The organism is Streptomyces sp. NPDC048411, from assembly GCF_040704695.1.
Taxonomy (GTDB): domain Bacteria; phylum Actinomycetota; class Actinomycetes; order Streptomycetales; family Streptomycetaceae; genus Streptomyces.
On sequence record NZ_JBEZKL010000061.1, the window covers coordinates 1 to 43070 of the forward strand.

43 protein-coding genes, 4 pseudogenes and 1 riboswitch are annotated in these 43070 nt (G+C 69.4%); of the genes and pseudogenes, 11 read left to right on the forward strand and 36 right to left on the reverse strand.

The features are described 5' to 3' along the window. The 4 genes and pseudogenes from AB0915_RS21670 to AB0915_RS21685 form a co-directional block, all read right to left on the reverse strand. A pseudogene (locus tag AB0915_RS21670) lies at window positions 1–313 on the reverse strand (ABC transporter permease); the annotation flags it as partial. Beyond that, window positions 310–1461: an ABC transporter ATP-binding protein gene (locus AB0915_RS21675; RefSeq protein WP_366692646.1), complete on the reverse strand. Its 1152-nt coding sequence runs from the start codon at window positions 1459–1461 to the stop codon at window positions 310–312. The gene AB0915_RS21675 and the pseudogene AB0915_RS21670, both read right to left, overlap by 4 nt. A gap of 55 nt (window positions 1462–1516) precedes the next feature. After that, window positions 1517–2767, reverse strand: a complete 1251-nt coding sequence (locus tag AB0915_RS21680) for a spermidine/putrescine ABC transporter substrate-binding protein (protein WP_366692647.1) — start codon at window positions 2765–2767, stop codon at window positions 1517–1519. Between the two features lie 43 nt (window positions 2768–2810). Further along, a complete protein-coding gene (locus AB0915_RS21685; RefSeq protein WP_366692648.1) occupies window positions 2811–4325 on the reverse strand; it encodes a gamma-aminobutyraldehyde dehydrogenase in 1515 nt (504 codons plus the stop codon). A 206-nt stretch (window positions 4326–4531) separates the two neighbouring features. Here AB0915_RS21685 and AB0915_RS21690 point away from each other — a divergent pair, with 206 nt between their 5' ends. Next, complete coding sequence (locus AB0915_RS21690; protein WP_366692649.1) at window positions 4532–5092, forward strand: NADAR family protein; 561 nt, start codon at window positions 4532–4534, stop codon at window positions 5090–5092. A gap of 73 nt (window positions 5093–5165) precedes the next feature. Here AB0915_RS21690 and AB0915_RS21695 read toward each other — a convergent pair whose 3' ends face one another. Beyond that, on the reverse strand, window positions 5166–5894 hold the full coding sequence (locus AB0915_RS21695; protein WP_366692650.1) for a DUF4190 domain-containing protein: 729 nt from the start codon (window positions 5892–5894) through the stop codon (window positions 5166–5168). Window positions 5895–6009: 115 nt separating this feature from the next. Here AB0915_RS21695 and AB0915_RS21700 point away from each other — a divergent pair, with 115 nt between their 5' ends. The 4 genes and pseudogenes from AB0915_RS21700 to AB0915_RS21715 form a co-directional block, all read left to right on the forward strand. Further along, window positions 6010–7062, forward strand: coding sequence for an adenosine deaminase (locus AB0915_RS21700; protein WP_366692651.1), 1053 nt, complete (start codon window positions 6010–6012; stop codon window positions 7060–7062). A gap of 23 nt (window positions 7063–7085) precedes the next feature. Continuing rightward, window positions 7086–7790 carry a glycerophosphodiester phosphodiesterase gene (locus AB0915_RS21705; protein ID WP_366692652.1) on the forward strand — a complete coding sequence of 235 codons (705 nt, stop codon included), beginning with the start codon at window positions 7086–7088 and terminating at the stop codon, window positions 7788–7790. A 13-nt stretch (window positions 7791–7803) separates the two neighbouring features. Next, window positions 7804–8076 (forward strand): SAM-dependent methyltransferase, encoded by a 273-nt coding sequence (locus AB0915_RS21710; protein WP_366692653.1) that lies wholly within the window; start codon window positions 7804–7806, stop codon window positions 8074–8076. Window positions 8077–8080: 4 nt separating this feature from the next. Further along, window positions 8081–9015: pseudogene (locus AB0915_RS21715) on the forward strand (histidine kinase); the annotation flags it as partial. A gap of 28 nt (window positions 9016–9043) precedes the next feature. On the opposite strand, the gene AB0915_RS21720 reads toward AB0915_RS21715, so the two are convergent. From AB0915_RS21720 to AB0915_RS21730, 3 genes are all read right to left on the reverse strand, one after another. Then, the gene (locus tag AB0915_RS21720) at window positions 9044–9589 is read right to left on the reverse strand and encodes a hypothetical protein (protein WP_366692654.1); all 546 of its coding nucleotides are present in this window, start codon (window positions 9587–9589) and stop codon (window positions 9044–9046) included. A gap of 54 nt (window positions 9590–9643) precedes the next feature. Then, window positions 9644–10807, reverse strand: coding sequence for an extracellular solute-binding protein (locus AB0915_RS21725; RefSeq protein WP_366692675.1), 1164 nt, complete (start codon window positions 10805–10807; stop codon window positions 9644–9646). A gap of 182 nt (window positions 10808–10989) precedes the next feature. Beyond that, complete coding sequence (locus tag AB0915_RS21730; RefSeq protein ID WP_366692655.1) at window positions 10990–12429, reverse strand: gamma-aminobutyraldehyde dehydrogenase; 1440 nt, start codon at window positions 12427–12429, stop codon at window positions 10990–10992. Window positions 12430–12607: 178 nt separating this feature from the next. Between AB0915_RS21730 and AB0915_RS21735 the strand changes: the two genes are divergently transcribed. The 5 genes from AB0915_RS21735 to AB0915_RS21755 all read left to right on the forward strand — a co-directional run bounded on the left by AB0915_RS21735 (window position 12608) and on the right by AB0915_RS21755 (window position 18032). Next, a complete protein-coding gene (locus tag AB0915_RS21735; protein ID WP_030928325.1) occupies window positions 12608–13099 on the forward strand; it encodes an Lrp/AsnC family transcriptional regulator in 492 nt (163 codons plus the stop codon). Further along, window positions 13084–14463 carry an aspartate aminotransferase family protein gene (locus tag AB0915_RS21740; protein WP_359106164.1) on the forward strand — a complete coding sequence of 460 codons (1380 nt, stop codon included), beginning with the start codon at window positions 13084–13086 and terminating at the stop codon, window positions 14461–14463. The genes AB0915_RS21735 and AB0915_RS21740 overlap by 16 nt, the downstream gene beginning before the upstream one ends. 278 nt (window positions 14464–14741) lie before the next feature. After that, window positions 14742–15479, forward strand: coding sequence for an ATP-binding cassette domain-containing protein (locus AB0915_RS21745; RefSeq protein ID WP_366692656.1), 738 nt, complete (start codon window positions 14742–14744; stop codon window positions 15477–15479). Next, window positions 15461–16645 (forward strand): hypothetical protein, encoded by a 1185-nt coding sequence (locus AB0915_RS21750; protein ID WP_366692657.1) that lies wholly within the window; start codon window positions 15461–15463, stop codon window positions 16643–16645. Before AB0915_RS21745 ends, AB0915_RS21750 begins: the two co-directional genes overlap by 19 nt. Before the next feature lie 265 nt (window positions 16646–16910). Continuing rightward, entirely contained in the window at window positions 16911–18032 is a 1122-nt protein-coding gene (locus tag AB0915_RS21755) for a Rossmann fold nucleotide-binding protein (protein WP_366692658.1), read from the forward strand. Window positions 18033–18159: 127 nt separating this feature from the next. Here the strand turns inward: AB0915_RS21755 and AB0915_RS21760 are convergent. From AB0915_RS21760 to rpsB, 10 genes and pseudogenes are all read right to left on the reverse strand, one after another. Further along, window positions 18160–18276, reverse strand: a pseudogene (locus tag AB0915_RS21760) (helix-turn-helix domain-containing protein); the annotation flags it as partial. Window positions 18277–18371: 95 nt separating this feature from the next. Next, window positions 18372–19397, reverse strand: a complete 1026-nt coding sequence (locus AB0915_RS21765) for an ABC transporter ATP-binding protein (protein WP_366692659.1) — start codon at window positions 19395–19397, stop codon at window positions 18372–18374. A 22-nt stretch (window positions 19398–19419) separates the two neighbouring features. Continuing rightward, window positions 19420–21069 (reverse strand): iron ABC transporter permease, encoded by a 1650-nt coding sequence (locus tag AB0915_RS21770; RefSeq protein ID WP_366692660.1) that lies wholly within the window; start codon window positions 21067–21069, stop codon window positions 19420–19422. A gap of 116 nt (window positions 21070–21185) precedes the next feature. Continuing rightward, window positions 21186–22307 carry a thiamine ABC transporter substrate-binding protein gene (locus AB0915_RS21775; RefSeq protein WP_366692661.1) on the reverse strand — a complete coding sequence of 374 codons (1122 nt, stop codon included), beginning with the start codon at window positions 22305–22307 and terminating at the stop codon, window positions 21186–21188. Between the two features lie 73 nt (window positions 22308–22380). Further along, window positions 22381–22497: riboswitch (TPP riboswitch) on the reverse strand. 41 nt (window positions 22498–22538) lie between these two features. After that, window positions 22539–23645, reverse strand: a complete 1107-nt coding sequence (gene rlmN / locus AB0915_RS21780; protein ID WP_366692662.1) for a 23S rRNA (adenine(2503)-C(2))-methyltransferase RlmN — start codon at window positions 23643–23645, stop codon at window positions 22539–22541. Between the two features lie 327 nt (window positions 23646–23972). Further along, the gene (locus tag AB0915_RS21785; RefSeq protein WP_366692663.1) at window positions 23973–25058 is read right to left on the reverse strand and encodes a phosphatidate cytidylyltransferase; all 1086 of its coding nucleotides are present in this window, start codon (window positions 25056–25058) and stop codon (window positions 23973–23975) included. Next, window positions 25058–25615, reverse strand: a complete 558-nt coding sequence (gene frr, locus AB0915_RS21790; protein ID WP_093899080.1) for a ribosome recycling factor — start codon at window positions 25613–25615, stop codon at window positions 25058–25060. The genes AB0915_RS21785 and frr overlap by 1 nt, the downstream gene beginning before the upstream one ends. A 183-nt stretch (window positions 25616–25798) precedes the next feature. Beyond that, entirely contained in the window at window positions 25799–26575 is a 777-nt protein-coding gene (gene pyrH / locus AB0915_RS21795; RefSeq protein WP_266981013.1) for a UMP kinase, read from the reverse strand. A 159-nt stretch (window positions 26576–26734) separates the two neighbouring features. Next, on the reverse strand, window positions 26735–27571 hold the full coding sequence (tsf, locus tag AB0915_RS21800; protein ID WP_366692664.1) for a translation elongation factor Ts: 837 nt from the start codon (window positions 27569–27571) through the stop codon (window positions 26735–26737). A gap of 101 nt (window positions 27572–27672) precedes the next feature. Then, on the reverse strand, window positions 27673–28566 hold the full coding sequence (gene rpsB / locus AB0915_RS21805; RefSeq protein WP_366692665.1) for a 30S ribosomal protein S2: 894 nt from the start codon (window positions 28564–28566) through the stop codon (window positions 27673–27675). Between the two features lie 401 nt (window positions 28567–28967). Between rpsB and AB0915_RS21810 the strand changes: the two are divergent. After that, window positions 28968–29414, forward strand: a pseudogene (locus AB0915_RS21810) (M23 family metallopeptidase); the annotation flags it as partial. A 68-nt stretch (window positions 29415–29482) separates the two neighbouring features. Here AB0915_RS21810 and AB0915_RS21815 read toward each other — a convergent pair. The 18 genes from AB0915_RS21815 to AB0915_RS21900 all read right to left on the reverse strand — a co-directional run. Beyond that, a complete protein-coding gene (locus AB0915_RS21815) occupies window positions 29483–30040 on the reverse strand; it encodes a TetR/AcrR family transcriptional regulator (protein WP_037689819.1) in 558 nt (185 codons plus the stop codon). Between the two features lie 94 nt (window positions 30041–30134). Next, window positions 30135–30971: an RNA polymerase sigma factor WhiG gene (gene whiG, locus AB0915_RS21820; RefSeq protein WP_266981018.1), complete on the reverse strand. Its 837-nt coding sequence runs from the start codon at window positions 30969–30971 to the stop codon at window positions 30135–30137. A gap of 241 nt (window positions 30972–31212) precedes the next feature. Beyond that, a complete protein-coding gene (gene dprA / locus AB0915_RS21825; RefSeq protein ID WP_366692666.1) occupies window positions 31213–32454 on the reverse strand; it encodes a DNA-processing protein DprA in 1242 nt (413 codons plus the stop codon). After that, window positions 32451–34076, reverse strand: coding sequence for an ATP-binding protein (locus AB0915_RS21830; RefSeq protein WP_366692667.1), 1626 nt, complete (start codon window positions 34074–34076; stop codon window positions 32451–32453). The genes dprA and AB0915_RS21830 overlap by 4 nt, the downstream gene beginning before the upstream one ends. Then, complete coding sequence (locus tag AB0915_RS21835) at window positions 34076–34435, reverse strand: YraN family protein (protein WP_358860116.1); 360 nt, start codon at window positions 34433–34435, stop codon at window positions 34076–34078. The genes AB0915_RS21830 and AB0915_RS21835 overlap by 1 nt, the downstream gene beginning before the upstream one ends. Window positions 34436–34556: 121 nt before the next feature. Continuing rightward, a complete protein-coding gene (locus tag AB0915_RS21840) occupies window positions 34557–34865 on the reverse strand; it encodes a DUF2469 domain-containing protein (protein WP_003965949.1) in 309 nt (102 codons plus the stop codon). 64 nt (window positions 34866–34929) lie between these two features. Further along, window positions 34930–35418 (reverse strand): NUDIX hydrolase, encoded by a 489-nt coding sequence (locus AB0915_RS21845; protein WP_366692668.1) that lies wholly within the window; start codon window positions 35416–35418, stop codon window positions 34930–34932. Then, window positions 35408–36157, reverse strand: a complete 750-nt coding sequence (gene lepB, locus AB0915_RS21850; protein WP_366692669.1) for a signal peptidase I — start codon at window positions 36155–36157, stop codon at window positions 35408–35410. Before lepB (AB0915_RS21850) ends, AB0915_RS21845 begins: the two co-directional genes overlap by 11 nt. A gap of 51 nt (window positions 36158–36208) precedes the next feature. Further along, entirely contained in the window at window positions 36209–37102 is an 894-nt protein-coding gene (gene lepB / locus AB0915_RS21855) for a signal peptidase I (protein ID WP_366692676.1), read from the reverse strand. Further along, the gene (gene lepB, locus AB0915_RS21860; protein ID WP_366692670.1) at window positions 37008–38078 is read right to left on the reverse strand and encodes a signal peptidase I; all 1071 of its coding nucleotides are present in this window, start codon (window positions 38076–38078) and stop codon (window positions 37008–37010) included. The genes lepB (AB0915_RS21855) and lepB (AB0915_RS21860) overlap by 95 nt, the downstream gene beginning before the upstream one ends. Beyond that, on the reverse strand, window positions 38071–38838 hold the full coding sequence (gene lepB, locus AB0915_RS21865) for a signal peptidase I (RefSeq protein ID WP_366692671.1): 768 nt from the start codon (window positions 38836–38838) through the stop codon (window positions 38071–38073). Before lepB (AB0915_RS21865) ends, lepB (AB0915_RS21860) begins: the two co-directional genes overlap by 8 nt. 99 nt (window positions 38839–38937) lie before the next feature. Next, window positions 38938–39288 carry a 50S ribosomal protein L19 gene (gene rplS, locus AB0915_RS21870; protein ID WP_366134408.1) on the reverse strand — a complete coding sequence of 117 codons (351 nt, stop codon included), beginning with the start codon at window positions 39286–39288 and terminating at the stop codon, window positions 38938–38940. 128 nt (window positions 39289–39416) lie between these two features. Next, complete coding sequence (gene trmD / locus AB0915_RS21875) at window positions 39417–40238, reverse strand: tRNA (guanosine(37)-N1)-methyltransferase TrmD (protein WP_366692672.1); 822 nt, start codon at window positions 40236–40238, stop codon at window positions 39417–39419. Further along, complete coding sequence (gene rimM / locus AB0915_RS21880; protein WP_366692673.1) at window positions 40238–40807, reverse strand: ribosome maturation factor RimM; 570 nt, start codon at window positions 40805–40807, stop codon at window positions 40238–40240. The genes trmD and rimM overlap by 1 nt, the downstream gene beginning before the upstream one ends. Window positions 40808–40886: 79 nt before the next feature. Continuing rightward, the gene (locus AB0915_RS21885) at window positions 40887–41126 is read right to left on the reverse strand and encodes an RNA-binding protein (RefSeq protein WP_005311361.1); all 240 of its coding nucleotides are present in this window, start codon (window positions 41124–41126) and stop codon (window positions 40887–40889) included. Between the two features lie 2 nt (window positions 41127–41128). Continuing rightward, on the reverse strand, window positions 41129–41572 hold the full coding sequence (rpsP, locus tag AB0915_RS21890; RefSeq protein WP_037689851.1) for a 30S ribosomal protein S16: 444 nt from the start codon (window positions 41570–41572) through the stop codon (window positions 41129–41131). Window positions 41573–41729: 157 nt separating this feature from the next. Further along, window positions 41730–42323: a hypothetical protein gene (locus AB0915_RS21895; protein ID WP_030928573.1), complete on the reverse strand. Its 594-nt coding sequence runs from the start codon at window positions 42321–42323 to the stop codon at window positions 41730–41732. 228 nt (window positions 42324–42551) lie between these two features. After that, window positions 42552–43070: His/Gly/Thr/Pro-type tRNA ligase C-terminal domain-containing protein (locus tag AB0915_RS21900; protein WP_366692674.1), on the reverse strand; the 519-nt coding region annotated here is incomplete at its 5' end.

Below are 43070 nucleotides of genomic sequence, written 5' to 3' on the forward strand. Positions count from 1 at the left end.
AGCCGAGCAGCAGGCACAGGATTGTCGCGGTGCCCGCGTACAGCAGGGACCGGATGAACTGCGGGTAGTACTCGGACAGCGCGTCCCAGTAGGTCTGGAAGTGCCAGGTGACCTCGAACCCCTTCTCCAGGGATCCGGTCTGTACGGAGGTCGACGCCTGGTAGACCATCGGCAGCGCAAAGAAGACGATGAGCCACAGGATGCCGGGAAGCAGCAGCCAGTACGGGACGAGCCGCTTGCGGGTGGAGGCCTTGCGTACAGGGAGTTCGGCGGGGTCTGTGGGCGGCGCGGGCGGCGCTTCGGTGACGGTCACGTCGCGTCCTCCACCGTCTCCACGCCCGCGTCGATGTCCTGGGCCGCGTCGAGGCCGAAGGTGTGCGCGGGGTTCCAGTGCAGGACGACTTCGGCTCCCGGGGTGAGCCGGGTGTCGCGCTCGATGTTCTGCTCGTACACCTGAAGCGCCTTGCCGGCCGGGCTCTCCACCAGGTACTGCGTGGAGACACCGATGAAGCTGGAGTCGGTGATCCGGCCGGTGACCCGGTTGCGTCCGGCGGCTATGGAGTCCGCGTCGTCGGCGTGGGCGAGGGAGATCTTCTCCGGACGGACGCCGAGCAGCAGCCTGCCGCCACGGGCGGTCGGGGCCTGGCACCGCCCGGCGGGCAGCCGCAGCGTCATGCCGCCCGCACCGACCAGGATGTCCTCGCCGGCCTCGGTGATCTCACCCTCGATGAGGTTGGAGGTGCCCAGGAAGTTGGCGACGAACGTCGTCTTCGGATTCTCGTACAGATCGGCCGGGGCGCCGAGCTGTTCGACGCGGCCCGCGTTCATCACCGCGACGGTGTCGGCCATGGTCATGGCCTCCTCCTGGTCGTGGGTGACGTGGATGAACGTGATGCCGACCTCGGTCTGGATGCGCTTGAGCTCCAGCTGCATCTGGCGGCGCAGCTTGAGGTCGAGGGCGCCGAGCGGCTCGTCGAGCAGGAGCACCTGCGGGTGGTTGATCAGGGCGCGGGCGACGGCGACGCGCTGCTGCTGGCCGCCGGAGAGCTGGTGCGGTTTGCGCTTCGCGAAGTCGCCGAGCTGGACGAGGTCCAGCATGTCGTCGACCTGCTTCTTGACCGACTTGATGCCGCGCCGGCGCAGACCGAAGGCGACGTTCTCGCTGATGTCGAGGTGCGGGAAGAGCGCGTAGCTCTGGAAGACGGTGTTGACGGGCCGCTTGTACGGAGGGAGGTCGGTGATGTCCCGGCCGCCCAGCGAGATGGTGCCGGTCGTGGCCTCCTCCAGCCCCGCGATCATCCGCAGGGTGGTGGTCTTGCCGCAGCCGGACGCCCCGAGCAGGGCGAAGAAGGAGCCCTGCGGAACGGTCAGATCGAGCGGCTGGACGGCTTTGAAGGAACCGTACGACTTGCTGATCCCGGTGAGGCGGACGTCGCCGCCTTCTGTCTGCTGCTGTGTCATGGGTCGCAGTCCCAGTGGTGTCAGGGGAAGGTCGGGGGAAGGAAAGGCGGGTCGGTCAGGCGCCGATGAGCTTGGCGAACTTCTCTTCGTACGCCGTCTCTTCCTTGGAGGTCAGCGAACGGAAGGCGTGCGACCGGGCCGCCATCTCCTTGTCGGGAAGGATCAGGACGTTGTCGGCCATCGCCTGGTCGATCTTCGCCAGTTCGTCGCGGACTCCGTCGACCGGACAGACGAAGTTGATGTACGCGGCGAGCTTGGCGGCGACCGACGGTTCGTAGTAGTAATCGATGAGCTTCTCGGCGTTGGTCTTGTGCCGGGCCTTCACCGGGACGAGCAGGTTGTCGCTGGAAATGATGTAACCCGCGGCCGGGATTGCGTACTTGATGTCCGGGTTTCCGGCCTGGAGCTGGATGATGTCGCCCGCCCAGGCGACGCAGGCGGCGATGTCGCCCTTGTCGAGGTCGGCCGTGTAGTCGTTGCCGGTGAAGCGCCGGATCTGGTTCTTGTCGACGCCCTTCTGGAGCCGGCCGATCGCGGCGTCGTAGTCGGCGTCGGTGAAGGTGCCGGGGTCCTTGCCCATGTCGAGCAGGGTCATGCCGATGGAGTCGCGCATCTCCGAGAGGAAGCTGACCCGTCCCTTGAGCTTCGGGTCGTCGAGCAGCTGGCTGACGGAATCGACCTTGCGGCCCCCGGTCGCCTTGGAGTTGTAGGCGATGACGGTGGGAATACCCGCCCACGGGTACGAGTAGGCGCGACCGGGGTCCCAGTCCGGGGAGCGGAACTGGGCCGAGAGGTTGGCGTAGGCGTGCGGCAGGTTCGACGCGTCGAGCTTCTGCGCCCAGCCGAGGCGGACGATGCGTGCGGCCAGCCAGTCGGTGACGTTGATGATGTCGCGGCCGGTGTCCTGGCCGGCCGCGAGCTGCGGCTTGATCTTGCCGAAGAACTCGACGTTGTCGTTGATGTCCTCGGTGTACTTGACCTGGATCCCGGTGCGCTTCGTGAACGCCTCCAGGGTGGGCCGGTGCTTGCCGTCGTCGGTGACGTCCATGTACTCGGTCCAGTTGGAGAAGTTGACCTGCTTCTCCTTGGCCGAGTGGTCGTCGGAGGCCGCCGCTGCGTCCCCCTCCCGCTGCGCGGGCGGGATGCCGCACGCGCTCAGCGTGCCCAGGCCGCCGAGCGCGAGCGCGCCCATGCCGGAGGCGCGCAGCAACGAACGACGGGTGAGGGCACCCCTGCCACTGGTAAGACTGCGCCGCATCGCGGCCAGTTGGGCCGCGGAGAGGTGCTCCGGCTCGTACTGCTCCATGCGCGTTGCCCTTTCGGGTGGGTGTGGCCGTTGTCCGGCCTGGCTATCGGTCCCCGAAGATCGTGCGGTGCCAATCCTTCCGGGCGACCGCGGTGTTGTCGTACATCACGTGCTTGACCTGTGTGTACTCCTCGAACGAGTACACCGACATGTCCTTGCCGAAGCCGCTGGCCTTGTATCCGCCGTGCGGCATCTCGCTGATGATCGGGATGTGGTCGTTGATCCAGACGCAGCCCGCCTTGATCTCGCGGGTGGCACGGCCCGCCCGGTACAGGTCGCGGCTCCAGGCGGAGGCGGCGAGTCCGTACGGGGTGTCGTTGGCGAGGGCGATGCCCTCGTCGTCGGTGTCGAAGGGCAGCACGACCAGGACCGGGCCGAAGATCTCCGACTGGACGATCTCGCTGTCCTGGGCGGCGCCCGCGACGAGCGTCGGCCGGTAGTAGGCACCGTCCGCCAGGTCGCCGCCGGGGGCCTCACCGCCGGTGACGACGGTGGCGTACGCACGGGCGCGCTCGACGAAGCCGGCGACCCGGTCGCGCTGGGCGTGGCTGATCAGCGGGCCGAGGTCGGTCGACGGGTCGAAGGGGTCGCCGAGCCGGACGGTCTCCATCAGCTCGGCGACGCCCTGCACGAAGGCGTCGTAGAGCGGCCGCTGGACGTAGGCGCGGGTGGCGGCGGTGCAGTCCTGGCCGGTGTTGATGAGCGCTCCGGCGACCGCACCGTTGACCGCGGCCTCCAGGTCGGCGTCGTCGAAGACCAGGAAGGGGGCCTTGCCGCCGAGTTCGAGGTGGAGGCGCTTGACGGTGGCGGTGGCGATCTCCGCGACCCGCTTGCCGACGGCGGTGGAGCCGGTGAAGGAGGTCATCACGACGTCCGGGTGGCCGACGAGATGTTCGCCCGCGTCCTTGCCCGCGCCGGTGACGATGTTGATCACACCGTCCGGGATGCCTGCCTCGGTGGCCGCCTGGGCGAACATCAGCGAGGTCAGCGGGGTGATCTCGGCGGGCTTCAGCACGATCGTGTTGCCCGCCGCGACCGCCGGGAGGATCTTCCAGGCGGCCATCTGGAGCGGGTAGTTCCAGGGGGCGATCGAGCCGACGACGCCGATGGCCTCACGGCGTACGTACGAGGTGTGGTCGCCGTCGTACTCCCCGGCGGCCTTGCCCTCCAGGTGGCGGGCGGCGCCCGCGAAGAAGGAGGTGTTGTCGACGGTTCCGGGCACGTCGAACTCGGTGGAGAGCTTGATGGGCTTGCCGCACTGGAGCGACTCGGCGTACGCGAAGTCGTCGGCCTGCTCCGCGAGGACGGCGGCGAACCGGTGCATCGCCTCGGACCGCTCGGCCGGGGTGGCACCCGACCAGCCGGGGAACGCCTCGCGGGCGGCCGCGACAGCCGCGTCGACATCGGCGGTGCCCGCCAGTTCGTAGGTGTAGACGATCTCGCCCGTAGCCGGGTTCACGACGTCGTGGCTGCGTCCCGATGTGCCGGAGCGCAGCTTTCCGCCGATGTACTGTGCGCCGGCCGCGAAGCGGTCCCGCACGTGGAAGCCGTTACCCATGACGCTCTCCTCCGCCGCTGTCTCCGTAAACCGGGGCGGCGTAGCTTCTGCTCGATTTGAGTGCCGATCCTGACAGAGTAGGTTGATCCCAACAAGTGATTCCGTTGTTGCCTTTTGGTTACGCGACGAAATCTGTCGACCATGTGTCGCGTCGCGGCGGAAATCCACGTACGGAGTGTCAGTGGCGGATGCCACACTCGCATGTCATGGAACACCTGAGCGAGCTCGTGGCGCGAACCCGTCGCGGTGAGAAGGTGAAGTACCTGCCGTTCTGGGGGCACCGCCCTCGGCCGGACGGGCGGATCGGCGCGAGCTGCCTCAGCCAGTGGTGGCCTTCACCGTTCACGGTCGACGGGGTGACGTACGCGTCGGCCGAGCACTGGATGATGGCCGGCAAGGCGCGGCTCTTCGGCGACGCGGAAACAGAGCACCGTGCGCTGTCCGCGAGCAGCCCCGCGGCGGCAAAGAAGGCGGGCCGGCTGGTCCGCGCCTTCGACGACACGGTGTGGGAGCGGGAGCGGTTCGCCCTGGTGGTGGCCGGCAGTGTCCACAAGTTCGGCCAGGACGCCGGGCTGCGCGCGTTCCTGCTGAACACCGGGGACCGGGTGCTGGTCGAGGCGAGCCCCCTGGACAGGATCTGGGGCATCGGACTGGCGGCGGACGACCCGCGAGCGGAGGATCCGGCGCGCTGGCGGGGGCTGAATCTGCTGGGGTTCGCCCTCATGGAGGCGCGAACACGGCTGCGCGCCGTGCCCGACGCGATATGAAAAGGCCCGCGGGGCGGTCGGGGTTCTCCCCACCGCCCCGCGGGCCTTGCTCTGTGCGGCGGCATTCCTGCCTCTATCGCGTGCCGTCCACGACCAGGGACGTTCCGTACGTGTCGTCGTTGGGGTAGCTGTCGACGTTGTTGAAGTCCTGGGTCACGCCCCAGATCAGGAAGCCCAGGAACGCTCCGCTGATCACGATGCCGAGCGAGCCCAGGATGATGCCGGCCAGCGCGACGCCGCCGTTGTTCGCCTCACCCCGGTTGACCCGGCCACGGCCTATGAGACCGAAGATCAGCGCGAGGACGCCGAGGACGACCCCGAGCCCCCACATGCAGAAGCCGACCACAGCGATGATGCCGAGCACCATCGACGCGACACCGAGCCCGTTCGCGGGCGCCGGTCCGCCCCAGGCCGCCTGGCCGTAGCCGGGGTATCCCGGATAACCGCCGTACTGCGGAACGGGTGCGGCCGGGTATCCGTACGGTCCTGCCGGAGGGACCTGCTGCCCGGGACCGTTCGGCGCGATCGGCGGCGGCGGTACGTTCCCGGGCCCCGGTCCCGCTCCGGGCAGGGGGCCGGTCCCCGGTGGGGCGAAGGGGCCGGTCCCCGGTGCGGCGCCGAACCCCGCCGTGGGCGCCGGTCCCGTTCCTGCGGCTGGCATCGAGGTGACCGTCTGCTGGTCGTACACAGCGGGCGGGCGCGGGTCACCGGTCTGCTTCTCCAACGGCACCCTGTTGTCCGGCGGAGCCCACGGATCGCGTGGCGCAGCCCCGTCCGCGGGCTGCTCTGTGTTCTCTGACATGGGCCTCCCCCATCGTGGTCCCGTCATGCTACGGCCCGCCCAGGCAACCGCCGCTCCGGCCTACGATGATCCCCGTCCCACACCGGGCCGTCCCGTGCCCGGACCGCTCCACGTCATGCCCCCGGAGGATCCGATGACCGATCTGCACGCCTTCATCGCGGGGCTGCCCAAGGCCGAACTGCATGTCCACCATGTCGGATCCGCCTCGCCCCGCATCGTCTCCGAACTGGCCGCCCACCACCCGGACTCCAAGGTCCCCACCGACCCGGAGGCGCTGGCCGACTACTTCTCCTTCACCGACTTCGGCCACTTCATCGACGTCTATCTCTCCGTCGTGGACCTGATCCGCACCCCGGAGGACGTCCGGCTGCTGACCTTCGAGGTCGCCCGTGACATGGCCCGCCAGAACATTCGGTACGCGGAACTGACCGTCACCCCGTTCAGCTCGACCCGGCGCGGCATTCCGGAGCAGGGGTTCATGGAGGCGATAGAGGACGCCCGCAAGGCCGCCGAGGCCGAGCTCGGGGTCGTCCTGCGCTGGTGCTTCGACATTCCCGGCGAGGCCGGGCTCGAATCAGCCGAGGAGACCACCCGGCTCGCCGTGGACCTGCGACCCGAGGGGCTCGTCTCGTTCGGGCTCGGCGGTCCGGAGATCGGCGTGCCCCGCCCGCAGTTCAAGCCCTACTTCGACCGGGCGATCGCCGAGGGGCTGCACTCCGTCCCGCACGCCGGGGAGACCACGGGCCCGCAGACGATCTGGGACGCCCTCACCGAACTGCGCGCCGAGCGCATCGGCCACGGCACCAGCGCCACCCAGGACCGCAGGCTCCTCGACCACCTCGCCGAGCACCGGATCGCGCTGGAGGTCTGCCCGACCTCGAACATCGCAACCCGCGCCGTGACCGATCTCGACCTGCACCCGGTCAAGGAGATGGTGGACGCCGGAGTCCTGGTCACCATCAACAGCGACGACCCGCCGATGTTCGGCACCGACCTCAACAACGAGTACGGGGTGGCGGCCCGCCTCCTCGGTCTGGACGAGCAGGGTCTTGCCGCGCTCGCGAAGAACGCGGTGGAGGCCTCGTACCTCGACCCGGCCGGCAAGCGGACGCTGGCCGCCGAGATCGACACGTACACGTCGGACTGGCTGCAGCGAACCGGCCGGTGACCGCCGGTGGTGACAATGGCCCCATGGCCACCTCTGTCACCGCCGTAGCTCACCGCGGCGATCCGTACCGCGTCCGCGAGAACACCCTCCCCTCGATCCGCTCCGCCATCGAACGGGGGGCGGACGCGGTCGAGATCGATGTCCGGGTCACCCGCGACGGGGTGCCGGTCCTGCTGCACGACGCCACGCTGGAGCGGCTGTGGGGCCACGAGCGCAGACTGGACCGGCTCACCCACCAGGAGCTCACCGAGCTGACCGCGGGCGGTGTGCCCACCCTGCGCGAGGCGCTGCTCGCCGCCGGGGCGCACCGCCTCATGCTCGATCTGCCCGGCTCCACCGACGAGTCGGTACGGAAGACCATCGGCCTGGTCCGCGAGTGCGGGGCAGCGGAGCGTACGTACTACTGCGCGGGCCCGGAGGCCATGCTGCGGGTGCGCGCCGCGGATCCGTCCGCCGAGATCGCCCTCACCTGGACGACACTCGCCCCGCCGCGCTCCGCACTGCTGGACGTGGTGAGGCCGCGCTGGCTGAACTACCGGTTCGGGCTGGTGAACCGGGAGCTGACGGACCGTATCCACCGGGACGGGCTGCTGGTCTCCGCCTGGACGGCCGACACCAAGCGCACGATGCGCCGTCTGATCGGACACGGCGTCGACTCGATCACCACCAACCGGGTCGATGCCCTGCACGGCCTGCTCGCCAACTCCAGGTCCGCTGAGCTTTCTTGATCGATCCGGCATCATGGGTGGCGCCTCACCGTTGGTGAGGGAAACCGGTGCCCGAGGAGCAGATGTGACCGATCCGCACAGCAGCCCCCCTCCCGCCGGAGTCCGTTCCGACATCGAGAACGCCACCCCGCCGATCACCGCCCGCAGCCGCGCCGAGTTCGCCACGTTCCTGGAAGGTCTGGAGCTTGTCGAGCCGGGCATCGTCTCGTGTGCGCGGTGGCGGACCGACCCGGGAACCACGGCGCCGGTGGTCGCCCAGTTCGGCGCCGTCGCCCGGAAGCCCTGACAGCATGCACATGAGAGACCTGGCCCCGAGGGTGCTCGGGGCCAGCCCCCGGACCGTGGACCTCACCGTCGCGCTGCTGGTGCAGGCCGCGGTGACCATGCCGTTCGTCGTCCCGCGTGCCCCGGAACTGCCGGAGGCGACATGGACGGCGTACGGGCTGACCACCTTGACCGTGCTGCCGCTGGTCGCCCGCCGGCGGGCACCGGTCGCGGCCCTGATCGTCGTGCTCCTGGCCGGTGGCCTGTACAAGTTCGCCGTCGACGGTCCGGGCCAGCCGCTCCCGTACACCGGCCTCGTGGCGTTCTACACGGTGGCCGAACTCTCCTCGCCGCTGAAACGGCTCGGGATCACGGTGCTCACGGCTGCGGCGGTGGTGTTCTCGGTCGGCCTCGACAGCAGTGAGATCAGGGAGCTGCTCTTCTCCCTCTTCGTGTTCGCCGCGGCCTACGCGTTCGGCCGGTTCACCGTGACACGCAAGGCCTATCTGCATGCGGTGGAGGACCGGGCCCGGCAGCTGGAGCTGACGCACCGGATCGAGGCCGAGCAGGCGGCGGCGCGCGAACGGACCCGGATCGCACGGGAGATGCACGACATCCTGTCGCACGCGGTGAGCCTCATGATCGTGCAGGCGGAGGCCGGACCGGTCGCGGTGCGTACGGCGCCCGAACGTGCCGAGGCGGCGTTCGACGCGATCTCGGAGACGGGCCGGGACGCCATGGTGCAGCTGCGCCAGATACTCGGCGTGCTGCGCGAGAACGAGAACGCACCGGACGCACCCCGGGAACCTCAGCCCTCACTGGCCGAACTGCCGGCACTGATCGCGCGAGTACACGGCAGCGGCCTGGACATCCCGTACGAGGTCACAGGCTCGACCTGGCCGTCGAGGCCACGGTCCACCGGATCGTGCAGGAGGCCCTGACGAACGTCGTCAAACACGCCGCCTTCGGTGCCCCGTCGGCCCAGTGACTCAGACCGTCGCCGCGGACGCCGGCCCGGCCACCGGGTCCGGCGTCCGCCCCAGCGCTTCCAGCCGCTTGATCATCCGCCGGACGACGAGCAGCGGAAGAACCCCGAAGACGCCGAACGACATGTCGATGACCGACCACCAGAACGGAATGTCCCGGATCGGTCCGCAGATCAGCGCGAGCGGAATGATCCCGGCGCAGGCAATCATGCCGAACTCGACGACCCAGATGTTGCGGACCGGGTCGCGGTAGGGACCGTAGAACGCGACCGCGATGACGAGATGCGCGAAAGCCAGCCAGTCGGTGCCGTACAGCACGAACGGGTACGTCGCGTCGGCCTCGTCGAGGCCGGTCCGGACCCGGGTGATCCACTCCATGAGGGCCGGGAAGTGTTCGGGCACGGGAGAGGCCGAGGACCTCAGCAGATCCTCGGCCCAGTGGAGTTCATGGACGAGCGGGAAGGCGGTCAGCCCGCTCAGTACCAGACAGACGATAAAGACGACCAACCACACGCGTGTGCGCCTCAGCAGGGCTCTTCGCTCGCTCATGTCCGCAGCGTACGCCCGTGTTTACGCGCCTTTTACGCCACCCCGGGACCGGTTTCACAACCCGACGATGGAGTTCCACTTCTTCGCCATCTCGGTGCGCTCCTCGGACGTGATGTCGCGGGCGATCGCCAGCCGTCTGCGCATCGCGTCGTCGGGGAAGATGAGCGGATTCTCGGCGAGCGCCGCGGTCTCCTCGTCCTTCGAGGAGGCCAGCACCTCGCGGGCGGCCGGGACGGGGCAGACGTAGTTGACCCAGGTCGCGAGCTCCGCGGCGACCTCCGGCTCGTAGTAGTAGTCGATCAGCTTCTCCGCATTGCGCTTGTGCCGGGCGAGGTTGGGGATCACGAGCGACTCCGCCCAGAGCTCGCCTCCTTCCTCCGGCACCACGAACTCGATCTCCGGGTTGTCCGCCTTCAGCTGGATGACATCTCCCGAATACGCCTGGCAGGCGAGCACATCACCGGTCGAGAGGTCCTTGATGTAGTCGTTCCCGGTGAAGCGGCGGATGTGCCTCTTCTTCACCAGCTTCTCCACCTGGTCGCACATCGTGTGGAAGTCGTCCAGCGTCCACCGGGCGATGTCGACGCCGTTGCCCTGCATCAGCAGGGCGATGGACTCGTCGAGCCCGGACAGCAGCGTCACCTTGCCCCGCAGGTCGTCCGCCCACAGATCACTCATGTGCCGGACCTCGCGGCCGAGCTTCTTGCGGTTGTACGCGATGCCGGTGATCCCGGACTGCCAGGGAACGCTGTGCGTCCGCCCCTTATCGAAGGCGGGGGAACGCAGCTGCGGGTCCAGGTACTTGGCAACATTGGGCTGCTTGGCCCGGTCCATCTCCTGCACCCAGCCGAGCCGTACGAACCGGGCGACCAACCAGTCGCTGATGACGAGCACGTCCCGGCCGGTCTGCTGATGGTTCATCAGCGCCGGGCTGATCTTCCCGAAGAACTCGTCGTTGTCGTTGATCTCCTCGGTGTACGTGACGGAGATCCCGGTGCGCTCGGTGAAGGCGTCGAGGGTGGGCCGCTTCGACTGGTCCTTGTCGTCGGTGTCGATGTACAGCGGCCAGTTGGAGAAATGCAGCGTGTGGTCGCCGCCGGAGTAGTCGTGTCCGGCGCGGTCGCCAGGCTGCACGTAGGCGGCGGGCACTCCGCAGCCGGCCAGCGTGACACCGGCCGCTCCCGCCCCGAAGGCGCGCAGCAGGGACCGACGGGACATGGGGTTGTTCGGGATCGCTCGCACCTGCGCAGGATGCCCGGCCGGGAACACGGCGGACAATGGACCAACCGTCCAGCAGAGCGGGCCTCTCCCGCACACCCTGTCGATGCGCCGTCAGGCGGCGGACACGGGAACGGCCCCTCGAAGTGGCACATTCGAGGGGCCGTCACCACTGCGGGGTGTCAGTCGTCGAGCGAGGTCATCACGTGCTTGATGCGCGTGTAGTCCTCGAAGCCGTACGCGGAGAGGTCCTTGCCGTAGCCGGACTTCTTGAATCCGCCGTGCGGCATCTCGGCGACGAGCGGGATGTGGGTGTTGATCCACACACAGCCGAAGTCGAGGTTCTTGGACATGCGCATCGCGCGGGCGTGGTCCTTGGTCCACACCGAGGAGGCGAGAGCGTACTCGACGCCGTTCGCGTACTCCACGGCCTGATCCTCGTCGGTGAACGACTGGACCGTGATCACGGGTCCGAAGACCTCGTTCTGGATGATCTCGTCGTCCTGCCGCAGACCGGAGACGACGGTCGGGGCGTAGAAGTAGCCCTTCTCGCCGACCCGGTGGCCGCCCGCCTCGACCTTGGCGTGCGTGGGCAGCCGGTCGATGAACCCGCTGACCTGCTTCAGCTGGTTGGCGTTGTTGAGCGGACCGTAGAGCACGTCCTCGTCGTCCGGCTGCCCGGTCTTCGTGTCGGCGGCGGCCTTGGCGAGCGCGGTGACGAACTCGTCGTGGATCGACTCGTGGACGAGGACGCGGGTCGCGGCCGTACAGTCCTGACCCGCGTTGAAGAAGCCCGCGACGGAGATGCCCTCGACGGCCTTGGCGATGTCGGAGTCCTCGAAGACGACGACGGGCGCCTTGCCGCCGAGCTCCAGGTGAACGCGCTTGACGTCCTTGGCGGCGGACTCGGCGACCTGCATGCCGGCCCGTACCGAACCGGTGATGGAGGCCATCGCCGGGGTCCGGTGCTCGACCATCGCGCGGCCGGTCTCGCGGTCGCCGCAGAGGACGTTGAAGACGCCCTTGGGCAGGATGTCGCCGATGATCTCGGCGATCAGCACGGTCGACGCCGGGGTGGTGTCGGACGGCTTGATGACGACGGTGTTGCCCGCGGCGAGCGCCGGGGCGAACTTCCATACGGCCATCATCATCGGGTAGTTCCACGGCGCGACCTGGGCGCAGACGCCGACCGGCTCGCGGCGGATGATGGAGGTCATCCCCTCCATGTACTCGCCGGCCGAGCGGCCTTCGAGCATCCGCGCCGCGCCCGCGAAGAAGCGGATCTGGTCCACCATCGGCGGGATCTCTTCGGTGCGGGTGAGCTCGATCGGCTTGCCGGTGTTCTCGGACTCGGCGGCGATCAGCTCCTCCGCCCGCGCCTCGAACGCGTCCGCGATCTTCAGCAGGGCCTTCTGGCGCTCGGCGGGCGTGGTGTCGCGCCAGGCGGGGAAGGCCGCCGCGGCTGCATCCATGGCGGCATCGACATCGGCCTGGCCGGAGAGCGGAGAGGTTGCGTAGACCTCTTCCGTCGCCGGGTTGACCACGTCGATGGTCCGCCCGTCCGCGGCGTCCCGGAACTCCCCGTTGATGTAGTTGCGCAGACGGCGCACCTCGGTGGTCACAACCACCCCTCCTGTCGACACGTCCAATGAGTGAGACGTCCAGCCTAGTCGCAGAGGTAACGCTTTCGACATACCCACCCACCGAGAACTTCGGATTCAGTGAGATCTGGACCCTCAGACAACGAATTTCATCGATTGAGGGTTGCAAGACAGACGAGTCTCGGTGCACAGTGGATGCGTGGCCAGTCGCAGCGCAGACTCCAGGACCGGGAACGGATCGTCACCAGCGGTCGATGCCGTCTCCCTCGCAATCATCGAGCAGCTCCAGGAGGACGGGCGTCGTCCGTACGCCGCGATCGGCAAGGCCGTCGGCCTCTCCGAGGCGGCCGTGCGGCAGCGCGTCCAGAAGCTGCTCGATCAGGGCGTGATGCAGATCGTCGCCGTCACGGACCCGCTCACCGTGGGGTTCCGGCGGCAGGCGATGGTCGGCATCAACGTCGAAGGCGACCTCGATCCCGTCGCGGAAGCGCTGTCGGCCATGGCCGAGTGCGAGTACGTGGTGATGACCGCGGGCTCCTTCGACCTGATGGTGGAGATCGTCTGCGAGGACGACGACCACCTGCTGGAAACGATCAACAAACGCATCCGGGCCATCCCCGGCGTGCGCTCCACCGAGAGTTTCGTCTACCTGAAGCTCAAGAAGCAGACCTATATGTGGGGAACCCGATAGCCGTGAGCAAGGACCTCAGCCGAACCGCGTACGACCACCTGTGGATGCACTTCACCCGCATGTCGGACTACGAGAACGCGCCCGTTCCCACCATCGTGCGTGGCGAGGGCACCTACATCTATGACGACCAGGGCAAGCGCTACCTCGACGGCCTGTCCGGCCTGTTCGTGGTCAACGCCGGTCACGGCCGTCACGAGCTCGCCGAAGCTGCCTACAAGCAGGGCCAGGAGCTGGCCTTCTTCCCGGTGTGGTCCTACGCCCACCCGAAGGCCGTCGAACTGGCCGAGCGGCTCGCCGACTACGCGCCGGGCGACCTCAACAAGGTCTTCTTCACCACCGGCGGCGGCGAGGCCGTCGAGACCGCCTGGAAGCTTGCCAAGCAGTACTTCAAGCTCAAGGGCAAGCCGACCAAGTACAAGGTCATCTCGCGTGCGGTCGCCTACCACGGCACCCCGCAGGGCGCCCTGTCCATCACCGGCCTGCCGGCCCTGAAGGCCCCCTTCGAGCCGCTGGTCCCCGGCGCGCACAAGGTGCCGAACACCAACATCTACCGTGCCCCGATCCACGGCGACGACCCGGAGGCCTTCGGCCGCTGGGCCGCCGACCAGATCGAACAGGAGATCCTCTTCGAGGGACCGGAGACGGTCGCCGCGGTCTTCCTGGAGCCGGTACAGAACGCCGGTGGCTGCTTCCCGCCGCCGCCCGGGTACTTCCAGCGGGTCCGCGAGATCTGTGACAAGTACGACGTGCTGCTCGTCTCCGACGAGGTCATCTGCGCCTTCGGCCGCCTCGGCACGATGTTCGCCTGCGACAAGTTCGGCTACGTGCCGGACATGATCACCTGCGCCAAGGGCATGACGTCGGGCTACTCCCCGATCGGCGCCTGCATCGTCTCGGACCGCATCGCCGAGCCGTTCTACGAGGGCGGCAACACCTTCCTGCACGGCTACACCTTCGGCGGCCACCCGGTCTCCGCGGCGGTCGGCCTCGCCAACCTCGACATCTTCGAGCGCGAGGGTCTCAACCAGCACGTCCTGGACAACGAGAACGCGTTCCTCACGACGCTGCAGAAGCTGCACGACCTGCCGATCGTCGGCGACGTCCGCGGCAACGGCTTCTTCTACGGCATCGAGCTGGTGAAGGACAAGGCCACCAAGGAGACGTTCACCGACGAGGAGACCGAGCGCGTTCTCTACGGCTTCCTCTCCAAGGCGCTGTACGACAACGGTCTGTACTGCCGGGCCGACGACCGCGGCGACCCGGTCGTCCAGCTCGCGCCGCCGCTGATCTCCGACCAGTCGACGTTCGACGAGATCGAGGGCATCCTCCGGAGCGTCCTGACGGAGGCCTGGACGAAGCTCTGAGAGGGACGGTGACCCGGGCCGCGGGTCGATCGGCTGATCGACCACGGATCGATTGACCGATTGACCCCGGCCCGATCACCCGCCGACCGCATTCCAGCGGTCATTTCATACGGTCACACGGCCCGGATGCGCCCATTCGAGTGGGAAGAAGCGCACCCGGGCCGCGTGCTGTGCGCACACCACGGTCCGAATCCTTACGGTGCCGAGTGACCGATCGGCCTCCTCTTCGTTCCCCCGTACGGGGGACGGGAAATCTGATCTGAACCGAGGTGTACGCCATGGTGGCCCCGCCGGACAACGACGTGATCTGGGCACGTTCCCTGCACCACTCCCACAACGGCTCACCCGCGCTCGGCGGGATCTCCCTGGAGGTCCACGACGGCGAGATCCTCGCCGTGACCGGCCCGCGAGGCAGCGGCAAGACGACTCTGCTGCACTGCCTCTCCGGCCAACTGGTGCCTCAGCAGGGCGAGGTGTGGTTCAACAGCGTCCCGGTCCACACCATGGGTCCGCGGCTGCGCGAGCGGCTGCGCCGTGACCGGTTCGGCTGGATCGCACCCGATCCTCAGCTCGTACCGGAGCTGAACACCTGGGAGAACGCAGCGCTCCCCCTGCTGCTGCGCGGCACCTCGCACCGGGCCGCGAAGAAGGCCGCCATGGAGTGGCTGGAGCGGCTCGACATCGGCATGTGCGCCAAGCAGCGGCCACACATGCTGCTCCAGGGGCAGCGCCAGCGGATCGCCGTCGCCCGCGCGCTGGCCGGCTCACCCACGGTGATCTTCGCCGACGAGCCGACCGCGACGCTGCACCGCACGGACCGCACCCACGTGCTGCGGACACTGACGAGCGCGGCCCGCTCGCACGGCATCACGGTCGTGCTCGCCACCCATGACGTGGAGGTCGCCTCGCTGGCAGACCGCACGGTCCCGCTGCTGGACGGCCGCCGCGTCGCCACCGTCGCCCTGCCCGCGGTGTCCGACACGGAAGGCCGCGCGGCGTGCTCGCTCTCCGTCTAGCCCGCGGTACCCATCCGCTGGTTCTGGTGCGGCGGCTGCTGGTCGCGGCCGCCTCAGCCGGGGTCGGCTTCCTGCTGCTGTGCACCCTGGCCTACGCGTCGACGCATCCGGCCTACTCGACCGCCTCGGTGCTGCGGCTGCTGTGGTGCTTCGTGCCGCTGGCCGCCACCGTGCAGTTCGCGGTCGCGGTGGCCCGTACGGACCCGAGCACCCGTCCGCGTCCGGGGCTGTCCGCCGTCGGTCTGGGGCCGGTCCGGCTCGGCGTGCTGGCCGCGGTCTCCACCGCCATGTCCTGCACCCTCGGGTCGATGGTGGCGCTGCTTTTCTTCGTGCATCTGCGCGGCGATCTGACCGGGCTGCCGTTCGACGGTGCGGCGGCCGAACCCCTGGGCGCAGGAGCCCCGTTGCCGGTGGCCGCGACCCTTGTTCTGCTGACGCTGGTGCCGGTGGCCGCGGCGGCGGCGAGCGCGTTGGCGCTGCGCACCCGGCCGCTTCAGGCGGCCGTGCCGGACGACGGCACGCAGGACATCGTGCCGGACGAGCAGATTCCGGCTCCGGCGGCTCCTCCGACCGGACTGCCGTGGGGCGTGGCGCTGACAGCGGCCGGTCTCGCGGTCGAGGCGTACGCGAGCCGTGATGGCGCGGCCAGCCCGTTCCCCCTGCCGGGAATTCCCGACGGCACCCCGGTGTGGGTGCTGGCGGGGTGGTCGCTGACGGCAATCGGTCTGGCCATGGCGGGTCCCGGCCTGACGCACCTCTGCGGACAGCTGCTGCAGGCGGTGCGTCCAGGAGCCGTACGCCTGCTGGCCGGAAGGGTGCTGATGGACGAGGCGCGCCGGATCGGCCGGCCGCTGGGTGTGGTCTGCGCGGTGCTCTCCGCGGTGATCGCGGCGTTCGCGCTGTACGGGACGGGTCCGCATCCCTTCGGCCCGCTCGCCGCGCTCGGCGCCGTACTCGTACTGGGCTGCACGACGGCGACGCTGCTGACCTCCGCCCTGGAGGCGAAGCAAGCCCGCGCCCACCTGGCTCAGACGCTGCTGCGGCTCGGTGCGCCGGCCTCGGCGCTGCGGGCAGCGACGACCCTGCGGGTCGGCATTCTGCTGGTCGTATTCGCCCCGATCACCTGGGCGATCGCCGAATTGGCCGCGCTGCCGCTGACCAGCTGAGGGCTGTCGGCAGACGCGACGACCGGCACGACAGACAGTCCGACGAGCACGGTGACGGCACCGCTGACTGCCACGATCCCGGTACGGCCCAGACGGCGGCTGCCACGCAGGGCTGCAGGAGGCAGGCCCGACGGTACGGGCGTTCGCACCACTCCGTCCCGCTCCACCCCAGGCGCCACGTCCGTCACGGTGCCACCTCCCACTCGGGGGGCACATGACCGTACGGCTGGAGCGGTACGCGCCGGCCGGTACGTAGCATGAAAGCGTGGAGAACAAGGACGACAGCATTCCCGCAGCCGGCATCGAGATCGAGTCGCTCGCCGAATTCGACGCGGTGATCGCCGGCGGGTCACTGGCCGGACACCGCGTCCAGTCCGTCGATCTGACGGACCGCAGCGCCGCGCTGTTCGCCACGGACACGTCCGGCGCGGTCTTCCTCGGCTGCCGGATGGAGCCGGACGCGGCGGCGAAGGTGCGGGCCGACGGGGCGTTCGTCTTCCCGCCCGTGCCGGGGCTGCCCTTCGATCCGTACCGCGGCCTGCTCTACTCCCCCGACGCGCTCTACGAAGGGCTCGCGGAGGGGGGTTACGAGGCGACGCCCGACGCCCGTGCGTACCGCTGGTTCCAGCGGACCCGCGCCAACGGCGACGCCTTCGCCTCGATGCTGCGCGCGCTCCATGACGACGCGGTCTCCGACGCGTTGGACGAAATCCTCGCCGGGGCGCGGGTGGTCGGGGTGATGGGCGGCCACGCGACCGCGCGCGGCAGCGCGGCGTACGCGGCCGCGGCCCGGCTGGGCCGGACCCTGGCGCGCGGCGGGCTGACGGTGGCCACCGGCGGCGGTCCGGGCGCGATGGAGGCGGCGAACCTCGGTGCGTACGCGGCGCCGCATCCCGATCCGATGCTGGACAAGGCATGCGAACTCCTTGCCGCCGCCCCGTCGTTCACCCCGTCGGTCACCGACTGGGCGCTGGCTGCCTTCGCCGTGCGGGAACGCTGGCCGGACGGCGGCGGCTCGGTCTCGATCCCCACCTGGTTCTACGGTCATGAGCCGTCGAACCCGTTCGCGGACCACATCGCCAAGTACTTCACCAACGCGCTGCGCGAGGACGGGCTGCTCGCCCGCTCCACGGCGGGCGTCGTCTTCCTGCCGGGCGCCGCCGGAACCGTGCAGGAGGTCTTCGACAACGCGACGCCGAACTATTACGGCTCACGCGGCACACCGACCCCGATGGTGCTGGTCGGCCGCGCCCACTGGACGGAGGAAGTGCCCGCCTGGCCACTGCTGCGGACGCTGGCCGCGGGTCGGCCGATGGAGTCCCGTATCGCCCTGGTCGACACGGTGGACGAGGCCCCCGAGGCACTCGCCCGGCTGACCGCTGCTTGAGGTGTTCCCCGAGGCGGTCGAAATCGCTCTCCCGGAACGCCCTGTCATGGTCCAGCCACTGCGTGGCGTCCGCCAGCGGCGCCGCCTCCCGCCTGCACGGCCGCCACTGCGCCGACCGGCCGCGCGTGATCAGCCCGGCGCGCTCCAGCACCTTCAGATGCCGGGAAACCGCGGGCAGGCTCATGTCGAACGGCTCGGCACGTTCGGTGACTGTGGCCTCGCCCGCGGCGAGCCGCGCGAGGATCGCGCGGCCCGTCGGGTCGGCCGGAGCAAGCTAAGACGGTGCTGAGCCGGTCCGCTTCAGCCATGCCGGGGCGCGCTGTGCCTACGGGACAGCCCTCAGAACGCCGCGGGCAGTACCACTGTCTCCGATGCGTCGAAGGTCACGCCCACCGACGCGCCCTCCTGAGGGGTGTCCCGCAGCGGGCACTCCGCCTCCAGGAGCGGTCCGCTCTCGGGATGAAGGGTCACGGCGACATGGTTGCCCCGGAAGGTGCGCGCGCCGACCGTGCAGCGCAGCCCGGACTCCGGGGATCCGAGCTGTACGCCCGCCGGGCGCACCAGCAGAGTGCACGGGCCCTGCGGCGAGCCGTCCGGCACCGGCACCTTCCCCCACGCCGTACGGGCCGCGGCGCCGGTCACCGTCGCGTCCACCACGTTGTCGAAGCCGAGGAACCGGGCGACGAACGCGGAGGCGGGGCGCTGCCAGACCTCCAACGGGGTGCCCGCCTGGGCGATCCGCCCGTCGCGCATCACGATGACCCGGTCGGCGAGGGCGAAGGCCTCGCCCTGGTCGTGGGTGACGGCGAGCACCGTCGTCCCCAACCGGGCGAACAGGGTGCGCAGTTCGACGACGAGACGTTCACGCAGACTGCGGTCCAGCTGGCCGAGCGGCTCGTCCAGCATCAGCAGCTTCGGCCGCGGGGCGAGCGCCCGCGCGAGGGCGACGCGCTGCTGTTCTCCGCCGGACAGTGCGGCGACGGCCCGCCGTTCGGCACCGGGCAGTCCCACCAGTTCGAGAAGTTCGGCGACCCTGCGGTCCTGGTCGCCGCGTGTGACGCCGTGCATGCGCAGCCCGAAGGCGACGTTGGCGCCGACGTCCCGGTGCGGAAAGAGCTGATGATCCTGGAACATCAGGCCGAGACCGCGCCGGTGGACCGGCACGCCGGCCTGGTCGACGCCGTCGAGGAGCACCCGGCCGCCGTCCGGCGGGTGCAGTCCGGCAACCACGCGCAGCAGGGTCGACTTACCGCTGCCGCTGGGCCCCAGGACACAGACGATCTCGTGGTCCGCGACCTTCAGATCCACCGCTTCGAGCGCCGCCCGCTTCCCGAAGAGGACTGTGGCGGATTCCAGTGTCAGCACGTCCAGAACACCCCGAGCATCGTCAGAACTCCCCGGACCGGTCCGGGCGGATACGTTCGAGCAGCAGCAGCGACACCGCGCACACGAGCATCAGAATCGTGCTGAGCGCCATCGCCTGCCCGTAGTTGAGCTCCCCGGACCGTCCCAGCAGCCGCGCCACGGCCACCGGCAGGGTCGGGTTGTCGGGCCGCGCGATGAACACCGTCGCCCCGAACTCGCCGAGCGACACGGCGAACGCGAAGCCCGCCGCGACCAGCACCGCTCTTCGCACCAGCGGCAGATCGACCTCGCGCCAGGCCCGCAGCGGCGACGCCCCGAGCACCGCCGCCGCCTCCCGGAGCCGCCCGTCCACCGCCCGCAGGACCGGCAGCATCGTCCGTACGACAAAGGGAACGCCGACCAGCGCCTGGGCGAGCGGCACCAGGATCCACGATGTCCGCAGGTCCAGCGGGGGCCTGTCCAGCGTGATCAGAAAACCGAAGCCGACAGTGACGGCGGACACCCCGAGAGGCAGCATCAGCAGCGCGTCGAAACCCCGGACCAGCCGCCCGGCCAGGGGGGTCCCCCCGGCCGAGTCTGTTCGAGGCTGGGGGAGCGTCAGCGCGGCCGCCGCGAGCCCGCCGACGATCAGCGCGATCACAGTCGCGACCAGCGCGTACTGCAGTGAGTTCCCGATCGCTTCGAGAGGTGCGACCAGGAACGTGCTGCCGCTCGCCTCCGCGGACTGCAGGGCGCGGTAGTAGCCGAAGCCGTAGCCGCCGGGGGTGTCCAGCGAACGTTCCACGAGAACGCCGAGCGGCAGCAGGATCAGCACCAGGACCGTCAGCAGGACCCCGCCGAGCAGCGCCCACTGCCCGGTGCCGCGCGGCCTGCGGGAGGTGTTCGCCGGATCGACCAGCCTCAGCGCCGTTTCCCCGCGCCGCACGGTCCACGCGTGCACGGCCAGAATCGCGCCGACCGCGGCGAACTGAACCAGCGTCAGCACGGCGGCCGTAGGAAGGTCGAGGAGCTGGGCGGTCTGCCGGTAGATCTCGACCTCCAGCGTGGAGTAGCCCGGACCGCCGAGAATCTGTACGACCCCGAAGGAGGTGAACGTGAAGAGGAAGACCATCAGCCCGGCGGCGGCCACCGCGGGCGCGAGGGCCGGCAGAGCGACCCGCCGCCACGCCGCGAACCGCCCGGCGCCCAGCACCCGGGCGGCCTCCTCCTGGCGCGGGTCGAGCTGCGACCACAGTCCGCCGACGGTCCGCACGACGACCGCGTAGTTGAAGAAGACATGGGCGAGCAGGATCGCCCACACCGTGGTGTCGAGACGTACGCCCGCCAGTTCGTCGAGGAGACCGCCGCGTCCCAGCAGCGCCAGGAAGGCCGTCCCCACAACGACGGTCGGCAGGACGAACGGCACGGTGACGACCGCCCGCAGCACTTGCTTGCCGGGGAAGTCGAAGCGGGCGAAGACATACGCGCCGGGCAGCGCGATCAACAGGGTCAGCGCGGTCGACGCGAGGGCCTGCCAGGTGGTGAACCAGAGGACGTCGAGGATGTCCGGCCGGGTCAGCACCTCGCCGATCCGGCCGAACTGCCATGCGCCGTCGGCCTTCAGCCCGCGGCCGACGATCGCGACGACAGGGTAGGCGAAGAACAGCGCGAAGAACGCGACGGGCACAGCCATCAGACCGAGCCGCACCGCACTCCCCCGCCACGCCCCCACGCGCCGGGGATCCGCGAGCCCGGCCCGGGCGCGCGGACCTTTCCCGCCCGCGCCCGGACCGCGTACGGGACTCTTCGCTACTTCACTACGAGCGAGGACCACGACTGGACCCACTGCTCACGGTTCTTGGCGATGGCGTCCGGGGCCACGGTGGTGGGCCTGTCCACCGTGGCGCCGAACTGCGTGAAGAGCTCCGGCAGCTTCGCGTCCTTGGTGACGGGGCTCACGAACATGTTGAGCGGCATGTCCTCCTGGAACTTCTTGCTGATCAGGAAGTCCAGCAGCGCCTTGCCACCCGCCTCGTTCTTCGCGCCGTTCAGCAGACCGGCGAACTCGATCTGACGGAAGCACGTCCCGGTCGCGACCCCGGTCGGAGCCTCGCTCGGCTGCGGCTTCGCGTAGAGCACCTCGACCGGCGGGCTGGAGGCGTACGAGACGACGAGCGGCCGGTCCGCCTTGGCCTTCTTGCCGCCCGCGGACCCGGAGAACTCCTCGTTGTACGCCTGCTCCCAGCCGTCGACCACCTTCACGCCGTTGCTCTTCAGCTTCTTCCAGTAGTCCTGGTATCCGTTCTCGCCGTAGGTGGCGACGGTGCCGAGGAGGAAGCCGAGACCTGGCGACGAGGTCGCGGCGTTCTCGGTGACGAGAAGGTTCTTGTACGCGGGCTTCGCCAGGTCGTCGAAGGTCTTCGGCGGCGCGAGCTTCCTGTCGGCGAAGTACTTCTTGTCGTAGTTGATGCAGATGTCGCCGGTGTCGATCGGAGTGACCCGGTGCTTGGCCGCGTCCAGTTGAGCATCGGTCGCGACCCGGTCGATGCCCTTCGCCTCGTACGGGGTGAACAGTCCGTTGTCGAGGGCACGGGAGAGCAGCGTGTTGTCGACGCCGAAGAACACATCACCGCGCGGGGAGCCCTTGGTCAGGATCTCCTGGTTGAGGGCAGTGCCTGCGTCACCGCTCTTCAGCACCTTGACCGTGTAACCCGTCTCCTTCGTGAACGCCTTCAGCACGTCCTTGGAGGCGTTGAACGAGTCGTGACTGACAAGCGTCACGGTCTTGGAGCCGGAGCCCTTCGTGTCACCGGCCCCTGATGCCGAGTCGTCGGAACTGCCGCAGCCGGCGACTGCCGTGACGCCGAGCGCGGCGGCGAGGGCCGTCGCCGCGAGCTGCTTGGTCCCACGCGTGGTGCGGGTGGTGCTCATTATGAATTCCTCCTGGGTTTGACCAGGAAGAGACGCGGCCCTGCCCTTGGAGAAGCGGGCAGGGCGCAACAGCATGAGTTGATGACCGAACTTCCTACCCGGAATGACCCGGGCGAGGTTCAGAGGGTCTGCGGCCAACCTGTCCTCGGTGCCGCACTCTCAGCGCTGTGGCGCTCCCCTGTCGGAATATGAAGTTGATTTCGGGCCCAGGTTACACGGGCCCTTTCGGCCTCAGCGCTCGGATGCCGCCAGCTGCCCGCAGGCCCCGTCGATCTCCTGGCCCCGGGTGTCCCGCACGGTCACGGGCACTCCGTGGGAGGCGATCGCGTCGACGAACGCCTTCTCGTCCTCGGGCCGGGAAGCGGTCCACTTCGAGCCGGGCGTCGGGTTGAGCGGGATCAGGTTGACATGGACGCGCTTGCCCTTGAGGAGCCGGCCGAGCAGGTCACCGCGCCAGGCCTGGTCGTTGATGTCGCGGATCAGCGCGTACTCGATGGAGATCCGGCGGCCGGACTTCTCCGCGTACTCCCACGCCGCGTCCAGCACCTCTCGTACCTTCCAGCGCGTGTTCACCGGCACGAGCGTGTCCCGCAACTCATCGTCGGGCGCGTGCAGCGAGACGGCGAGACGGCACTTGAAGCCCTCGTCGGCAAAGCGCAGCATGGCCGGCACCAGGCCCACGGTGGAGACGGTGATGCCGCGCTGCGAAAGACCGAGACCGTCCGGCTCCGGGTCGGTCAGCCGGCGAATCGCGCCAACCACCCTCTTGTAGTTGGCGAGCGGCTCACCCATGCCCATGAAGACGATGTTGGAGAGCCGCGCAGGCCCGCCCGGAACCTCTCCGTCGCGCAGCGCACGCATGCCGTCCACGATCTGGTGGACGATCTCGGCGGTCGACAGATTGCGGTCCAGACCGGCCTGCCCCGTTGCGCAGAACGGGCAGTTCATCCCGCATCCGGCCTGCGACGAGATGCACATCGTCACCCGCTCCGGGTAGCGCATCAGGACGGACTCGACCAGCGTTCCGTCGTGCAGCTTCCACAGCGTCTTACGGGTGGTGTCGCCGTCGCAGCTGATGTGCCGGACCACGGACATCAGGTCGGGGAACATCGCCTCGGCGAGCTTGTCCCGTGAACCGGCCGGGATGTTGGTCCACTCGGCCGGGTCGTGCGCGTACCGCGCGAAGTAGTGCTGCGACAGTTGCTGCGCGCGGAACGGCTTCTCGCCGATCGCGGCGACGGCTTCCTTGCGCTCGGCGGGCGTGAGGTCGGCGAGGTGCCGCGGCGGCTTCTTGGCTCCGCGGGGCGCGACGAAAGTGAGTTCTCCGGGCTTAGGCATGGTTCCTCCAGTGTCGCAGACACGCCGTGGTGCCAGCCGTCGTCGCCGGCTCAGGCGGGACAGGGTGCAACCGCGCCCGATCGACGGCGCTCCTTGCCGGTCGCCCTGGCGGACCCGGACGGCTCACAGACGGCCCGGCCGCGCCCGCGGACCGTGACCGATCGCACGACACGCACGTGGTGCACACAGCAGCCCACTGCCCCCGTGGAGGCCGGCGCCTGCCGAGGGCGGGACCATCGCGCAGACAGACGAGTGAAGGCCCGCCGTCCTGCGGACAACGGACCCTCACTCATAAAAACGCAGGTCAGGTTGGGGTGGCCCGGCTTCTCAGCCGGAGCCGACGAAAAGCACCAGCAGGAGCCAGACCACCGGAGCGGTCGGCAGCAGCGAGTCCAGTCGGTCCATGATCCCGCCGTGACCGGGGAGCAGCGTGCCCATGTCCTTGATCCCGAGATCCCGCTTGATCATGGACTCGCCCAGGTCACCCAGGGTGGCGCTGGCAGCGACGGCCAGGCCGAGCAGCAGCCCCTGCCACCAGGTGCCGTCGTCGATCAGGAACTGCATGCACAGCGCACCGGCGACCATCGCGAAGGCGACGGCTCCGAACAGTCCCTCGCGGGTCTTCCCGGGGCTGATCCGCGGCGCGAGCTTGTGCTTGCCGAAGCGCCAGCCGACGGCGTACGCGCCCGTGTCGCTGACCACGGTCAGCAGGAGGAAGGTGAGGACCCGCTGCGCCCCGTCGTCGGCGCTCAGCAGCATCGCGACGAAGGTGGCCAGGAAGGGTACGTAGAACGCGGCGAAAACACCGGCCGTGACGTCCTTGAGGTACCCCTCGGGCGGCTCGGTCATCCGCCAGACGAGCACCGCCAGAGCGGTCAGGGCCATGGCGACCCAGGCGCCCTCGGCTCCGCGCACATAGCCGGCCACGACCATCGCCGCGCCGCCGATCGCGAGCGGTACGAGCGGCGCCTTGATGCCCTTGCGCTCCTGCAGCCGGGAGGTGAGCTCCCAGAGGCCGACGACGACGGCGATGGCTATCACGCCGATGAAGACGGCCTTCACGATGAACAGCGAGGCGACGATGACGGCCCCGAGCCCCACACCGACCCCTATGGCGGCTCGCAGGTCACGACCCGCACGTTTCTTCTGCGGGGGCGGCGGCGCGGTGGACATGGGCTCCTGCTGCTTCTCGTCACGGTACGGAGGACCGCCGCGCCGGCCGGCGGCTCCCCCGTACCGGTCGTCACGGTCGTCAGCGTCTCTACCTGCATCGGGAACGTCCGGCACGATGGGCATGGGCCGAGTCTGCTGGGCGTCATGCACATCGTATGCAGGACCTGCCGGGGCAACCCTCATCTCGGGCGTACCCCCGTAGCCGGCTCCCTGCGGGGCGCCCCAGGAAGAGTCGTTCATCAGACTTCGAGCAGCTCGGCTTCCTTGTGCTTGAGCAGCTCGTCGACCTGCGCGACGTACTTCGCAGTGGTGTCGTCGAGCTCCTTCTCGGCGCGGCGCACCTCGTCCTCGCCGGACTCCTTGTCCTTGACCAGCTTGTCCAGGGTCTCCTTCGCCTTGCGGCGGACGGCCCGGATCGAGATCTTGGAGTCCTCGGCCTTCGTCTTCGCGACCTTGATGTAGTCGCGACGACGCTCCTCCGTGAGGTCGGGGAAGGTCACTCGGATGATGTTGCCGTCGTTGCTCGGGTTGACACCGAGGTCGGAGTCGCGGATGGCCTGCTCGATGTTGCGCAGCGCGCTCTTGTCGAACGGCGTCACGACGGCCATGCGCGGCTCGGGAACCGAGAAAGAGGCCAGCTGGTTGATCGGGGTCAGCGCGCCGTAGTAGTCGGCGACGATTTTGTTGAACATCGCCGGGTGCGCACGGCCGGTGCGGATCGCGGCGAAGTCCTCCTTCGCGACCACGACGGCCTTCTCCATCTTCTCCTCGGCCTCGAGGAGGGTTTCTTCGATCACCACGTGCTCCTGCGTGTCTTGAGTGGGCCCGGCGTGCTCGGGCCCGGCGGGTCCTGCGTCGCGTCCTCACCTGCACGGTGTCCGACCGGCAGGCCGTTGTCCATCCTTCGGGACCTTCCCCCGGGGGAATCCCCGGCCGGCCCCGGGGCCGTCGGGGGATTCCCCCGGGCGGCCCCCCGGTTGTCAGGCCCGGGTGCCCTGGTCGCTCACGAGCGTGCCGATCTTCTCACCCTTGACGGCGCGGGCGATATTTCCGGCCGCGGTCAGCTCGAAGACGAGGATCGGCAGCTGGTTGTCACGGCAGAGCGTGATGGCGGTGGCGTCGGCAATCTTGAGATCGCGGGCGAGCACCTCGCTGTATTCCAGCGCGTCGAACTTCACCGCGTCGGGGTTGGTCTTCGGGTCGGAGTCGTAGACCCCGTCCACCCCGTTCTTGCCCATGAGCAGGCCCTCGGCGTCGATCTCCAGGGCGCGCTGGGCGGCGGTGGTGTCGGTGGAGAAGTACGGCATGCCCATACCGGCGCCGAAGATGACGACGCGTCCCTTCTCCAGGTGGCGCACGGCGCGCAGCGGGATGTACGGCTCCGCGACCTGCCCCATGGTGATGGCGGTCTGGACGCGGGAGTCGATGCCCTCCTTCTCCAGGAAGTCCTGGAGCGCCAGGCAGTTCATGACGGTGCCGAGCATGCCCATGTAGTCGGACCGGGCCCGGTCCATGCCGCGCTGCTGGAGCTCGGCACCGCGGAAGAAGTTGCCGCCGCCGATGACAACCGCGATTTCCGCGCCGCCCCGGACGACAGCCGCGATTTCCCGGGCGATGGCGTGTACGACATCGGGGTCGACGCCGAGACCCCCGCCGCCGGCGAATGCCTCCCCGGACAGCTTCAGCATGAAGCGTCCGGCCACCTTGCCGTCCTCGCGCTTGTGGTCACCTTTGGCGGCGTCCGCGCCCTTGTTCATGGAGATTCTCCTCGTGCACATACGAAGAAGGCCATTGCCGGTGGGTCTGGTGTCCCTCAGCGGCAATGGCCTCCTCGTCAGATCTGCGGTCGTACGGCAGGTGTGCGGCCGACGACTGCACTGGACCCTATCGGGGTCCACCGTTTTTCGCGGACGGACTCAGATGCCGACCTTGATGCGCGAGAAGCGCTTCAGGGTGACACCGGCCTCGTCCAGGACCTTCTGGACGGACTTCTTGTTGTCCTTGGCGAAGGCCTGCTCCAGGACGACGACGTCCTTGAAGAAGCCGTTGACGCGACCCTCGACGATCTTCGGAAGGGCGGCCTCGGGCTTGCCCTCCTCGCGAGAGGTGGCCTCGGCGACACGACGCTCGTTCTCGACCGTCTCGGCCGGGACCTCGTCGCGGTTGAGGTACTTCGGGGCGAAGGCGGCGATGTGCTGCGCGACGTCCTTGGCGACCTCGGCGTTCTCCTTGTCCAGCTCGACCAGGACGCCGACCTGCGGCGGGAGGTCGGGCATGGTGCGGTGCATGTACGCAGCCACGTAACCGCCGGTGAACTGCGCGAAGCGGTCCAGGACGATCTTCTCGCCGAGGTTGGCGTTGGCCTCGTCGACGAAGGCCTGAACAGTCTTGCCGGCCTCGATCTCGGAGGCGAGCAGCGTGGCCAGGTCGGCCGGCGAGGTCGCGGCGACGTGGGCGGCGAGAGCGTCGGCGACGGCCAGGAACTTCTCGCCCTTGGCGACGAAGTCCGTCTCGCACTTCAGCTCGAGCAGGACGCCGGAGGTCTTGTCCTCGGAGATGAGGGAGACGACGGCACCGTTCTCGGCAGAACGGCCCTCGCGCTTGGCGACGCCCTTCTGACCCTTGATACGGAGCTCCTCGACAGCCTTGTCGACGTTGCCGTCGGCCTCGTCGAGCGCCTTCTTGCAGTCCATCATGCCGGCGCCGGTGAGCTCGCGGAGCTTCTTGACGTCAGCGGCGGTGTAGTTCGCCATGAGTCTGTGTTCTCTCTCGAAGTCTGAAAGATCTACGGGTGAACGGCGGGAGCGGTGCCTGTGGCACCGGCCCCCGCCGTCATTCAGCCGTGACGGAGTTGTCAGGCCTGCTCGGCGTCCGCGGCCGGAGCCTCGGCAGCGGCCTCGGCCGGCGCCTCGGCGGCGTCCGCGGCCTTCTCGGTCTCGGCGGACGTCTGCACCTCGGCGTCTGCCTTCTTGTCGCCCTCGAGCAGGTCGCGCTCCCACTCGGCGAGCGGCTCACCGGCAGCCTTGTCGCCCGGCTTCTGGTCGCCGGTCGCAGCGCCGGAACGGGCGATGAGGCCCTCGGCGACGGCGTCGGCGATCACGCGGGTGAGCAGGGTGACGGAGCGGATCGCGTCGTCGTTGCCCGGGATCTTGTAGTCGACCTCGTCGGGGTCGCAGTTGGTGTCGAGGATCGCGACGACCGGGATGTGGAGCTTGCGCGCCTCACCGACGGCGATGTGCTCCTTCTTGGTGTCGACGATCCAGACGGCGCTGGGCACCTTCTGCATCTCGCGGATACCACCGAGGGTCTTCTCCAGCTTGGCCTTCTCGCGGGAGAGGACCAGGAGCTCCTTCTTGGTGAGGCCGGAGGCGGCCACGTCCTCGAAGTCGATCTGCTCAAGCTCCTTCAGACGCTGAAGGCGCTTGTAGACGGTGGAGAAGTTGGTGAGCATGCCACCGAGCCAACGCTGGTTGACGTACGGCATGCCGACGCGCGTCGCCTGCTCGGCGATGGCCTCCTGGGCCTGCTTCTTCGTACCCACGAACATGATGGAGCCGCCGTGCGCGACGGTCTCCTTGACGAACTCGTAGGCGCGGTCGATGTACGACAGCGACTGGAGCAGGTCGATGATGTAGATGCCGTTGCGCTCGGTGAAGATGAAGCGCTTCATCTTCGGGTTCCAGCGACGGGTCTGGTGACCGAAGTGGACGCCGCTCTCCAGCAGCTCCCGCATCGTGACGACGGCCATGGCCGTACTCCTTGAGGTACTCGGTTGTCGCAACCGCAGGATTGCGGTCGCGCCTGACGCCCCGACGCGCCGTGCCACAAGGGACCGAGGAGCGCGGCCACCGTCCACAGAGAGGGAGGTGGCGGGGCGTGCGAAGTCGACCCGGTGACCCGGATCGCCACAAGAAGTGTACGGGACCCGTCGAGTGCCGGGTGACGGCGCTGTCCACAACCGGCGAGTAGTCCACAGATCCGGCCCATGATCCCCACGGATCCGCCGGGTGCGGAACGGTTCGGGTCATGCGATACACACCAGAACCGACGGCTCGCCGCGCCCGGGCGGCGCTCGCGGCGGCGTTCGTGGCCGTGCTCACGATGCTGTGCGGTGCGGGCGTCGCCGCCGCGGACGACCTCACACCGGACGGCGGGCGCGCGTGGCCGCTCGCGGGGCGGCCCGTGGTCGTACGGGGGTGGGCCCCGCCGGCCGGCACCTACGGGCGGGGGCACCGTGGCGTCGACCTCGCCGCCGCGCCGGGTGCCCGGGTGCGAGCCGCCGCCGACGGCCGGGTCTCGTTCGCAGGGCGCGTCGCAGGACGGGGGGTGCTGGCGATCGAGGTGGCGGGGACCGGTGATCCGCCGCTGCGCACGACGTACGAGCCGGTGCGGGCGCTGGTCTCGGAAGGTGACGAGGTCCGCGCCGGCCAGCCGGTCGCGGTCATGGAGGCCGGGCCGTTCCACTGCGAGTCCGGGTGTCTCCACTGGGGGCTGCGGCGTGGTGACGCGTATCTGGATCCGCTGTCGCTGCTGCCTCCGGCGCTGCTGCGGCGGGGTCCTTCGCGGCTGCTGCCGGTCTTCGGCGTACCGGAGCCGCGGGCGCCGGGCGCCGTCGGGTACGCAGACCCTGCCGTGCTTCTCATCGCGGCGGCCGGGTACGGGCGTCAGCCCCGTACGCCCCGCAGGATCATGGCGACGGCGGTGTCAGCAATCACCCCGGGCGCCTCCGCCACACCCAGTTCGATACGGCGCACGGCGGCGTCCACCGAGCCCTGCAGCAGCATCGCCGCCAGCCTCGGCTGTTCATGGCCGAGGTCACCGAGCGCCTCGACGATCATGGCGATCAGCCCGCCGTGCGCTGCCCGGATCTTCTCCCGTGCGCCCGCGTCCAGCTCGCTCGCCGAGATGGCGACGACAGCGCGGTGCCGCCGATCCCCGACCAGATCGAGCTGGCGGCGTACATACGCCTCAATCTTTCCCTCGGGCGTCTGCGCCCGCTCCATCGCGTTCTCGACCTCGGCCGCCCAGACGGGGAAGTCGACGGCGCACAGCTCCTCGACGACGGCCGCGCGGGAACGGAAGTACTCGTAGACGGAGGACCGCGCAAGTCCCGTGCGCTCGGCGAGAGCGGGGAAGGTCAACGCCTCCGTACCGCCCTCGGACAGCAGGGAGCGGGCAGCGTCCAGGAGGGCGCCGCGCTGCATGGTCCGGTGCTCGGCCACGGAGGCCGCTCGAATCCTGGGCACGGATCCACTCTACGGCGGCAGGTGTTCGAGAGGGGCCCGGGCAGCCGACATCGCCCGGCCGGACGCCTGCTCAACGTCCCGCGTCGGCCAGTTTCGCGCGGAGCTGCAGCACCGATTTGGTGTGGATCTGGCTGACCCGGCTCTCGGTCACCCCGAGCACGTTGCCGATCTCGGCAAGGGTGAGCCCCTCGTAGTAGTAGAGGGTGACGACGGTCTTCTCCCGGTCCGGCAGCGTGTTGATCGCCCGGGCGAGCAGCCGGCGGAGCTCACGGTCCTCGGCGACCTCCACCGGATTGTCGGCGGCGGTGTCCTCAAGGGTGTCCATCAGGCTCAGCCGGTCGCCGCCCTCGCCGCCGACATGCAGCAGCTCCTCCAGCGCGACCACGTTCGCCAGCGACAACTGGCTGAAAACCGCATGCAGTTCTTCCAGGGCGATGCCCATCTCCGCCGCGACCTCCGCCTCGGACGGGGTCCGCCGCAGCTGCGCCTCCAGCGTCGCGTAGGCGCGCTCCACGGCCCGCGCCTTCTGCCGTACGGAGCGCGGGATCCAGTCGAGCGCCCGGAGCTCGTCGATCATCGCGCCGCGGATGCGCGTGATCGCGTACGTCTCGAACTTGATGGCCCGTTCGATGTCGAACTTCTCGATCGCGTCGATCAGTCCGAAGACTCCCGAGGAGACGAAATCCGCCTGCTCGACATTGGACGGCAGTCCCACGCTCACCCGGCCCGCGACGTATTTCACCAGCGGCGAGTAGTGAAGGATCAGCTGCTCCCGCAGCCGGCCGTCGCCCGTGGACTTGTACGAACGCCACAACTCGTCGAGCGATGAGGGGGCAGGGGGGCGCACAGTGCCACGCGCAGCGGGTGGCACTGCTGCGCGGTCAGACCCGGAGGTGTGCTGGGGCATGTGGTGCCTTGAGCCGTTCTGCTGTGAAGTGCTGGGGGACTTGTGTCTGAGCCGGATTCCTTGTGAGCGTAGCGTGACTGAAGCGTCGCGGTCCGCGCAGGATAGAGCATCGGTGCCGGGTACTTCTGGGGGAACGGACACGACTACGCTCCGGGCCCGTCGCCTGTGCAGCGGTCCCCGAGGGGTCGCTGAAGGATCCGCCGAGGTCATCAGCATCACCTTTTCACCCGAATGCTCCAGGTCAAGGACCGCCTCGCCGCGCGTCCCCATCGCATGCCGACCGCCGCGTCAACTGCCATCCATCGCTAACACGTTCGACGAACCCCAGTGAGTGGAGTTCGTACAACTTGCCGAGCGCTTCGTCGGCGCCGGTCCCCGCGGTGCGGGCGACGTCCCTCGCGTTGACGGAACCGCGGGAGGGGAGGGCGTCGAGGATCCGGGCGCAGACGGCGTCCAGCAGGTCCCTGGGAAGCAGAGGGCCGCGTCGGACGGGAGCGAGATCACCGATGTCCCCCACCAGTTCGGCCACCTCCGAGGCGTCCGTGACCAGGACGCCTTCACCCCGGAGCAGTTCATGGACCCCCGCCGACAGCCCGCTGGTGGCAGGTCCCGGAACCCCTATGGTGAAGCGGCCGAGCTGCTGAGCCCTGCGCGCCGTGACCAGCGAGCCGCTGCGGTATTGCGCCTCCACCACGACCGTTCCCCGCGTCAACGCGGCAATCACCCTGTTCCGAAGGACAAATCTGCCGCGTGTCGGATGATCGGACGGCGGCAACTCGCCGATGACCAGACCCTGTTCCGCCACGCGTCCGATCAGCTCGGCGTGGCCTCGGGGATAGGCGACGTCGACACCACAGGCCAGGACCGCCATGGTCGCCCCGCCGGCTGCGAGTGCGCCGCGGTGTGCCGCCCCGTCCACCCCGAACGCGGCGCCCGACACAACCACCCACCCCAGCTCCGCGAGCCCGGAAGCGAGGCTCGCCGCCATATGCGCCCCGTACGGAGTGCAGGCGCGGGCGCCGACCACGGCGACGGAACGCAGCGCCCAGAGCCGCAGATCGGGCCGGCCCCGCACCCAGAGCGCGGTCGGCCTGGAGTCGCCCAGGTCGTCGAGCTGGCTGGGCCACTCCCGGTCACCGGGACAGACCAGGCGGCCGCCCACCGCGGCGACCGCTGCCAGGTCCCGCTCGGGCTCGGCGGACCCGACCCGCAACCGGTATCCGGCGAGCCGCTTCGGCGTCATGCCGCTCAGCTTTTCCGCGGTCCCGTCCCGGGCCGTGAGCCGCCGCATCAGCTCGACGGCGCCGACTTGGCGCAGCCAGCGGCCACCGTGCTCGTCCCCCGGCTCCAGCACGCGGGTCAGCGCAGCCCGTACCAGCCGCTCCCGCTCACCCACCGTCCCCGGCGCACGTACCGGTTGCCGGCCGCCCACCGCCTCCTGCCCGCGCCCTGATTCGCGGTCTCCCACCGACTCCGGCGTCATGACGCCCCGCCCCGGGCCAAGGCTCCCCGGGCGATCCCGGTCCGCAGTTCGAGGGCCGCCGCGATATCGGACGCCTCCGGGCGATCCGCGCCGCGCAGATCGGCGACGGTCCACGCCACCCGCAGCACCCGGTCGAGTCCCCGCGCGGTGAGCAGTCCCCGCTCCATGTCCCGTTCGGCCTCCATGAGCGCCCCCGGCGCCGCGAGCAGCCGGGTTCGCAGCTCATGGCCGGGCACCTCGCTGTTGGTGGTCCATCCCGTGCCCGCAAGTCGATCTGCTGCCCGGGCCCTGGCTTCCCGTACCCGCGCCGCGACGACGGCCGTGGACTCGCCCCGGCCTCCGCGGCTCATCAGGTCCTCGCGCGTGACCGGCGCGACGACCACCCGCAGATCCACCCGGTCGAGCAGCGGCCCGGAGAGTCTCGCCTGGTAGCGGCGGACCGAAGAGGGCGGGCATTCGCAACCGGCACCGATGAGGGTGTGGCGCCCGCAGGGGCAGGGATTGGCCGCCAGCACCATCAGAAATCTGGCGGGCAGCCGCACCACCCCGGCGCTGCGCGCCACCACCACATGCCCCGACTCCAACGGCTGGCGCAGCGCGTCGAGCGCCCGGACGGAGAACTCCGGCGCCTCGTCCAGGAACAGCACACCTCTGTGGGCCAGCGAGACCGCCCCGGGCCTCGGCAATCCGTTCCCCCCGCCGACCAGGGACTGCATCGTCGCCGAGTGGTGCGGTGCGCAGTAGGGCGCCCGGGTGACCAGCGGTTCGCCCGGCGGCAGAATGCCCGCCACCGAGTGCACCGCGGTCACCTCCAGGGATTCCTGCCGGGTCAGGGTCGGCAGAATCGCGGACAGCCGCTCGGCCAGCATGGTCTTGCCCGCGCCCGGGGGTCCGGAGAGCAGCAGATGATGCCCGCCCGCCGCTGCGACCGCGAGGGCCAGACGCGGCGTCTCCTGGCCGGCGACGTCCGACAGGTCCGGGCGATGTCCCTCGCCCTGTGCGGAGACCCGTGCCAGTCCGGTGCCGATGCCCGCGCCCGGCACCATCAGCCCCGCCAGCATCGTGGAGGGGCGTCCCTCCTCGTCACTCTCCCGCTCGTCGGGCACCGGCTCGTCGCTGAGCACGGCGATCAACTGCCGCAGGCTCCGCACCCCGAGGACCGAAACCCCGGGCACCAGCGCCGCCTCGCCCGCGGTCTGTTCGGGCACGACGACCTTCCGGTACCCCGCCTCCGCCGCGGCGAGCACGGCAGGCAGCACACCGCGGACCGGCCGCACCCGGCCGTCGAGGCCGAGCTCCCCGATCATCACCACATCGGAGATGGCAGAGGGATCGATCCGCTCGGCCGCGCCGAGTACGGCACACGCGACAGCGAGATCGAAGCCGCTGCCTCCTTTGGGCACGGAAGCCGGGGAGAGCCCGACCGTGAGTTTCTTCTGCGGCCACTCGGCCCCGGAGTTGACCACGGCGGCCCTGACCCGGTCCCGGCTCTCCACCAGACTCTTGTCCGGCAGACCGACCAGGGTGAACGCCGCCACCCCCGGCTCCAGGTCCGCCTGGACCTCTACCACCACGCCTTCGACGCCGACCAGCGCCACCGAGCACGCCCGCGCGAACCCCATCAGGCCACCCCGCGCGCATGCTCGGCGACCGGCGCGCCCCGTCTGGGCAGCACCACGCCGATCAGATCGATCCGCACCCCGCCCGGCGGCGGGCCGCCGTTCCGGTCGAGCCAGATCTCGGCGAGCCGCCGCAGCCGGTCCGCCTTGACCGGGCCGACGGCCGCCATCGGATGCTCGAACGCCCCCGCCCTGCGGGTCTTGACCTCGCAGACGACCAGCGCGTCCCCGTCCATCGCGACGATGTCGATCTCACCGGCGCGACAGCGCCAGTTCCGTTCCAGTACGGCCATGCCGGCGTCGGTCAGCAGCCGCGCCGCCAGATCCTCGCCGTACCGCCCGAGTGCCCCCCGTGCGTTCATGTCGGCACCACCTCCAGCACCGACTCTGACGTGTCCGAGCCCCGCTGGTGGATCTTGGTGGACAACTCAGCGGTTGTGGACAACTCCGTCACCCGGACGGACGGGCGACCGCCGGAACGGCTCAGCCGCCCGGGAGTTCGAGATCGCTCTTGTTGAGTTCTTCGATGTTGACGTCCTTGAAGGTCAGGACGCGTACCTGCTTGACGAACCGGGCGGGCCGGTACATGTCCCAGACCCACGCGTCCGCCATGGACACCTCGAAGAAGACCTCACCCTGAACCGAGTGCACCTGCATCTCGTAGTCGTTGGTGAGGTAGAAACGCCGTTCGGTCTCGATCACATATTTGAACAGACCGACGACATCTCGGTACTCCCGGTAGAGCTTCAGCTCCATCTCGGTCTCGTACTTTTCGAGGTCCTCGGCACTCATTGGCATGTTCCCCTTCAGCCGTGCGTCCACCTATTGTGCGCCAGGCTCCCGCGCCCCCGAAGGCTTAGACGATTTCGGGGGCCAGAACCACTGGCGTACGTGGCGGACCCTCGTCGAGCAGCGTGCGCAGCAGCCCGGCGAGCCTGGTCGGGTACACCGTCTCACGCGCCGCCGACAGTTCGGCGCAGGTCCACCACCTCAGGCCCGAGACACTGCGCTGTTCCAGCCCTGTGAGCCCGCTCAGATCCGTGTCGGTCTGCGCGGTTCGTGCCAGGTAGTACCACTCGTCCTGGTCCCAGCGCCGCCCGTCGAACGGGAAGGAGCAGATGCGCTGCCACAGCACGGGGCCGAGCTCGACGTCCGTGATCCCGGTCTCCTCGGCGAGCTCGCGCAGCGCGGCCTCCTCGCGGGTCTCGTCGCCCTCCAGGCCGCCTCCGGGCGTGAACCACCAGGTGATGTCGGGGTTGTCCGGTTCGTAGCCGTGCAGCAGCAGAATGCGGTCGTCAGGGTCGAGCAGGATCACCCGGGCGACCTTCCGGGCCTCAGCGGGCACCCGCAGGCACCTTCCCGCTCTGTCCGCGCCTGCTCCGTGCGGACCGCGCTGCGATCGGCCCGTACGCCGCGCCGCCGACAATGAGGACCACACCCGCCAGCACGGCCCCGATCTGCAGCTTCAGCGGTCCGGGCTTCGACACCCCGCCGGGAAGGTCCGCGAACGCCTGCGGTCGCTCAATCATCCCGTTCATCGGCCATGCGATGGCGTCCACCCGGGCCTGCACGGCACTGCGCGGTACCGAACCCTGCCCCGGGTCGTCGAGGTGGACCCGGGAGTCCAGGGAGCCGCTGCGCTCGTCCCCGAGGAGGAAGAGCTGCCCCTTGGGCACCTCCGCCGTGAAGTTGTTCACCGAGGCGAGGCCCTTGGTCCGCAGATACGGCTCCTCAATGGGCTTGCCGTTGAGGGTGAGCCTGCCGTTCTTCTCGCAGCAGGCGATCCTGTCGCCACCGATGCCCACGACCCGCTTCACCATGGGCATGTCGCCCCACGCGGGGTCCTTGAAGACCACCACGTCACCGCGGCGCACCTCGGCGCCGTCCACCCGCTCCGCGAGCACCCGGTCACCCGCGTTCACCGTCGGCGTCATCGATTCGGTCGGCACGGTGTACGGCTTGTACATCACCGCCACCCAGGCGAACCCGCCGAGGAAGAGCACACAGCCGACGGCCACGGCCAGCCCCGACAGCATGCTGCCGAGCCGGCCGTGGCCGTCACCCGTACGTCCTGTTCCACTCATCCCAGCGTCCCCCACCTCGGAGATCGACAATCGCTGATCCGAGTCGGCACCCTACCCGGCAGTACGCCCGGCGGTCAGCCTCTTGCGACGCCACAACACGAGGGGCAGTGCTCCGGCTACACCGAGTGCTCCCGGCGCCAGCCCCATCGCGGCGTTCAGCCCCGGCTGGTCGAAGGTGCTCGGGACCGGCAAGGTCGCCCAGCGGTTAATCGGCCACGCCACGACGATGGCTCGGCCGACGACCTCGTCGTTGGAGACCGTGCCGCCGCCCGGCAGCTGCTGGTGGTAGCGGGAGTCCAGGGAGTTCTGGCGGTGGTCGCCCATCACCCAGATACGGCCCTCGGGCACCTTGATCGGACCGAACGGCTCGTCGCTGCACGGGGTGTTCCCCGGGTAGATGAACGACTGCTCGTCCAGCGCCTTGCCGTTGACCACGACCGGCCCGTTCTTGCTGCACTCCACCGTGTCACCGCCAACCGCGATGACCCGCTTGATCAGGTCCTTCTCCTCGGCGGACGGCATCAGTCCGATGAAGCTGAGGAACTTCTGCGCAAGGTTGGGTTCCGGCGCCGACTCGCCGGGCGGCAGCCAGCCGCCCGGGTCGTGGAAGACCACGACCTCGCCGCGCTGCGGCTCGGAGCCGAACCAGGGGGTCAGCTTGTCGACCAGCACCCGGTCGCCCCGCTGGAGCGTGTTCTGCATCGACTCCGAGGGAATCGAGAACGCCTGCACCAGAAACGTCTTGATCAGCAGCGCCAGAATCAGCGCGATACCGATGAGCAGGGGCAGCTCCTTCCAGAAGGAGCGTGGCTTCCCCGGAGCCCTGCCACCACCGTCCGGGGAGTCGCCATCACTCTCCGCCCGGCCCGGCGTCGCCTCGGCAGACCTTTCGCTCTCGGGCCGGTCCTCGGGTTCGTCGTGTCCGGATCGTGCGCCGACCGCCAAATCCCCCACATCCACTCCTCACTCCGTGCCACCGCCTGCCCCCTAGTCGGTGCAGGCCCACCACTCCCATAACGAGCGGGAGTTCCGCAGGGGTCGGGAGCCGGACCATTCCATTGAGGTCCTGGGACGACACACTATTCGACGGTGCGTACGCCACCGACGTCCCGGCGCGCGCGTCCGGGACCGAAGCGAACGTCTCGGGCTCTTCCAGTCTCCGCCAGTGCCCGAAGGGCCAGGCAATGACGACAGCTCGCCCCACTACCTCGTCCTCGGAGACCGTGCCGTGATCCGGCTCGTCCAGGTGGAAGCGCGAATCGGCGGAATTGGAGCGGTGGTCGCCCATGACGAAGATTCGGCCGGCCGGAACCTTTACCTCGAATTTGAGCGTGGAGGGCGGATTGCCCGGATGCAGATAGGGCTCGTCGAGCGGTACGCCGTTGACGGTGACCCTGCCGTCCTTGTCGCAGCACTTCACGGTGTCACCGCCGACGGCGATCACCCGCTTGATCAGATCCTGTTCGTCGTCGGATGGCAGCAGCCCGATGAAGGTCAGCACTTCCTTCACCTGCTTGACCACGACGGGTGGATCCTTCTTCGCGACGTTCTCCTGTCCCAGCCATTTCCCCGGGTCCTTGAAGACGACCACGTCGCCGCGCTGGGGCCTGGATCCGAACCAGGGCGTCAGCTTGTCCACCAGCACCCGGTCGCCGATCCGGATCGTCTGCTCCATCGACCCGGACGGGATCACGAAGGCCTGCACCAGGAACGTCTTGAGGACGAGTGCGATGAGCAGCGCCACGGTGATGAGGAGGGGTATCTCCTTCACGGCGGACCTGCGCCGCCGTCGTTTGACCCGGCGTGCCAGCTTGCGCCGCTCCGCCCGGGTCGGCAGCGAGCGCGCGACCGTCGGCCTGGTGCCGGTCGGCAGCGGAACGTCAGCGTCGGACGCGCCGCTCGCCCGTCCGCGGTTACCCATGCGTCCCGCCGGGTACCCGTACGGAGTCGAAGGCGCGGGTCTCCGGGATCGAGCCCAGCCTGCCCAGCGGCCAGCCGATCCAGTCCACCCGGCCGATGACCATGTCGACCGGCACCATGCCGCCGCCGGGCTCTCCGAGATGGTCACGGGAGTCGCGGGAGTTGCTCCGGTGGTCGCCCATCATCCACAGCCTGCCGTCGGGGACGACGATGTCGAAGGCCACCCGGGACGGGTCGTCGCCGGAATGGAGATACTCCTCGTCCACCGGCTGCCCGTTCACCTCGATCCTGCCCCGCTTGCCGCAGCAGACCACCCGGTCGCCCCCCACGCCCACCACCCGCTTCACGAAGTCGGTCTCGGCAGGCTCCGCCAGCCCCAGGGACGCTGCCGCGCCGTGCAGCAGCCCGGTGACGGGGTTCTCGGCGGGTGCCACCTGGACGAAGGATCCGGTGCCGTCGAAGACCACCACGTCACCGCGGTGCGGTACGGAGCCGAAACGGTACGCCAGTTTGTTGACGAGCACCCGGTCCCCCACCCGCAGGGTGGACTCCATCGAGCCACTGGGGATCAGGAACGGCTGCAGCACATAGGTACTGAAGAGCAGCAGGAAGACCGAGCAGGCGGCGCCGAGGAAGGCTGCGCGCCGCCACGACAACGAGGCGAACCGATGCGGGATACGCAAAGAGCGCGACCTCCCCTCCGCCCCTGCTTCGGGTGCGGAAGAGCGGTCGCGCTCCGTGTGCTCTGCTTCCATGTCCATCGGGGCCAGAGCTTATCCGGCCGAACCGTGGAGCTGGGAGCCAGTGCTGTGACCGGCAGCGTTTGCGACGGGGCAAAGTCTGCCGGGAGGGGCACTGGCTCAGTTGTCGCGCTTCTCCTTGATCTTCGCGGCCTTGCCGCGCAGCTCACGGAGGTAGTACAGCTTGGCGCGACGGACGTCACCGCGGGTGACGAGCTCGATCTTCTCGAAGATCGGGCTGTGCACCGGGAAGGTGCGCTCGACGCCGACGCTGAAGGAGACCTTGCGGACCGTGAAGGTCTCGCTGACGCCAGAGCCCTGGCGGCGGATGACTACGCCCTTGAACTGCTGGATACGGGAGCGGTTGCCCTCGATCACTCGCACGTGGACGTTGACGGTGTCACCGGGACGGAACGCCGGGATGTCCGTACGCAGAGAAGCGGCGTTGACGCCATCGAGCAGGGAAGCCATGTTGTCTGCTTTCTTCGCCGATGCCACAGGTCATCGACGGGAGATCGTAAGGAGATGGGGTGCTGACCGCGTCGGGCGGGCGTCGTTCCCCCTGTGGCAGGGGCGCACACCGGACGTACAGCAGCGGCTCATTCTTCCACGGCTTCCGGCCTGCGCCAAAATCGGCCACCGGGCTCCGGGGACCAGCCGAGGATGGAGAGGATCTCACGGTCCTTCTTGTCGAAGGCGCTCGCCTCGCAGCGCTCGATCAGATCGGGCCGGTTGAGCGCGGTGCGGCGGAACGCCTCATCCCGCCGCCAGCGCGCGATCTTCCCGTGGTGACCGCTGAGCAGGACGTCCGGAATGCCCCGGCCGCGCCACTCCGGCGGCTTGGTGAAGACCGGGCCCTCCAGCAGATCGGCCATGGCGCCGGGAGCGAAGGAGTCGTCGCGGTGCGACTCGGCGTTGCCGAGCACGCCGGGCAGCAGCCGGGCCACCGCCTCCGTGATCACGAGTACGGCGGCTTCCCCGCCGGCCAGCACGTAGTCGCCGATGGAGACCTCGACGACCGGCATCCGGGTGGCGTACTCGTCCATGACCCGGCGGTCGATGCCCTCGTAGCGGGCCGGGGTGAAGATCAGCCACGGTCGCTCGGAGAGTTCCACGGCGAGCTTCTGGGTGAACGGGCGGCCGCTGGGCGTGGGCACCACGAGCACCGGGGAGTGCGCCCCCGTCTCATACCCGTCCGCCAGCGTCCCGTCCAGGGCGTCGCCCCACGGACCGGTCTTCATGACCATGCCGGGACCGCCGCCGTACGGGGTGTCGTCGACCGTGTTGTGCCGGTCGTACGTCCAGTCCCGCAGATCGTGCACGTGCACATCGAGGCGGCCGCGGGCGCGGGCCTTGCCGACGAGCGAGACGTTCAGCGGTTCCAGGTACTCGGGGAAGATCGTGACGACGTCGAGCCGCATCAGGCTTCGTTCTCCTGCTCGACAGCCTCGTCGTCCCGCGCGGAGGCGACCACGGCCTGGCTGTCGTCGATCAGGCCGGGCGGCGGGGTGATGACCGCGCGCTGCTCCTCCAGATCGATCTCGGTGACGATCTCCTCGACGAACGGGATCATCACCTCGCTGCCGTCCGGGCGCTCCACGATAAAGAGGTCCTGGGACGGCAGGTGCGAGATCTCGGTGATCCGGCCGATCCCGGTGCCGTCGGCGAGGACCACATCGAGGTCGATGAGCTGGTGGTCGTAGAACTCCTCGGGGTCCTCCGGAAGTTCCGCCGGGTCGACGTCGGCGATCAGCAGGGTGTTCCGAAGGGCCTCGGCCGCCGTACGGTCCCGTACGCCCTCGAAACGCAGCAGCAGCCTGCCGCTGTGCACCCGGCCGGTCTCGATCGTCAGTGGTCCGTTCGCGGCCGGGTCGGTGGTGAGTACGGCCCCGGGTCCGAGCCTGAGCTCCGGCTCGTCCGTGCGTACCTCGACGGTGACCTCGCCCTTGATGCCGTGGGCGCGGCCGATCCGCGCAACTACCAGCTGCACCTTGTGTCTCTCCTGTCATACGACGACGGGCCGGGGCGGGCGCATGGCCCTCCCCGGCCCGTGCCGGTGTTCAACTCTGTCAGCGAACCTGGTCCACGTCGACGAGGTCGACGCGGATGCCACGGCCGCCGATGGCGCCCACGACGGTTCGCAGTGCGCGTGCGGTGCGGCCGTTGCGGCCGATCACCTTGCCGAGGTCATCGGGGTGAACCCGGACCTCCAGCACACGACCACGGCGCAGGTTGCGCGAGGCGACCTGCACATCGTCGGGGTTGTCGACGATGCCCTTCACGAGGTGCTCGAGAGCCTCCTCGAGCATGCTCAGGCCTCGGTCGACTCGGCGGGCGCGGCAGCGTCAGCAGCCTCGTCAGCCTTCTTGTCGGACTTCTTTGCCTTCTGCGTGATGGCCTCGCCCTTGGACTCCTCGCCGGTGTCCTTGGCCAGGGCCTCGAACAGGGCGCGCTTGTCAGCCTTGGGCTCCGGCTGCAGCAGCGGCGCGGGGGCCGGGAGGCCCTTGTGGGCCTGCCAGTCACCGGTGAGCTTCAGGATCGCGAGAACCGGCTCGGTCGGCTGGGCGCCGACAGACAGCCAGTACTGCGCACGCTCCGAGTTGACCTCGATGCGCGAGGGGTTCTGCACCGGGTGGTACAGACCGATCTCCTCGATGGCCCGGCCGTCACGGCGGGTACGGGAGTCGGCGACGACGATGCGGTAGTGAGGCGAACGGATCTTGCCCAGACGCTTCAGCTTGATCTTGACTGCCACGGGAGTGGTGTCTCCTGGTCTATGACGTGGTTGGGCACAACAAAGATGCCACGTGGGGTTGCGGTACTCGGGTGCCCGATGGACGCGTCAGCCGGAGGAGAGAGGGGTCCTGTGCGACTGTCGAGTACAGCTTGCCATTGTGCCACACCACGTCGGGTCACCCCACCGCGACCGCGGCTTCCGGGATACGGAACGGCTTCCCGCAGCCACCGCAGACGATCGGCGCCTGGGCGAGGACCGAGGGAACGACCCGGACGTTGCGTCCGCAGTCGCAGACGGCCTTGACCCGCACGCCTCCACCGGAGGAGCCGTGCCGGGCGGCGGGCCCGCGGAAGGAGCGCTTGGTGTCGGCGGCGGTGGCGACCGTGTGCGCCTTGAGGGCGCGCTGCAGCCGCTCGATCGTCGGGCGGTACCTGCGCTTCGCCTCGGGATTGAGCGTGACCAGCGAGAAGCCACTGCTGGGGTGGGGCTCCTCGGCATGGTCGAGGCCCAGCTCCTCGGCGATCGCGAGGAATCTGCGGTTGTGGTAGCGGCCGGCGCGGGAGGTGTCGCGGACACCTCGTGCGGCGGCGATTCCATGGACTGCCTCATGCAGCAGTCGCTCGAATGAGAGCTCGGCGCCACAGGCGGACGACGACTCTCCGATCAGGGACTCTGGCGCGGCAAGATCGGGCAGCTCGGGGTGGTACCGCTGAATGTCGGCCCACGCCTGTGCCAGCTCTGCGGCAAGTACAGGTGGTGTCGTGCTCACGTCGTGACAACGAGCGCGAGTGCCCTGGTGTTCCTATTCCGGGGCATCTCAAATAATTTGCACGTACCAGTCAGTTGCCATTGATGCGCCCTGACGAGGGCGGGTGCGCAGATCTGTGGAGAACTCTCACAGCTCACACCAAGGCGGTGCGTAGTGCCGGGTACGCCCCGGTGCGTAGACAGTGCCTCCGCGCCGGGGTTCCGACGGCTCCGGGAGCGCCCGGGGGGGTCAGTAGGCGCGGGCCACGACGGCGACAGTACCCGGGGCGTCGTCCGACTCCGGCACCGACCCGTCCTCGGCCACCAGACACCGTACCGACGCCCCGTGCTCCGCGAGCCGGGCCTCCCCCGCCGGGCCGAGGACGTCCCACGCAATACGCGCCCAGCCGCCCGCGGCCGCCGCCTCCGCGGCCTCGTCGACGGTGGACACCTCGCTGGTGCGGGACTCGCGGCGGGCCCGGGACTCGCGCAACAGCGTCGCCTGGTCCTCCTCCAGGACCGCCGGGAGCAGGGCCGGCAGCGCCTCGATCGCGACCGGCTCCTTCCCGCCGGGAATGCGGCGGGCCAGCATCGCGGTGCCGTTCTCCAGGTCGCGCGGACCGATCTCGATCCGTACGGGCACACCCTTCAGCTCCCAGTCGACCGCGCGGCGGCCGAACGGGGTGTCGGTGCGGTCGTCGATCCGGACCCTGATCCCGGCCTCCCGCAGCCGATCGCCGATCTCGCGGACCGCGGTCAGCACCGCGGC

Coding starts and splice junctions, on each gene's coding strand:
- AB0915_RS21830 (WP_366692667.1), bottom strand. CDS start 34,076: ATGGGGTTCGCGCGGGCGTGCTCGGTGGCGCTGGTCGGCGTCGAAGGC.
- rlmN (WP_366692662.1), bottom strand. CDS start 23,645: ATGCCTAAGCCCGGAGAACTCACTTTCGTCGCGCCCCGCGGAGCCAAG.
- AB0915_RS21710 (WP_366692653.1), top strand. CDS start 7,804: ATGGGTGGCGCCTCACCGTTGGTGAGGGAAACCGGTGCCCGAGGAGCA.
- AB0915_RS21840 (WP_003965949.1), bottom strand. CDS start 34,865: ATGAGTGCCGAGGACCTCGAAAAGTACGAGACCGAGATGGAGCTGAAG.
- trmD (WP_366692672.1), bottom strand. CDS start 40,238: ATGCGGCTCGACGTCGTCACGATCTTCCCCGAGTACCTGGAACCGCTG.
- tsf (WP_366692664.1), bottom strand. CDS start 27,571: ATGGCGAACTACACCGCCGCTGACGTCAAGAAGCTCCGCGAGCTCACC.
- AB0915_RS21885 (WP_005311361.1), bottom strand. CDS start 41,126: ATGCTCGAGGAGGCTCTCGAGCACCTCGTGAAGGGCATCGTCGACAAC.
- AB0915_RS21745 (WP_366692656.1), top strand. CDS start 14,742: ATGGTGGCCCCGCCGGACAACGACGTGATCTGGGCACGTTCCCTGCAC.
- rpsB (WP_366692665.1), bottom strand. CDS start 28,566: ATGGCCGTCGTCACGATGCGGGAGCTGCTGGAGAGCGGCGTCCACTTC.
- AB0915_RS21770 (WP_366692660.1), bottom strand. CDS start 21,069: ATGGCTGTGCCCGTCGCGTTCTTCGCGCTGTTCTTCGCCTACCCTGTC.
- AB0915_RS21775 (WP_366692661.1), bottom strand. CDS start 22,307: ATGAGCACCACCCGCACCACGCGTGGGACCAAGCAGCTCGCGGCGACG.
- pyrH (WP_266981013.1), bottom strand. CDS start 26,575: ATGAACAAGGGCGCGGACGCCGCCAAAGGTGACCACAAGCGCGAGGAC.
- AB0915_RS21690 (WP_366692649.1), top strand. CDS start 4,532: ATGGAACACCTGAGCGAGCTCGTGGCGCGAACCCGTCGCGGTGAGAAG.
- AB0915_RS21835 (WP_358860116.1), bottom strand. CDS start 34,435: ATGAACGCACGGGGGGCACTCGGGCGGTACGGCGAGGATCTGGCGGCG.
- AB0915_RS21685 (WP_366692648.1), bottom strand. CDS start 4,325: ATGGGTAACGGCTTCCACGTGCGGGACCGCTTCGCGGCCGGCGCACAG.
- AB0915_RS21720 (WP_366692654.1), bottom strand. CDS start 9,589: ATGAGCGAGCGAAGAGCCCTGCTGAGGCGCACACGCGTGTGGTTGGTC.
- dprA (WP_366692666.1), bottom strand. CDS start 32,454: ATGACGCCGGAGTCGGTGGGAGACCGCGAATCAGGGCGCGGGCAGGAG.
- AB0915_RS21675 (WP_366692646.1), bottom strand. CDS start 1,461: ATGACACAGCAGCAGACAGAAGGCGGCGACGTCCGCCTCACCGGGATC.
- AB0915_RS21725 (WP_366692675.1), bottom strand. CDS start 10,807: ATGTCCCGTCGGTCCCTGCTGCGCGCCTTCGGGGCGGGAGCGGCCGGT.
- AB0915_RS21680 (WP_366692647.1), bottom strand. CDS start 2,767: ATGGAGCAGTACGAGCCGGAGCACCTCTCCGCGGCCCAACTGGCCGCG.
- rplS (WP_366134408.1), bottom strand. CDS start 39,288: ATGGCTTCCCTGCTCGATGGCGTCAACGCCGCTTCTCTGCGTACGGAC.
- AB0915_RS21695 (WP_366692650.1), bottom strand. CDS start 5,894: ATGTCAGAGAACACAGAGCAGCCCGCGGACGGGGCTGCGCCACGCGAT.
- AB0915_RS21705 (WP_366692652.1), top strand. CDS start 7,086: ATGGCCACCTCTGTCACCGCCGTAGCTCACCGCGGCGATCCGTACCGC.
- AB0915_RS21785 (WP_366692663.1), bottom strand. CDS start 25,058: ATGAACGACTCTTCCTGGGGCGCCCCGCAGGGAGCCGGCTACGGGGGT.
- lepB (WP_366692670.1), bottom strand. CDS start 38,078: ATGGGTAACCGCGGACGGGCGAGCGGCGCGTCCGACGCTGACGTTCCG.
- lepB (WP_366692669.1), bottom strand. CDS start 36,157: ATGAGTGGAACAGGACGTACGGGTGACGGCCACGGCCGGCTCGGCAGC.
- lepB (WP_366692671.1), bottom strand. CDS start 38,838: ATGGACATGGAAGCAGAGCACACGGAGCGCGACCGCTCTTCCGCACCC.
- AB0915_RS21700 (WP_366692651.1), top strand. CDS start 6,010: ATGCCCCCGGAGGATCCGATGACCGATCTGCACGCCTTCATCGCGGGG.
- whiG (WP_266981018.1), bottom strand. CDS start 30,971: ATGCCCCAGCACACCTCCGGGTCTGACCGCGCAGCAGTGCCACCCGCT.